This window comes from Klebsiella sp. KTE92 (genome assembly GCF_000398905.1).
Classification (GTDB): Bacteria; Pseudomonadota; Gammaproteobacteria; order Enterobacterales; family Enterobacteriaceae; genus Klebsiella; species Klebsiella variicola.
In genome coordinates, this window is record NZ_KB976100.1 from 4,727,913 (window position 1) to 4,784,037 (window position 56,125).

General features: G+C 56.7%; 60 protein-coding genes (1 of these 60 running past the window's edge). 24 read left to right on the plus strand and 36 right to left on the minus strand.

The window, feature by feature from the left end:
* Window position 1: 1 nt before the first annotated feature.
* Together rpmA and rplU are read right to left on the minus strand one after the other, a co-directional pair.
* Window positions 2–259 (minus strand): 50S ribosomal protein L27, encoded by a 258-nt coding sequence (gene rpmA, locus A1WC_RS03430; RefSeq protein WP_002434222.1) that lies wholly within the window; start codon window positions 257–259, stop codon window positions 2–4.
* A 20-nt stretch (window positions 260–279) separates the two neighbouring features.
* The gene (gene rplU / locus A1WC_RS03425; protein ID WP_002918379.1) at window positions 280–591 is read right to left on the minus strand and encodes a 50S ribosomal protein L21; all 312 of its coding nucleotides are present in this window, start codon (window positions 589–591) and stop codon (window positions 280–282) included.
* Between the two features lie 260 nt (window positions 592–851).
* On the opposite strand from rplU, the gene ispB reads away from it, so the two are divergent.
* The gene (gene ispB, locus A1WC_RS03420; protein WP_008806643.1) at window positions 852–1,823 is read left to right on the plus strand and encodes an octaprenyl diphosphate synthase; all 972 of its coding nucleotides are present in this window, start codon (window positions 852–854) and stop codon (window positions 1,821–1,823) included.
* A gap of 196 nt (window positions 1,824–2,019) precedes the next feature.
* Window positions 2,020–2,292 (plus strand): DNA-binding transcriptional regulator SfsB, encoded by a 273-nt coding sequence (gene sfsB, locus A1WC_RS03415; RefSeq protein WP_008806644.1) that lies wholly within the window; start codon window positions 2,020–2,022, stop codon window positions 2,290–2,292.
* 54 nt (window positions 2,293–2,346) lie between these two features.
* Here the strand turns inward: sfsB and murA are convergent, their stop codons facing one another.
* From murA to mlaF, 7 genes are all read right to left on the minus strand, one after another.
* Window positions 2,347–3,606 (minus strand): UDP-N-acetylglucosamine 1-carboxyvinyltransferase, encoded by a 1,260-nt coding sequence (murA, locus tag A1WC_RS03410; protein WP_008806645.1) that lies wholly within the window; start codon window positions 3,604–3,606, stop codon window positions 2,347–2,349.
* 53 nt (window positions 3,607–3,659) lie between these two features.
* Window positions 3,660–3,914 (minus strand): BolA family iron metabolism protein IbaG, encoded by a 255-nt coding sequence (gene ibaG, locus A1WC_RS03405; protein WP_016161877.1) that lies wholly within the window; start codon window positions 3,912–3,914, stop codon window positions 3,660–3,662.
* A 136-nt stretch (window positions 3,915–4,050) separates the two neighbouring features.
* Window positions 4,051–4,341 (minus strand): lipid asymmetry maintenance protein MlaB, encoded by a 291-nt coding sequence (gene mlaB, locus A1WC_RS03400; protein ID WP_008806646.1) that lies wholly within the window; start codon window positions 4,339–4,341, stop codon window positions 4,051–4,053.
* Complete coding sequence (mlaC, locus tag A1WC_RS03395) at window positions 4,341–4,976, minus strand: phospholipid-binding protein MlaC (protein ID WP_002918386.1); 636 nt, start codon at window positions 4,974–4,976, stop codon at window positions 4,341–4,343. The genes mlaB and mlaC overlap by 1 nt, the downstream gene beginning before the upstream one ends.
* 18 nt (window positions 4,977–4,994) lie before the next feature.
* Window positions 4,995–5,546: an outer membrane lipid asymmetry maintenance protein MlaD gene (gene mlaD / locus A1WC_RS03390; protein ID WP_004206195.1), complete on the minus strand. Its 552-nt coding sequence runs from the start codon at window positions 5,544–5,546 to the stop codon at window positions 4,995–4,997.
* Between the two features lie 4 nt (window positions 5,547–5,550).
* Window positions 5,551–6,333 carry a lipid asymmetry maintenance ABC transporter permease subunit MlaE gene (gene mlaE / locus A1WC_RS03385; protein ID WP_004150949.1) on the minus strand — a complete coding sequence of 261 codons (783 nt, stop codon included), beginning with the start codon at window positions 6,331–6,333 and terminating at the stop codon, window positions 5,551–5,553.
* Window positions 6,334–6,340: 7 nt separating this feature from the next.
* Window positions 6,341–7,153 carry a phospholipid ABC transporter ATP-binding protein MlaF gene (gene mlaF / locus A1WC_RS03380; RefSeq protein WP_012540470.1) on the minus strand — a complete coding sequence of 271 codons (813 nt, stop codon included), beginning with the start codon at window positions 7,151–7,153 and terminating at the stop codon, window positions 6,341–6,343.
* Window positions 7,154–7,362: 209 nt separating this feature from the next.
* On the opposite strand from mlaF, the gene A1WC_RS03375 reads away from it, so the two are divergent.
* The 11 genes from A1WC_RS03375 to npr all read left to right on the plus strand — a co-directional run bounded on the left by A1WC_RS03375 (window position 7,363) and on the right by npr (window position 15,259).
* Window positions 7,363–8,340 (plus strand): calcium/sodium antiporter, encoded by a 978-nt coding sequence (locus tag A1WC_RS03375; RefSeq protein WP_008806648.1) that lies wholly within the window; start codon window positions 7,363–7,365, stop codon window positions 8,338–8,340.
* Complete coding sequence (gene kdsD, locus A1WC_RS03370) at window positions 8,337–9,341, plus strand: arabinose-5-phosphate isomerase KdsD (protein ID WP_075206807.1); 1,005 nt, start codon at window positions 8,337–8,339, stop codon at window positions 9,339–9,341. Before A1WC_RS03375 ends, kdsD begins: the two co-directional genes overlap by 4 nt.
* Window positions 9,342–9,355: 14 nt before the next feature.
* Window positions 9,356–9,922 (plus strand): 3-deoxy-manno-octulosonate-8-phosphatase KdsC, encoded by a 567-nt coding sequence (kdsC, locus tag A1WC_RS03365; protein ID WP_008806650.1) that lies wholly within the window; start codon window positions 9,356–9,358, stop codon window positions 9,920–9,922.
* Window positions 9,919–10,494 carry an LPS export ABC transporter periplasmic protein LptC gene (gene lptC, locus A1WC_RS03360; protein ID WP_008806651.1) on the plus strand — a complete coding sequence of 192 codons (576 nt, stop codon included), beginning with the start codon at window positions 9,919–9,921 and terminating at the stop codon, window positions 10,492–10,494. Before kdsC ends, lptC begins: the two co-directional genes overlap by 4 nt.
* Window positions 10,463–11,008, plus strand: coding sequence for a lipopolysaccharide ABC transporter substrate-binding protein LptA (gene lptA / locus A1WC_RS03355; protein ID WP_002918415.1), 546 nt, complete (start codon window positions 10,463–10,465; stop codon window positions 11,006–11,008). Before lptC ends, lptA begins: the two co-directional genes overlap by 32 nt.
* Before the next feature lie 6 nt (window positions 11,009–11,014).
* A complete protein-coding gene (lptB, locus tag A1WC_RS03350) occupies window positions 11,015–11,740 on the plus strand; it encodes an LPS export ABC transporter ATP-binding protein (protein WP_002918417.1) in 726 nt (241 codons plus the stop codon).
* A 47-nt stretch (window positions 11,741–11,787) separates the two neighbouring features.
* Window positions 11,788–13,221 carry an RNA polymerase factor sigma-54 gene (gene rpoN / locus A1WC_RS03345; RefSeq protein ID WP_012540467.1) on the plus strand — a complete coding sequence of 478 codons (1,434 nt, stop codon included), beginning with the start codon at window positions 11,788–11,790 and terminating at the stop codon, window positions 13,219–13,221.
* Window positions 13,222–13,243: 22 nt separating this feature from the next.
* Window positions 13,244–13,531 carry a ribosome hibernation promoting factor gene (gene hpf, locus A1WC_RS03340; RefSeq protein ID WP_004206206.1) on the plus strand — a complete coding sequence of 96 codons (288 nt, stop codon included), beginning with the start codon at window positions 13,244–13,246 and terminating at the stop codon, window positions 13,529–13,531.
* Window positions 13,532–13,601: 70 nt separating this feature from the next.
* Window positions 13,602–14,090, plus strand: a complete 489-nt coding sequence (ptsN, locus tag A1WC_RS03335) for a PTS IIA-like nitrogen regulatory protein PtsN (protein WP_004144926.1) — start codon at window positions 13,602–13,604, stop codon at window positions 14,088–14,090.
* Window positions 14,091–14,135: 45 nt separating this feature from the next.
* The gene (gene rapZ / locus A1WC_RS03330; protein ID WP_002918428.1) at window positions 14,136–14,990 is read left to right on the plus strand and encodes an RNase adapter RapZ; all 855 of its coding nucleotides are present in this window, start codon (window positions 14,136–14,138) and stop codon (window positions 14,988–14,990) included.
* Window positions 14,987–15,259 (plus strand): PTS phosphocarrier protein NPr, encoded by a 273-nt coding sequence (gene npr / locus A1WC_RS03325; protein WP_002918431.1) that lies wholly within the window; start codon window positions 14,987–14,989, stop codon window positions 15,257–15,259. Before rapZ ends, npr begins: the two co-directional genes overlap by 4 nt.
* Window positions 15,260–15,322: 63 nt before the next feature.
* On the opposite strand, the gene mtgA is transcribed toward npr, so the two are convergent.
* The 4 genes from mtgA to uxuA all read right to left on the minus strand — a co-directional run bounded on the left by mtgA (window position 15,323) and on the right by uxuA (window position 20,485).
* On the minus strand, window positions 15,323–16,048 hold the full coding sequence (gene mtgA / locus A1WC_RS03320) for a monofunctional biosynthetic peptidoglycan transglycosylase (RefSeq protein WP_008806653.1): 726 nt from the start codon (window positions 16,046–16,048) through the stop codon (window positions 15,323–15,325).
* Complete coding sequence (gene elbB, locus A1WC_RS03315) at window positions 16,045–16,698, minus strand: isoprenoid biosynthesis glyoxalase ElbB (RefSeq protein ID WP_008806654.1); 654 nt, start codon at window positions 16,696–16,698, stop codon at window positions 16,045–16,047. The genes mtgA and elbB overlap by 4 nt, the downstream gene beginning before the upstream one ends.
* Window positions 16,699–16,931: 233 nt before the next feature.
* Window positions 16,932–19,271: an aerobic respiration two-component sensor histidine kinase ArcB gene (gene arcB / locus A1WC_RS03310; RefSeq protein ID WP_012540466.1), complete on the minus strand. Its 2,340-nt coding sequence runs from the start codon at window positions 19,269–19,271 to the stop codon at window positions 16,932–16,934.
* Between the two features lie 149 nt (window positions 19,272–19,420).
* Complete coding sequence (uxuA, locus tag A1WC_RS03305) at window positions 19,421–20,485, minus strand: mannonate dehydratase (RefSeq protein ID WP_016161878.1); 1,065 nt, start codon at window positions 20,483–20,485, stop codon at window positions 19,421–19,423.
* 288 nt (window positions 20,486–20,773) lie between these two features.
* Between uxuA and A1WC_RS03300 the strand changes: the two genes are divergently transcribed.
* Window positions 20,774–21,790, plus strand: coding sequence for a Zn-dependent oxidoreductase (locus A1WC_RS03300; RefSeq protein WP_016161879.1), 1,017 nt, complete (start codon window positions 20,774–20,776; stop codon window positions 21,788–21,790).
* Window positions 21,791–21,876: 86 nt separating this feature from the next.
* Window positions 21,877–23,160 (plus strand): MFS transporter, encoded by a 1,284-nt coding sequence (locus tag A1WC_RS03295; protein ID WP_016161880.1) that lies wholly within the window; start codon window positions 21,877–21,879, stop codon window positions 23,158–23,160.
* Between the two features lie 46 nt (window positions 23,161–23,206).
* Here A1WC_RS03295 and A1WC_RS03290 read toward each other — a convergent pair whose 3' ends face one another.
* On the minus strand, window positions 23,207–24,142 hold the full coding sequence (locus A1WC_RS03290; protein WP_032691251.1) for a TIGR01212 family radical SAM protein: 936 nt from the start codon (window positions 24,140–24,142) through the stop codon (window positions 23,207–23,209).
* A 674-nt stretch (window positions 24,143–24,816) separates the two neighbouring features.
* Between A1WC_RS03290 and gltB the strand changes: the two genes are divergently transcribed.
* Window positions 24,817–29,277, plus strand: coding sequence for a glutamate synthase large subunit (gltB, locus tag A1WC_RS03285; protein ID WP_008806660.1), 4,461 nt, complete (start codon window positions 24,817–24,819; stop codon window positions 29,275–29,277).
* A gap of 9 nt (window positions 29,278–29,286) precedes the next feature.
* Window positions 29,287–30,705 (plus strand): glutamate synthase subunit GltD, encoded by a 1,419-nt coding sequence (gene gltD, locus A1WC_RS03280; protein ID WP_016161882.1) that lies wholly within the window; start codon window positions 29,287–29,289, stop codon window positions 30,703–30,705.
* 55 nt (window positions 30,706–30,760) lie between these two features.
* Here the strand turns inward: gltD and A1WC_RS03275 are convergent, their stop codons facing one another.
* From A1WC_RS03275 to zapE, 7 genes are all read right to left on the minus strand, one after another.
* On the minus strand, window positions 30,761–31,465 hold the full coding sequence (locus A1WC_RS03275; RefSeq protein ID WP_016161883.1) for an N-acetylmannosamine-6-phosphate 2-epimerase: 705 nt from the start codon (window positions 31,463–31,465) through the stop codon (window positions 30,761–30,763).
* A gap of 119 nt (window positions 31,466–31,584) precedes the next feature.
* Window positions 31,585–32,079: a ClpXP protease specificity-enhancing factor gene (sspB, locus tag A1WC_RS03270; RefSeq protein WP_008806663.1), complete on the minus strand. Its 495-nt coding sequence runs from the start codon at window positions 32,077–32,079 to the stop codon at window positions 31,585–31,587.
* Between the two features lie 3 nt (window positions 32,080–32,082).
* Window positions 32,083–32,721, minus strand: coding sequence for a stringent starvation protein SspA (sspA, locus tag A1WC_RS03265; RefSeq protein ID WP_002918467.1), 639 nt, complete (start codon window positions 32,719–32,721; stop codon window positions 32,083–32,085).
* A gap of 41 nt (window positions 32,722–32,762) precedes the next feature.
* A complete protein-coding gene (locus A1WC_RS27685; protein ID WP_136047529.1) occupies window positions 32,763–32,975 on the minus strand; it encodes a hypothetical protein in 213 nt (70 codons plus the stop codon).
* Between the two features lie 57 nt (window positions 32,976–33,032).
* Window positions 33,033–33,425: a 30S ribosomal protein S9 gene (gene rpsI, locus A1WC_RS03260; RefSeq protein WP_000829815.1), complete on the minus strand. Its 393-nt coding sequence runs from the start codon at window positions 33,423–33,425 to the stop codon at window positions 33,033–33,035.
* 15 nt (window positions 33,426–33,440) lie between these two features.
* The gene (gene rplM, locus A1WC_RS03255) at window positions 33,441–33,869 is read right to left on the minus strand and encodes a 50S ribosomal protein L13 (RefSeq protein ID WP_002918559.1); all 429 of its coding nucleotides are present in this window, start codon (window positions 33,867–33,869) and stop codon (window positions 33,441–33,443) included.
* Window positions 33,870–34,134: 265 nt separating this feature from the next.
* A complete protein-coding gene (gene zapE, locus A1WC_RS03250) occupies window positions 34,135–35,265 on the minus strand; it encodes a cell division protein ZapE (protein ID WP_016161884.1) in 1,131 nt (376 codons plus the stop codon).
* Window positions 35,266–35,455: 190 nt separating this feature from the next.
* Here zapE and zapG point away from each other — a divergent pair, with 190 nt between their 5' ends.
* The 3 genes from zapG to degS all read left to right on the plus strand — a co-directional run bounded on the left by zapG (window position 35,456) and on the right by degS (window position 38,541).
* Window positions 35,456–35,854, plus strand: coding sequence for a Z-ring associated protein ZapG (gene zapG, locus A1WC_RS03245; RefSeq protein WP_012540461.1), 399 nt, complete (start codon window positions 35,456–35,458; stop codon window positions 35,852–35,854).
* Between the two features lie 173 nt (window positions 35,855–36,027).
* Window positions 36,028–37,395: a serine endoprotease DegQ gene (gene degQ / locus A1WC_RS03240; RefSeq protein ID WP_008806666.1), complete on the plus strand. Its 1,368-nt coding sequence runs from the start codon at window positions 36,028–36,030 to the stop codon at window positions 37,393–37,395.
* Window positions 37,396–37,482: 87 nt separating this feature from the next.
* A complete protein-coding gene (degS, locus tag A1WC_RS03235) occupies window positions 37,483–38,541 on the plus strand; it encodes an outer membrane-stress sensor serine endopeptidase DegS (protein WP_008806667.1) in 1,059 nt (352 codons plus the stop codon).
* A 25-nt stretch (window positions 38,542–38,566) separates the two neighbouring features.
* On the opposite strand, the gene A1WC_RS03230 is transcribed toward degS, so the two are convergent.
* The 10 genes from A1WC_RS03230 to mdh all read right to left on the minus strand — a co-directional run bounded on the left by A1WC_RS03230 (window position 38,567) and on the right by mdh (window position 48,212).
* Entirely contained in the window at window positions 38,567–39,277 is a 711-nt protein-coding gene (locus tag A1WC_RS03230; RefSeq protein WP_016161885.1) for a hypothetical protein, read from the minus strand.
* 59 nt (window positions 39,278–39,336) lie between these two features.
* Window positions 39,337–40,638, minus strand: a complete 1,302-nt coding sequence (locus tag A1WC_RS03225; protein ID WP_016161886.1) for an oxalacetate decarboxylase subunit beta — start codon at window positions 40,636–40,638, stop codon at window positions 39,337–39,339.
* Between the two features lie 15 nt (window positions 40,639–40,653).
* Window positions 40,654–42,423 carry a sodium-extruding oxaloacetate decarboxylase subunit alpha gene (oadA, locus tag A1WC_RS03220; protein WP_016161887.1) on the minus strand — a complete coding sequence of 590 codons (1,770 nt, stop codon included), beginning with the start codon at window positions 42,421–42,423 and terminating at the stop codon, window positions 40,654–40,656.
* 15 nt (window positions 42,424–42,438) lie between these two features.
* A complete protein-coding gene (locus A1WC_RS03215) occupies window positions 42,439–42,690 on the minus strand; it encodes an oxaloacetate decarboxylase subunit gamma (RefSeq protein WP_012540458.1) in 252 nt (83 codons plus the stop codon).
* 141 nt (window positions 42,691–42,831) lie between these two features.
* Window positions 42,832–43,449 (minus strand): L(+)-tartrate dehydratase subunit beta, encoded by a 618-nt coding sequence (gene ttdB / locus A1WC_RS03210; protein WP_012967163.1) that lies wholly within the window; start codon window positions 43,447–43,449, stop codon window positions 42,832–42,834.
* Window positions 43,449–44,348: a L(+)-tartrate dehydratase subunit alpha gene (gene ttdA, locus A1WC_RS03205; RefSeq protein WP_016161888.1), complete on the minus strand. Its 900-nt coding sequence runs from the start codon at window positions 44,346–44,348 to the stop codon at window positions 43,449–43,451. The genes ttdB and ttdA overlap by 1 nt, the downstream gene beginning before the upstream one ends.
* A 32-nt stretch (window positions 44,349–44,380) precedes the next feature.
* On the minus strand, window positions 44,381–45,649 hold the full coding sequence (locus A1WC_RS03200; RefSeq protein WP_012967161.1) for an SLC13 family permease: 1,269 nt from the start codon (window positions 45,647–45,649) through the stop codon (window positions 44,381–44,383).
* A gap of 211 nt (window positions 45,650–45,860) precedes the next feature.
* Window positions 45,861–46,526 (minus strand): GntR family transcriptional regulator, encoded by a 666-nt coding sequence (locus tag A1WC_RS03195; RefSeq protein WP_008806676.1) that lies wholly within the window; start codon window positions 46,524–46,526, stop codon window positions 45,861–45,863.
* The gene (locus A1WC_RS03190) at window positions 46,513–47,142 is read right to left on the minus strand and encodes a GntR family transcriptional regulator (RefSeq protein ID WP_016161889.1); all 630 of its coding nucleotides are present in this window, start codon (window positions 47,140–47,142) and stop codon (window positions 46,513–46,515) included. The genes A1WC_RS03195 and A1WC_RS03190 overlap by 14 nt, the downstream gene beginning before the upstream one ends.
* 131 nt (window positions 47,143–47,273) lie before the next feature.
* Entirely contained in the window at window positions 47,274–48,212 is a 939-nt protein-coding gene (gene mdh / locus A1WC_RS03185) for a malate dehydrogenase (protein WP_008806678.1), read from the minus strand.
* A 414-nt stretch (window positions 48,213–48,626) separates the two neighbouring features.
* On the opposite strand from mdh, the gene argR reads away from it, so the two are divergent.
* From argR to yhcN-B, 3 genes are all read left to right on the plus strand, one after another.
* Window positions 48,627–49,097, plus strand: coding sequence for a transcriptional regulator ArgR (gene argR, locus A1WC_RS03180; RefSeq protein ID WP_002918625.1), 471 nt, complete (start codon window positions 48,627–48,629; stop codon window positions 49,095–49,097).
* A 373-nt stretch (window positions 49,098–49,470) separates the two neighbouring features.
* Window positions 49,471–49,734 (plus strand): peroxide/acid stress response protein YhcN, encoded by a 264-nt coding sequence (yhcN, locus tag A1WC_RS03175; protein ID WP_008806679.1) that lies wholly within the window; start codon window positions 49,471–49,473, stop codon window positions 49,732–49,734.
* A gap of 98 nt (window positions 49,735–49,832) precedes the next feature.
* A complete protein-coding gene (gene yhcN-B / locus A1WC_RS03170) occupies window positions 49,833–50,099 on the plus strand; it encodes a DUF1471 family stress response protein YhcN-B (RefSeq protein WP_016161890.1) in 267 nt (88 codons plus the stop codon).
* A gap of 193 nt (window positions 50,100–50,292) precedes the next feature.
* Here the strand turns inward: yhcN-B and A1WC_RS03165 are convergent, their stop codons facing one another.
* The 4 genes from A1WC_RS03165 to aaeX all read right to left on the minus strand — a co-directional run bounded on the left by A1WC_RS03165 (window position 50,293) and on the right by aaeX (window position 53,764).
* The gene (locus tag A1WC_RS03165) at window positions 50,293–50,568 is read right to left on the minus strand and encodes a barstar family protein (RefSeq protein ID WP_008806681.1); all 276 of its coding nucleotides are present in this window, start codon (window positions 50,566–50,568) and stop codon (window positions 50,293–50,295) included.
* A gap of 79 nt (window positions 50,569–50,647) precedes the next feature.
* Window positions 50,648–52,615, minus strand: a complete 1,968-nt coding sequence (gene aaeB / locus A1WC_RS03160) for a p-hydroxybenzoic acid efflux pump subunit AaeB (RefSeq protein WP_008806682.1) — start codon at window positions 52,613–52,615, stop codon at window positions 50,648–50,650.
* Window positions 52,616–52,620: 5 nt separating this feature from the next.
* A complete protein-coding gene (gene aaeA / locus A1WC_RS03155) occupies window positions 52,621–53,553 on the minus strand; it encodes a p-hydroxybenzoic acid efflux pump subunit AaeA (RefSeq protein ID WP_008806683.1) in 933 nt (310 codons plus the stop codon).
* A 7-nt stretch (window positions 53,554–53,560) separates the two neighbouring features.
* Window positions 53,561–53,764 (minus strand): p-hydroxybenzoic acid efflux pump operon protein AaeX, encoded by a 204-nt coding sequence (gene aaeX, locus A1WC_RS03150; protein WP_002918640.1) that lies wholly within the window; start codon window positions 53,762–53,764, stop codon window positions 53,561–53,563.
* 131 nt (window positions 53,765–53,895) lie between these two features.
* On the opposite strand from aaeX, the gene aaeR reads away from it, so the two are divergent.
* Window positions 53,896–54,825 (plus strand): HTH-type transcriptional activator AaeR, encoded by a 930-nt coding sequence (gene aaeR, locus A1WC_RS03145; RefSeq protein WP_008806684.1) that lies wholly within the window; start codon window positions 53,896–53,898, stop codon window positions 54,823–54,825.
* Between the two features lie 35 nt (window positions 54,826–54,860).
* Here the strand turns inward: aaeR and tldD are convergent, their stop codons facing one another.
* Window positions 54,861–56,125, minus strand: partial view of a metalloprotease TldD gene (tldD, locus tag A1WC_RS03140; RefSeq protein ID WP_008806685.1) — the 3' portion only. The gene runs 181 nt beyond the window's last position; the window shows 1,265 of its 1,446 coding nt (coding positions 182–1,446); its start codon lies off the right edge, out of view — the gene reads right to left on this strand; it ends in the stop codon at window positions 54,861–54,863.

The following is a 56,125-nucleotide window of genomic DNA, read 5'->3' on the forward strand; positions in this document are numbered from 1 at the left end:
CTTATTCAGCAACGATGCTGATGAATTTACGGTTTTTCGGGCCTTTAACTTCGAACTTGACTTTACCGTCAGTCAAAGCGAACAGAGTGTGGTCACGGCCGCAACCAACGTTGGTGCCAGCGTGGAATTTGGTACCACGTTGACGAACGATGATGCTACCTGCCAGAACTGCTTCACCGCCGAAACGTTTTACGCCCAGACGTTTAGCTTCTGAATCGCGACCGTTACGAGTCGAGCCGCCAGCCTTTTTATGTGCCATTTAAATCTACTCCTCAGGTCTTAGGCGCTGATGCCAGTGATTTTCACATCAGTGAACCACTGACGATGGCCCTGCTGCTTACGATAGTGTTTACGACGACGAAACTTAACGATTTTAACTTTCTCGCCACGACCGTGAGCAACAACTTCAGCTTTGATTACGCCGCCCTCAACGAAAGGAACGCCGATCTTGATTTCTTCACCGTTTGCGATCATCAGCACTTCAGCGAATTCAACAGCTTCGCCAGTTGCGATGTCCAGCTTTTCCAGGCGAACGGTCTGACCTTCGCTTACTCGGTGTTGTTTACCACCACTTTGGAAAACCGCGTACATATAAAACTCCGCTTCCGCGCACCTCTTTATGTGATTCAGAGTGCGCTATAAATATTCACAATAGGGCGCGAATATTACGCAAAACGCGAGCCTTTGACAAGAGCGATTAGCGATCAATGCAGAAAAAAAACACAACTTTCACGACAACGTTTATCTACGGCAATTTTTCAGTACAATCATATCTTCTTTTAATTCTGTCTTAATCCTTCTGTGATCCCACCTGGATTCATGGTAACAGGACATTTGGCCCGGCTTTTGCGATGAATTTAGAAAAAATCAATGAGTTAACCGCGCAAGATATGGCGGGTGTCAATGCGACGATTCTTGAGCAACTCAACTCCGATGTTCAGCTTATCAATCAGTTAGGCTATTACATCGTCAGCGGCGGCGGCAAACGCATTCGCCCGATGATTGCTGTGCTTGCCGCGCGCGCGGTGGGCTATCAAGGGAGCGCGCATGTCACTATTGCTGCGCTGATTGAATTTATTCATACCGCCACGCTACTGCATGACGACGTCGTCGATGAGTCTGACATGCGTCGCGGCAAAGCCACGGCCAATGCGGCGTTCGGCAATGCCGCCAGCGTGCTGGTTGGCGATTTCATCTATACCCGCGCCTTCCAGATGATGACCCAGCTAGGCTCACTGAAGATCCTCGAGGTCATGTCGGAGGCGGTGAACGTCATTGCCGAAGGCGAAGTGCTGCAGTTGATGAACGTCAACGATCCGGATATCACGGAAGAGAACTATATGCGCGTCATCTACAGCAAGACGGCGCGCCTGTTTGAGGCGGCCTCGCAGTGTGCGGGAATGCTGGCCGACTGCTCCGCGGAAGAAGAGCGCGCGTTGCAGGATTATGGTCGCTATCTCGGCACCGCTTTCCAGCTGATCGACGATTTACTCGACTACAGCTCCGACGGAGAACGACTCGGTAAAAACGTCGGTGATGACCTGAACGAAGGCAAACCGACGCTACCGCTGCTGCATGCTATGCATCATGGCACCCCCGATCAGGCGGCGATGATCCGCGGGGCGATCGAGCAGGGCAATGGTCGCCATCTGCTGGATGCTGTTCTGGAAACCATGGCCACCTGCGGTTCGCTGGAGTGGACGCAGAAGCGTGCTGAAGAAGAAGCCGATAAAGCGATTGCAGCCCTGCAGATCCTCCCGGACACACCGTGGCGCGAAGCTTTGATTGGACTGGCACATATTGCGGTCCAGCGCGATCATTAATCCCCCCTCCTTTCCCGCGCGATGCGCGGGAAAGTTCCAGTAAAATGCCACTTCTCTCCCTTAACTTCCGAATATCTTGATAGATTCTGAATATTCTGGCGCCTTAACAGAACTTGTTAGAACCCTACATAGTACGCGGGTATAGTGTCCCCATCGCCCATGTGGACGATCTGGACCTTTAACACCAGGAGAATTTATGGATAAGTTCATCGACTGGCATCCCGCCGATATTGTTGCTGGGTTACGTAAACGGGGAACATCGCTGGCGGCAGAGTCGCGACGGCACGGCCTGAGTTCTTCAACGCTGGCGAACGCCCTGACCCGCCCCTGGCCGAAAGGCGAGTTGATTATCGCCACGGCGCTGGAAACGCAGCCGTGGGTCATCTGGCCGTCACGCTACCACGACCCGGTGACTCATGAGTTTATCGACAGAACGCAGATGATGCGTCAAAAGAAGACAGACAGGTGATGTGATAATCGACAGGGTCCCGAAGCAACGCCCCGGGGCCCTGTCAGGACACGGTTACTCGCCCTTCACGCGCTGAATATTGGCACCCAACGCCTGCAGTTTATCCTCGATACGCTCATAGCCACGATCGATGTGGTAGATGCGATCAACGATGGTGGTCCCTTCAGCGATACAGCCTGCCAGCACGAGGCTCGCCGACGCACGCAAATCGGTCGCCATCACCTGCGCGCCCGAAAGCTGCTTCACGCCGTGACAGATAGCGGTATTGCTCTCGATCTCCGCGTGCGCGCCCATACGGATCAGTTCCGGAATGTGCATGAAGCGGTTTTCAAAGATCGTTTCGGTGATCACGCCGGTCCCTTCCGCCACCAGGTTAAGCAGCGTGAACTGGGCCTGCATATCGGTCGGGAAGCCCGGGTGCGGAGCGGTACGCACGTTGACCGCTTTCGGACGGTTGCCGTGCATATCGAGGCTAATCCAGTCTTCTCCCGTTTCGATGTCAGCCCCGGCGTCACGCAGTTTCGCCAGAACGGCATCCAGAGTATCCGGCTGCGCGTTACGGCAGAGGATCTTGCCGCCGGAAATCGCCGCGGCCACCAGGAAGGTGCCGGTTTCGATACGGTCCGGCAGTACACGGTATACGCCGCCACCCAGACGCTGCACGCCTTCGATGGTAATGCGATCGGTGCCCTGGCCTTTGATTTTCGCGCCCAGCGCGTTAAGGAAGTTGGCGGTATCGACAATTTCCGGCTCGCGCGCGGCGTTTTCGATAATCGTCGTCCCCTCCGCGAGGGTCGCTGCGCTCATGATAGTTACGGTAGCGCCGACGCTCACCTTATCCATCACGATATGCGCGCCTTTCAGGCGACCGTTGACCGAGGCTTTGACATAACCTTCTTCCAGTTTGATCTCGGCGCCCAGCTGTTCCAGACCGCTAATGTGCAGGTCGACCGGACGCGCGCCGATGGCGCAGCCGCCTGGCAGAGAAACTTGTCCCTGACCAAAACGCGCCACCAGCGGGCCCAGCGCCCAGATGGAGGCACGCATGGTTTTCACCAGGTCGTACGGAGCACAGAATACATCAACCGGACCGGCGTCAATCCATACCGAACCATTGCGCTCAACCTTCGCGCCCAGCTGGCTCAGCAGCTTCATGGTGGTATCGATATCTTTCAGCTTAGGTACGTTCTGGATCTCTACCGGCTCTTCGGCAAGCAGCGCGGAAAAGAGGATTGGCAGGGCGGCGTTCTTTGCACCAGAAATGGTGACTTCGCCCTGAAGGCGAGTCGGCCCCTGAACACGGAATTTATCCATTGATTCTGTTCTCTATTAAAAATTCACATACGCTGCAGGGGACCCCCCACAGCTTAGAAGCCATTTAGTTTGCGGTCTCGCGCCCACTCCTGCGGAGTGAAGGCCTTGATCGACAGCGCATGGATACGGTTGTCAGCAATATATTCCATCAGCGGCGCGTAGACGCTCTGCTGCTTTTTAACCCGACTCATGCCATCGAACATCTCACCCACAGCAATAACCTGAAAGTGGCTGCCATCGCCAGAGACGTGGACTTCCTGGAGGGAGAGTGCGTTCATCAGCACGGTCTGAATTTCATGATTTTCCATGGGCTCAAATTTATCTGATAGTGAAAACAGCCCAACATCTTAGAGGAAAGTGGCGCGGTCTTAAACAAGCAAAAAGCCCCGACGAAAAGATTGCCGGGGCTTTCGGAATAGCTTCAACGCTAAGACACTGAAAAGATTATGGGATCATATCGACAGGCAGGTTGTAAAGACCGATCAGCGTTTGCAGATTTTCGCTCTTCGCGATCAGCTGCGCTTCCCGCCCCTGACGGCGGATCAGTGCCACAAAATGCACTAACAGCGCCAGGCCCGCCGTGTCCACGCGCGTAGTCTGGCTGAGATCGATGATCGTCGCCCCCTCCGTCGCCCTGGCGCGTGCTTCCCAGAGCGGGACCAGCAGATCCTGGTCCAGCTCTCCGTGCAGCGCCAGCGTCTCGCCCTCGCGAGTCCAGCTCAGCTGCCCGGTCATTATTTTTTCTGTTCCAGCGTGATCGGCTGAGCGGAGATCGCTTTCAGCTGCGCGGTCAGGCCGTCAACGCCCTTGGTGCGCAGCAGATCGCTCCACTCATTCTGTTTGGTAGTGATCATACTGACGCCTTCGGCGATCATATCGTAGGCCTGCCAGTTACCGGTCTGGGTATTTTTACGCCACTGGAAGTCCAGACGCACCGGCGGACGACCGTTCGGGTCGATGATAGTGACGCGGATCGGAACGATGGTTGCGCTGCCCAGCGGCTGCTCCGGCGCAATCTGGTAAGTCTGCCCGTGGTACATCGCCAGCGCCTGGCCGTAGGCCTGCTTCAGATATTCACGGAAGGCGGCAAAGTAGGCCTCACGCTGCGCGGGGGTCGCTTCTTTGTAATAGCGGCCCAGCACCAGCGCGCCAGCATATTTCACCTGCACATACGGCAACAGCTCCTGGTCGACGATGTCGCGCAGATAGTTAGGGTTGGCTTTGATCTTCGGCTGTTCATTCTTCAGGCGATCGAAGGTTTTCTGCGCCGCTTCATTCATCAGCTTATACGGGTTGGACTGGTCTGCCGCCTGGACAGCGGTCAGCGGGGCAATCACCAGCATGGCGACCATGAGTAAGCGTTTAAACATATCGTGTTTCTCCTGAAATTAATGCGTCGTGCCGGCTGCCGGCGTCGCGTCAGTATGACCTTCTGCCTCGGCCTTATCATTGCCAGAATTCTGATTGTCGCCGCCCTTGCTGTTATAAAGGAACTGACCAATCAGATCTTCCAGCACCATGGCGGACTTGGTGTCCTGGATAGTACCGCCGTCTTTAAGGATAGTCGTCCCAAGGTCCGGGTCTTCAAAACCGACGTTCAGCGCCAGATACTGTTCGCCCAGCAGACCCGAGGTGCGGATCGCCAACGAACTGGTATCCGGGATATGGTTGTAGCGCTCATCGATATCGAGCTCCACGCGTGGCAGATAGGTTTTCGGGTCGAGAGTGATGTCCGCTACCCGTCCCACAACCACACCGCCGATGCGTACCGGCGAACGCGCCTTCAGGCCGCCGATGTTATCGAAGGTCGCGTAAAGGCGGTAAGTCGGCTCAGTACGTAGCGAGGTGACGTTCGCCGCCTTCAGGCAGACAAACAGCGCCGCCAGCAGCGCCACCAGTAAGAACACCCCTACCCAGATTTCATTTTTTTTCGTTTGCATGAACTCAATTCCCAAACATCAGCGCAGTCAGCACAAAATCCAGCCCCAGAACCGCCAGCGACGCATGCACCACGGTGCGTGTTGTCGCCCGGCTAATCCCGGCGGAAGTGGGGATAGCGTCATAACCGTTAAATAACGCAATCCAGGTTACCGTAATGGCGAATACCAGACTCTTAATCAGGCAGTTCACCAGGTCCATTCGCCAGTCGACGGCATTTTGCATCGCGGTCCAGAAAAAACCACCGTCAATGCCTTTCCAGCTTACGCCTACCAGCGCACCACCCCAGATCCCTACCGCGACAAAGATAATCGTCAACAGCGGCAGCGAAATGACGCCAGCCCAGAAGCGTGGAGAAATCACGCGACGCAGCGGGTCCACCGCCATCATCTCCATACTCGAGAGCTGCTCCGTGGCCCGCATCAGGCCAATCTCGGCGGTCAGCGCCGATCCGGCGCGCCCGGCAAACAGCAGCGCAGCGACAACCGGCCCCAGCTCGCGCAGCAGCGACAGCGCCACCAGCATGCCAAGACTGGTCTCTGCGCTGTAGGTGGTTAAGACCAGATACCCCTGCAGCCCGAGCACCATACCGATAAACAAGCCCGATACAATGATAATCAGCATCGACAGAACGCCAACGTTATAGAGCTGACGAACCAGCAGCGGCGCGTGCTTGCGAAACTCTGGTTTGCCCACAACGGCGTTGAAAAGCATTAATCCGGCGCGTCCAAACGTCGCGGTGGTTTTAATCCCGCGATGCCCTAGCGCGGCCAGCGCATTAAACAGCATGAGTCGCTCAACTCCCTATGCCTAATAAATCATGGTGATAGTCGCCAGCCGGATAACGGAACGGCACCGGGCCGTCGGCAATACCATCAATAAACTGACGAACCCGAGGATCGGTATTCTCCCGCAGCGACTGGGCGCTACCGTGGGCGACAATCTTTTTATCCGCCACGATATACGCGTAGTCCGCAATGCTAAGCACCTCAGGCACATCGTGCGAAACCACGATGCAAGTGACACCCAGCGTGTTGTTGAGTTCAGAAATCAGCTTCACCAGCACGCCCATGGTGATGGGATCCTGCCCGACAAACGGTTCGTCGAACATAATCAGATCCGGCTCAAGGGCAATCGCTCTCGCCAGGGCGGCGCGGCGCGCCATCCCGCCGGAAAGCTCGGAGGGCATTAACTTCGCCGCCCCACGCAACCCCACCGCTTCCAGCTTCATCATCACCGTCGTATGCAGCAGCGCAGGCGGCAGCTGCGTATGCTCGCGCAGCGGATAGGCAACGTTATCAAAGACATTGAGATCGGTGAACAGCGCGCCGGACTGGAACAGCATGCTCATCCGCTTACGCACCGTATAAAGACGCGATCGCGTCATCTGCGGCACGTTCTCGCCATCAAACAGGATCTCTCCCCTGTCCGGCGGGATCTGCCCGCCGATCAGGCGTAACAGGGTAGTCTTGCCGATCCCCGAAGGTCCCATGATCGCAGTAATTTTACCGCGCGGCACCGACAGCGAGATGTCGTCGAAGATCACACGATCGCCGCGTGAAAAGCGGATACCGCGCACTTCAACTAAATTCGCCTGAGTTTGGCTCATAAAATCATCCTTACTAAACACCTGACGGGCAAGCATGGCCCTTTCTTGCGCCACAATCACAACATTTTTACAGAATCTTACCTGCACAGGTTAGCGAAAGCTGGCATTTGTTTTACTTTTGGCACACATAAAGTCAAAATTAAGAATTCGTTACGCTGCGTAGGGATAACCCAGCGAGGCGACGATTATACCTGAAGAAAGGACTTTAGATGCTCTTAGCGACGGCTCTGTTAATTATTGGTTTACTGCTGGTTGTCTACAGCGCCGATCGTCTGGTCTATGCCGCTTCCATCCTGTGTCGTATGTTGGGGATCCCGCCGCTGATCATCGGTATGACGGTGGTGAGTATCGGCACCAGCCTGCCCGAGATCATGGTTTCCACCACGGCCTCGCTGCATGGGCAGATCGATCTGGCGGTCGGCACCGCGCTCGGCTCCAACATTACCAATATTCTTCTGATCCTCGGTCTCGCCGCCTTACTCAGGCCATTTACCGTGCATTCTGATATTCTGCGCCGCGAATTACCGCTAATGTTGCTGGTCAGTGTGCTGGCCGGGCTGGTGCTCTACGATGGACAGCTGTCCCGTCTCGACGGGCTGTTTTTACTGGCGTTAGCGCTTCTGTGGCTGCTGTTTACCATCAAAATCGCCCGTCTGGCGGAGCGCCAGGGCAGCGATAGCCTGACTCGCGAACAGCTGGCGGAGCTGCCGCGTGAAGGATCGCTGCCGGTCGCTCTGCTCTGGTTAGGGGTCGCGATGATTGTCATGCCCATGGCTACCCGTATGGTGGTGGATAACACCACGGTATTGGCAAACTTTTTTGCCATTAGCGAGCTGACCGTCGGTCTGACGGTGGTGGCGATAGGTACCAGCCTGCCAGAGCTGGCCACCGCTATCGCCGGGGCGCGGAAAGGGGAAGATGACATTGCTATCGGCAATATCATCGGCGCCAATATCCTCAATATTGCGCTGGTGCTGGGTTTACCGGCGCTGATCGCGCCGGGGAGCTTTGCGAGCGAAGCCTTCACGCGCGATTATGGCGTGATGCTGCTGGTCAGCCTGATCTTCGCGGTGCTGTGCTGGCGCCGCCAGCAGCAGCCGGGACGGCTGGTTGGCGCACTGCTGGTCGGCGGCTTTGTGGTTTGGTTGGCGATGCTGTTCTGGACAGCGCCGCTCTTCGTTGAATGACTCGGGATAACATCATGTCGCAAATAGATTTGCCCACGGATTTTGACTTTCAACAGGCAGGCCGTCAGGTGCTGGAAATTGAACGTGAAGGTCTGGCCCAGCTCGATCAATATATAAATGAAGACTTTACCCATGCTTGCGAAACGATTTTCCGCTGCGGCGGCAAAGTCGTGGTGATGGGGATGGGCAAATCCGGCCACATCGGCCGCAAAATGGCGGCGACGTTCGCCAGTACCGGCACCTCGGCTTTTTTTGTCCACCCCGGCGAAGCGGCGCACGGCGATTTAGGAATGGTCACTCCACAGGATGTGGTGATTGCGCTGTCGAATTCCGGCGAATCGAATGAAATTCTGGCGCTGATCCCGGTCCTGAAGCGCCAGCAGGTGAAGCTTATCTGCATCACCAGCCGGCCTGAGAGCAGCATGGCGCGCGCAGCGGATATCCATCTGTGCGTGAAAGTGCCCAAAGAGGCCTGCCCGTTAGGGCTGGCGCCCACCTCCAGCACCACCGCGGCGCTGGTGATGGGTGATGCCCTCGCCGTCGCTCTGCTGGAAGCCCGTGGCTTTACCGCCGAAGATTTCGCCCTGTCTCATCCTGGCGGCGCACTCGGTCGTAAGCTGTTGCTGCGCGTCAATGATATTATGCATACCGGTGATGAAATCCCGCACGTCGGCCTGCAGGCCACCCTGCGCGATGCGCTGCTGGAAATCACGCGTAAAAATTTAGGCATGACCGCCGTCTGCGATGACGATATGAACATCATCGGGATCTTCACCGATGGTGACCTGCGCCGGGTCTTTGATACCGGCGTCGATATGCGTAATGCCAGCATTGCCGATGTCATGACCCGGGGAGGGATCCGCATCCGTCCCGGCACCCTGGCGGTAGATGCGCTAAACCTGATGCAATCCCGTCATATCACCTGCGTGCTGGTTGCCGATGGCGACCACCTGCTAGGTGTGGTACATATGCACGATCTCCTGCGCGCGGGCGTAGTGTAAGTAAGGAAAAAATAATGAATAATGCTGATGCTCAGTTAGCGACATGCTATGGGCCGGTAAGCCAGGCGTTTCTCGATCGCGCGGCTAAGATCCGTCTACTGATCCTCGATGTTGACGGTGTATTATCCGACGGACTTATCTATATGGGTAATCACGGCGAGGAGCTGAAAGCGTTCAACGTCCGCGATGGCTATGGTATCCGCTGCGCGCTGACCTCCGGCATCGAAGTGGCGATTATTACCGGGCGAAAAGCTAAACTGGTAGAAGACCGCTGCCAGACGCTGGGCATTACGCATCTCTATCAAGGTCAGTCGGATAAGCTGTTGGCGTTTCGCGAATTAGTCAGCAAACTGGCGGTTCGTCCGGATGAAGTGGCGTATATCGGCGACGATCTGATCGACTGGCCGGTGATGGCGGAAGTGGGTTTAAGCGTCGCCGTCGCCGATGCGCATCCGCTGCTGCTGCCGCGGGCGAATTATGTCACGCGCATTAACGGCGGACGCGGCGCGGTACGCGAAGTCTGCGATTTGTTACTATTGGCGCAGGGCAAGTTGGATGAGGCCAAAGGGCAATCAATATGAGTAAAACCAGACGTTGGGTTATCATTTTACTGTCGCTGCTCGCGCTGATCCTCATCGGCCTGAATCTGGCGAATACGGACGACACGGCCCAGCCGGAGGTCAATCCCAACGACCCGACGTATAAAAGCGAACATACCGACACCGTCGTGTACAGCCCGGAAGGCGCCCTGAGCTATCGGCTGATTGCCGAGCATGTGGAATACTTTTCCGATCAGGAGGTTTCCTGGTTTACCAAGCCGGTGATGACCACCTTTGATACCAATAAGGTGCCAACCTGGTCAATCAGGGCAGATAAAGCGAAGCTGACGAATGACCGTATGCTCTATCTTTACGGGCACGTTGAGGTGAATGCGCTCGCGCCTGACTCTCAACTGCGCAAAATTACGACGGATAACGCCCAGATAAATCTGGTCACACAGGACGTTACCTCCGATGACATGGTGACGTTATACGGCACCACATTTAATTCCAGCGGCCTGAAAATGCGTGGAAACCTTCGCAGCAAAAATGCCGAGCTGATTGAAAAGGTGAGAACCTCTTATGAAATTCAGAACAAACAAACTCAGCCTTAAGATTGCGCTCGCCGGCGCTTTACTGGCCGCCAGCCTGCCGGCCCTGGCCAAGACGGGAGATACCGATCAGCCGATCCATATCGAGTCCGATCAGCAGTCACTGGATATGCAGGGCAACGTCGTCACTTTCACCGGTAACGTGGTCGTCACCCAGGGGACGATCAAAATTAACGCTGATAAAGTGGTGGTCACCCGTCCGGGCAATGAGAAAGGTAAAGAGGTGATCGAAGGCTTCGGTAACCCGGCCACCTTCTACCAGATGCAGGATAACGGCAAGCCGGTAAAAGGCCGGGCGTCGAAAATGCGCTACGAGCTGCAGAATGATTACGTCGTGCTGACCGGCAACGCTTACCTTGAGCAGCTCGACAGCAATATCAAGGGCGATAAGATCACCTATCTGGTGAAAGAGCAAAAAATGCAGGCCTTCAGCGACAAAGGTCGACGCGTCACCACCGTTCTGGTGCCGTCTGAGCTGCAGGATAAAAGCGGCAATCAGCAAAAGAAGAGTAACTAATTCGTTATGGCAACCTTAACTGCGAAGAACCTCGCCAAAGCTTATAAAGGCCGCCGCGTGGTGGAAGATGTCAGTCTCACCGTTAACTCCGGAGAGATTGTCGGCTTGCTCGGCCCGAACGGCGCCGGTAAAACCACCACCTTCTACATGGTGGTCGGCATTGTGCCGCGCGACGCGGGCAATATTATTATCGATGACGAAGACATCAGTCTGCTACCGCTGCACGCGCGCGCGCGCCGGGGCATCGGCTATCTGCCGCAGGAAGCCTCTATTTTTCGTCGTCTGAGCGTCTATGACAACCTGATGGCGGTCCTGCAGATCCGTGACGATTTAACCAGCGAACAGCGGGAAGATCGCGCCAAAGAGCTGATGGAAGAGTTCCATATTGAGCACCTGCGCGACAGCCTCGGTCAGGCGCTCTCCGGTGGTGAACGCCGCCGTGTCGAAATCGCTCGCGCGCTGGCGGCGAACCCGAAATTTATCCTTCTGGATGAACCCTTTGCCGGTGTTGACCCCATCTCCGTTATCGATATCAAACGCATCATTGAGCACCTGCGCGACAGCGGCCTCGGCGTACTGATCACCGACCATAACGTCAGAGAGACCCTCGCCGTCTGCGAACGGGCGTATATTGTCAGTCAGGGACACCTTATTGCTCATGGTACGCCGCAGCAGATCCTCGAAGATGAGCAGGTTAAGCGCGTGTATCTTGGGGAAGACTTCAGACTCTGATAGGGTAGAGGTTACAGACGTTTTAGCCGGAGATATTTACCCTGAACATGAAGCAAGGTTTGCAATTAAGGCTTAGCCAACAGCTTGCCATGACGCCGCAACTGCAGCAGGCTATTCGTTTGCTGCAGTTGTCCACGTTAGAACTCCAGCAAGAGCTCCAGCAAGCGCTGGAAAGTAACCCATTGCTTGAGCAAACCGATCTTCACGACGAGGTAGAGGCGAAAGAAGTGGAGGATCGCGAGTCCCTCGATACCGTCGATGCGCTTGAGCAAAAAGAGATGCCGGACGAGCTCCCTCTCGATGCCAGCTGGGATGAAATCTATACCGCCGGTACGCCGTCAGGCAACGGCGTGGATTATCAGGACGACGAGCTGCCCGTCTATCAAGGCGAAACCACTCAGACGCTGCAGGATTATCTGATGTGGCAGGTCGAGCTGACGCCCTTCACCGACACCGACCGCGCCATTGCCACCTCCATCGTCGACGCCGTCGACGATACGGGCTATCTCACCATTCAGATTGAAGACATCGTCGACAGCATTGGCGATGACGAAATCGGCCTGGAAGAGGTGGAGGCCGTTCTGAAGCGCATCCAGCGTTTTGATCCGGTTGGCGTCGCGGCGAAAGATCTGCGCGACTGCCTGCTGATCCAGCTGTCGCAATTCGCTAAAGAGACGCCGTGGCTGGAAGAGGCCCGGTTGATTATCAGCGACCATCTCGATCTGCTGGCTAACCACGATTTCCGCACCCTGATGCGAGTAACGCGCCTGAAAGAAGAGGTGCTGAAAGAGGCGGTGAATCTGATCCAGTCGCTGGATCCCCGCCCTGGCCAGTCCATTCATACCAGTGAACCGGAATATGTCATTCCCGACGTACTGGTCCGCAAGGTCAGTGGCCGCTGGACCGTGGAGCTCAACGCCGACAGCATTCCCCGGCTGAAGATTAATCAGCAATATGCGGCAATGGGCAACAGCGCCCGCAATGACGCCGACGGCCAGTTCATTCGCAGCAATCTGCAGGAAGCCCGCTGGCTAATCAAAAGTCTCGAAAGCCGCAACGATACGCTGCTGCGCGTCAGCCGCTGCATCGTTGAACAGCAGCAGGCTTTTTTCGAACAGGGTGAAGAGTATATGAAGCCGATGGTGCTGGCCGATATCGCCCAGGCTGTCGAGATGCATGAATCCACCATTTCCCGTGTCACCACGCAAAAATATCTGCACAGTCCGCGCGGTATTTTTGAACTGAAGTATTTCTTCTCCAGCCATGTGAATACCGAAGGCGGCGGCGAAGCCTCGTCGACGGCCATTCGCGCGTTGGTGAAGAAGTTAATCGCCGCGGAAAACCCCGCGAAGCCGTTGAGCGACAGTAAGCTCACCTCCATGCTGTCCGAGCAGGGTATCATGGTCGCGCGCCGCACTGTCGCGAAGTACAGAGAGTCTTTATCCATTCCGCCGTCAAACCAGCGTAAACAACTGGTCTGACACAACCGATAAGGAAGACACTATGCAGCTCAACATTACAGGACACAACGTCGAGATCACCCCCGCGATGCGCGACTTCGTCACGGCGAAGTTCAGCAAACTGGAGCAATTTTTCGACCGGATCAATCAGGTCTATATTGTGTTAAAAGTAGAGAAAGTGACGCAAATTGCGGACGCGAATCTGCATGTCAACGGTGGCGAAATCCATGCCAGTGCGGAAGGGCAGGATATGTATGCAGCTGTCGATGGTCTTATCGACAAGCTGGCAAGGCAGTTAACGAAGCACAAAGATAAACTAAAACAACACTAATTGTCCGGGCCCCCCTGCGTCCGTCGTGGTTTAACATCGGCGGCGGGCGCGGGGGCGCTCAGGTGAAATTATGATGAACAACGATTCGGCTCTACAACTGAGCAACGTCCTGAACCAGGAATGTACCCGTAGCCAGGTTCACTGCCAGAGCAAGAAGCGTGCTCTGGAAATCATTAGCGAACTGGCCGCCAAACAGTTAAGTTTGCCGCCGCAGGTGGTGTTCGAAGCGATCCTCACCCGCGAAAAAATGGGCAGTACCGGGATTGGCAATGGTATTGCCATTCCTCACGGTAAACTGGAAGAGGATACGCTGCGTGCTGTCGGCGTTTTTGTCCAGCTGGAAACCCCCATCGCCTTCGACGCGATCGACAATCAGCCTGTCGACCTGCTGTTCGCGCTGCTGGTGCCAGCCGACCAGACAAAGACTCACCTGCATACGCTCTCCTTGGTGGCCAAACGGCTGGCGGACAAAGCGATTTGCCGTCGCCTGCGCGCGGCGCAGAGCGATGAAGAGTTGTATGAGATCATCACCGAAGCAGGAAGCAGCGATGACGCATAACGGCAGTCGCACCTTATCCTTTATCGTACTGAGGAGAAACGGTACATGGTACTGATGATCGTCAGCGGCCGCTCGGGCTCGGGGAAATCCGTCGCTCTGCGAGCGCTGGAAGATATGGGCTTTTACTGCGTGGATAACCTGCCGGTCGTGCTGCTGCCCGATCTGGCGCGGTCGCTGGCTGACCGCAATATCTCCGCGGCCGTCAGCATCGACGTGCGTAACATGCCGGAATCACCGGAAATCTTTGAACAGGCGATGCAGAACCTGCCGGAATGCTTTTCTCCGCAATTGCTGTTCCTTGATGCCGATCGTAATACCCTGATCCGCCGTTACAGCGATACCCGTCGCTTACACCCGCTCTCCAGCAAGAACCTGTCGCTCGAAAGCGCCATCGACGAAGAGAGCGACTTGCTGGAGCCACTGCGCTCCCGTGCGGATCTGATCGTCGATACGTCCGAAATGTCGGTGCATGAGCTGGCGGAAATGCTGCGTACTCGCTTGTTAGGCAAACGCGAGCGCGAACTGACGATGGTCTTCGAATCCTTCGGCTTCAAGCACGGTATTCCGATCGATGCTGATTACGTCTTTGACGTGCGCTTTCTGCCAAACCCGCATTGGGATCCGAAACTGCGTCCAATGACCGGTCTGGATAAACCGGTGGCCGCCTTCCTTGACCGGCACACTGAAGTGCACAACTTTATTTACCAGACCCGGAGCTATCTTGAGCTATGGTTACCGATGCTGGAGACCAACAATCGCAGCTATCTGACGGTGGCCATTGGCTGCACCGGCGGTAAACATCGTTCGGTTTATATTGCTGAACAACTGGCTGACTACTTCCGCTCCCGCGGCAAGAACGTACAGTCTCGTCATCGGACGCTGGAAAAACGTAAATCATGACCGTAAAGCAGACCGTTGAAATCACCAATAAGCTGGGCATGCACGCCCGCCCGGCGATGAAACTGTTTGAGCTGATGCAGAATTTCGATGCCGAAGTACTGCTGCGCAACGATGAAGGCACGGAGGCGGAAGCAAACAGCGTGATTGCCCTGCTGATGCTGGACTCCGCGAAAGGGCGGCAGATAGAGGTGGAAGCCAGCGGTCCGCAGGAAGTTGAGGCGCTCGCCGCAGTGATTGCTCTTTTTAATGCCGGATTTGATGAAGACTAAGCGTCACGCTTCCCGGCGACGGCCGACTGGCGACAGTACCAGCCCCGGCGCCGGATTCACGCGCTAATACAGCTTATGCTCGCGCATAAACCCTTCCCCGCCCAGCTGTCGCATCTGGCGTAAGATCCAGGCCTGGCGGCTGCGCACATAGCCCGAAGGCGCGTCAGCGCGATAGCGGATCGGATTTGGCAGCACCGCGGCCAGCAGAGCCGCTTCCCCCGGCGTCAGCTGGCTGGCAGGCTTATGAAAATAGCGCTGCGCGGCCGCTTCCACACCAAATATCCCATCGCCAAACTCGGCAATATTCAGGTAGACGGTCAGGATCCGCTTTTTACTCCAGACGGTTTCTATACCGACCGTCAGCCCGGCTTCCAGCCCCTTACGCAACCAGCTGCGGCCATCCCATAAAAACAGGTTTTTCGCCGTCTGCTGCGACAGCGTTGACGCGCCGCGGATGCGGGTATCATGACGCTCATTGTGCGCCAGCGCTTTTTCTATCGCCGATACGTCGAACCCCCAATGTTCCGGGAACTTTTGATCTTCGGCGGCAATCACCGCCAGCCCCATCCATGGAGAGATCTCATCCATGCCGACCCAATCAGAGTGCGCCAGATAGTGGACATCTCCGGAGAGCCAGGCGCTCACCTGCCGCTCAAGCATCACCGCCGAAAACGGCACCGGCAGCACGCTAAACAGCGCGATCCCCCCGCCCCAGAAGACGGCGGCGATCAGCAGCAGACGCAGCGCCAGTCGTTTTAGCAGCGCAAAGGGCGCAACGCGGAGCCTCATGCGCTCAGCGCCAGCACGCGGGCGACCAGCTTTTCGATCCCGGTGGCGGCTTGAGCAATATTCTCTGCCAGCATATACGCCGGGGTGGTGACCACTTTGTTCTCTTCATCCACCACGATGTCGTCGACCGGACAAGGCACGTGCTCCGCCCCCATCTCTTCGACCACATCGGCAGTATCGAGATCGGTCCCGATGGTTATGCGCAGCGGAAACGCAAAAATCTTCGGCAGCAGCGCCGGGGCAATGCACATGAAACCCAGCGGTTTGCCGGCCTGATGCATCGCCAGTGCCAGAGCCTGCAGATCGCGGTCCACCTGACATTCGCTGCCCTCGGCGGCGAAGCTGCTTAAATTTTTCGCCGCGCCGAAGCCGCCGGGGACGATCAGCGCGTCCAGCGTCTCCGCACGCGCCTGCGTCAGCGGTAAGATGTCGCCGCGGGCAATTCGCGCCGCTTCCACCAGCACATTGCGTTGCTCCGTCAGCGGTTCCCCCGTCAGATGGTTGATGACGTCGCGCTGCGGTTTATCGGGTGCAAAGCACACCGCCTGCGCGCCGTTGCGCGCGATCGCCAGCAGGGTAATCACCGCTTCATGAATTTCACTGCCGTCGTACACGCCGCAGCCGCTCAGTACCACACCAATTTTTTTCATCGCTTTCGCTCCTCCATGCAACTCGCTGAAACCAGTCAAAAATGTCGATTTACTCGCTATGCTTCACATATTTTACTGATTCATGTAACAAATTAGTTAAGCTTTGCTATCTTAATGAGCGAGCAATCCACTTCTCAGGTTGCGCCACGTAACAACATCACTCAAATAACACTGGCTCAACCACCAGTTCCCTGGTGTTGGCGCAGTATTCGCGCACCCCGGTCTGTCCGGGGTCATTTTTTTCCGGCCTTCGCCACCCACGCCTTCAGTACCGCCACGTCGTTTTGCCACTCAGATTTCATCTCTTCAACCCATTCAGCGACATTATCAGACCAGGCTGGCAGATCCGGCGTCTGGATCTGCTGCCCCAGCTGCTGGATGTGGCGCAGACCAATAGAACCCGCCGCCCCTTTGATCTTATGCCCCTCTTCGACAATCCCTTTTTGATCGCGGGCGGTGAGATTGGACTCGAGGACAGACATATAGCCCGGCATCATCTTCTCAAACACCGCGAGGCCATCGTTGATAAGCTTCGGTCCCACCAGTTCGATATATTGCTCCAGCATATCGGTATCCAGCACCGCGTCGGCTTTATGCAGATCGGCCGCCGGCGCTTCCTGCGCTTCCTCTTCCGGCGCATCCCAGAATTTCTTGATCATGGCCGTGAGCGCTGGCACCGACAACGGCTTGCTCAGCACATCGTCCATCCCGGCGTCGAGATACTCTTTCTTATTCTTCAGTACGTTGGCGGTCAGGGCCACCAGCGGCGGCAGCTCATCCGCGGCAAAGTTCTGTTTTAGCTGGCGAGAGATATCCAGCCCCGTCATATCCGGCAATTGAATATCCAGCAACACCAGGTCGTACTCGCCTGGCTCAAACATCTCCAGCGCGGCTTTCCCGGTCATGGCGACATCCACGCTGTTGCCCAGCTTTTCCAGCACCGAACGGGCCACAATGACGTTGAGCTCAATGTCTTCCACCAGCAGCACGTTAAGCGCGGGTAATGGCATGTCGTCTTCCGCCAACGTATCTTCCACTTCTTCCGCAATGGCAGGCGCATGGACGGTGAGCGTAAAGGTCGCCCCTTTACCCGGCTGGCTGGTTACGCTGATATCGCCGCCCATATTGCGCGCCAGGCGACGCGAGACGGCGAGACCAATGCCGGTTCCGGTGGCTGGTTTGCCGCCGTGGCTGTCTTTGACCTGGTAATACATGGCGAAAATTTTGTCCTGTTCCGCTTCAGGAATACCGATACCGGAGTCTTCCACTTCGAAGTGCAGGATATCGCCTTCGTCATAGCGCACGCGGACATTCACCCCGCCGCCCTGGGGGGTAAACTTCACGGCGTTGCTGATAAGGTTCCACAGGATCTGGCGCAAACGCGTACCGTCGGTGATCACTTTATGCGGTAGCGGCAGGCTCGGCTCCAGCACAAAGCGCAGGCCCTTCTGCTGGGCCTGCAGACCGGAGAGGTTTTCAAGGTCGGCAAGGAAGCTGGTGAAGTCCACCGGCTGGTTATCGAGCTGTACCTTACGGCGCTCCATTTTATCCATGTCGATAATATCATTGAAGATATTCCCCAGCGTCACCGCCGAGACATGGATGGTTTTCAGGTATTTCTCCTGCTCGCTGGTCAGTTCGGTATCCAGCAAAATACGGCTCAGCCCGACGATCCCGTTTAGCGGGGTACGCAGCTCATGGCTGATGGTCGAGATAAAGGTAGTTTTATCCCGGCTGGCGCGCTCGAGGGCGTCCTGATAGCGTTTTCGTTCGGTGATATCGCGCCCGAAGCCCATCAGGCCGCGACGCTTACCGACGCGATCGTAGTACGGGACCTTGCGGATTTCGAAGCACGCTTTGCGACCATCGGGATAGTCCAGCCACTGCTCATAGGTCAGCGATACATTGTGGCGGAACACCTTCTCGTCGGTTTCCAGCACCTTTTCCGCGGCCTCTTCGCTATAGACGTCCTGCGGTTTGAGATGGATCAGCTGTTTCTCACTTTTGCCGGTCAACAGCTCCATCGCCCGGTTACAACCTGAAAACTCCTTATCTTCATTGCGATAGAAGACCAGGTCCGGGGAAGCATCAAGGAAAGAGCGCAGAAAGGAGGATTGCTGTTCGAGTTGGATCTGCGTCTCTTCACGCTCTTTCATCTCGATCTTCAACTGCTCGAGAGTGGTCTCGCGCTCGGCTTCTGCTTTTTCTCGTTCGCCTATCTCCTGATTCAACTGCGCGATGTTATCTTTCAGCTGCACGTTCAGCTTCAGATCGCGCTCGCGCATCTCCTCCAGCTTGTCCACCAGCCGCGAAAGACGCTGGCGGGACTCTTCGAGTTGCTCCACCACCACCGAGAGAAAGTAGACCGCCCAGGGGGTAATCAACAGACCAAAGAAGATAGAGCGGATAACGTCGATACTTTCTACCTGGCCATGCAGCACCATGGTGACCGCCATCTGTACCACAATGGCCAGCACCACCAGCGCAAGAGCCAACAGCATCGAAAAGCGGACCAGACCCAGCTTCATCATCAGGTCGACATAATACTGCGCCAGCATACGAATTTGCTTCATAGAGGATTCCTTCACGACAACTCCGCACAATAATACTCAATTCTGAGCAATGCGCTGTAAGTTGTGCAAAAAATGCGGGAAGGCGCTGATATGACGGCTGGTCGCCAAGGCGAACCAGCCGCTAAAAAGAGGCAAGGTCAGGAGAACGGTTAGCGCTTGCTTAACGCCTCCCAGAGCCCCTTCAGGTAGGTCACGCCGAGAGCGCGGTCGTACAAGCCATAGCCTGGCCGTCCGGTCTCTCCCCAGATAAAGCGGCCATGATCCGGGCGAATATAGCCGTCGAACCCGTTGTCATACAGCGCTTGCATCACCTTGTACATATCCAGGGAACCGTACTCTGACGGATGGGCGCACTCGTAAAAATCTTTATCCCGTATCAGCTTAATATTGCGGACGTGGGCAAAGTGGATCCGTTTGCGCCGGGTAAACTCTGCCAGGATGGCGTACACATCGTTATCCGGATCTTCGGCAATCGAGCCGGTGCAGAGCGTGATGCCGTTGGCGGGCGAATCGACGGCCCGGCAGATCCAGTCCAGATCGTCGCGGTTTTTGACCACCCGCGGCAGGCCAAAAATGGAGTACGGCGGATCGTCCGGATGGATCGCCATTTTCACCCCGACCTCTTCACAGACCGGGATCACCGCCCGCAGAAAATAGACCAGGTTCTCCCGCAGCTTGTGGTCATCCACCGCGCTATATTTGGCAAACAGGGTCTGCACCTCCGCCAGCCTTTCTGGCTCCCAGCCCGGCAAGGCGAAGCCGTTTGAGTTCTCCAGTACCTCTTTCACTACGTCTTCCAGCCGTTTATCGATATCTTTCTTCTCAAAAGCCATCGTCAACGAACCATCCGGCAGGACGTAGTTCATATCCGTCTTCATCCAGTCAAAAACCGGCATGAAGTTATAACAGATAACTTTGACGCCGAAGCGGGCAAGGTGGCGAATGGTCTGCTGATAGTTGGCAATATAGCGGTCACGGGAAGGAAGGCCGATTTTAATGTCATCATGAATGTTGACGCTCTCTATCACCTCCATTTTCAGGCCCGCGGCATGGGCCTGGCTGACCAGACGCGCAATTTTATCGACTGGCCATACCTCACCCACCGCGACGTCATAGAGCGCGCCGACGACCCCCTCCACGCCGGGCACCTGTCGTATATGCTCTAATGAAACCTTGTCTTCCTCTGGCCCAAACCAGCGCATTGTCATCTGCATCGTTATCACCTGCTTCATAATTTGTGTTTTTACCCTACTACCATACCAGCAATCATAATCGAATTGCCCTTTCCTGTCGTGATAACGATCACATTCCTGCACCGGGCAAGCCCATCCCGGCGCATTCATATTTTTTTTCAATTTATTTCAATAGATTAATAATAGTCTGGCTTTTTCTGACGACCTCTTCCAAATGTGATCCAGAGCTATTTATGATCAAATGCATACTTGTATGGTAATAAAAACAGGCGAAATTCGTTCGCGAAACAGACAATGGAAGGAACAGAAATGAGAAGCGTCATCGTCAAAGAGCCAGGCCAACTGAACATTGCATCACGTCCGGTTCCCGTTCCGGGCAGCCATGAAGTACGGGTGAAAATCGCCTTTGCCGGGATCTGCGGTTCCGATGTACACATCTATCAGGGCCACAACCCCTTCGCGAAATATCCCCGCGTTATTGGTCATGAATTCTTCGGCATTATCGATGCCGTCGGCGAGCAGGTCTCTCCGGCGCGTATTGGCGAACGCGTCGCGGTCGATCCGGTGGTCAGCTGCGGCCATTGTTATCCCTGCTCGGTTGGCCGGCCGAATGTTTGCGCGCAGCTCCAGGTCATCGGGGTGCACCGCGATGGGGGATTCAGCGACTATGCCTGCGTGCCGGCCAAAAATGCCTGGCGCATTCCGGAGGCTATCAGCGATCGTCAGGCGACAATGGTTGAGCCTTTTACTATTGCGGCAAATATTACCGCCCAGCTGCAGCCCACGCCGCAGGATATCGCCCTGGTTTACGGCGCTGGCCCGATGGGCCTGACGGTGATCCAGGCGCTGAAGGGGGTGTATGGCGTTAAGCAGGTGATCGTTGTGGACCGCATTGCCGAACGTCTACAGATGGCACGGGACAACGGCGCCGATCTGACGCTCGATAACACCCATCAGCCGCTGGCGGATCAGCTGGCGCAGCGGCAGATAGCCCCCACGCTGGTCATTGATGCCGCCTGCCACCCAGCCATTCTGCAGGAGGCAATCCTCCTCGCCTCCCCTGCCGCCCGCATCGGCATACTCGGTTTCTCCGGCGAGGCGTCCACGCTGACCCAGCAAAGCATCACCAGTAAAGAGATCTCCATTTTCTCCTCGCGGCTGAACAGCGGGCGCTTTCCGCTGGTCATCGACTGGATGGAAAAAGGCCTTATCCATCCTGAGGCGTTAATCACCCACTGTATGCCGCTGGAGCAGGTGAAAGAAGCCATGGAGATTTTCGCCAACGATCGGAAGACCTGCTGCAAAGTGCTGCTGCAATTAGGCTAAGCCGACATTATTTTTAAATAACGGCCGACGGATATCTGTAGATCCGCCGCGCCTGATATAAATCATATAATGAGCATGGTGTTATCATGGGAAAAAATATTCGCTGGATTATCGTCCTGTTATTATTTTTAGTGTATATGATAAATTATCTGGACCGGGTGGCGTTATCCATTACGGTGCCGATGATTGAAAAGGACCTTGCACTTAACGCTGAACAATTTGGTATGATTTTCGGCAGCTTTTTCTTCGGCTACGCGGTCTTTAATTTTATTGGCGGCCTCGCCGTCGATAAATTTGGCGCCACATTGGTGATGGGCCTGGCGGTTGGGTTATGGTCGCTGTTTTGCGGCTTAACCGCGGTTGCCACCGGCTTTTATTCCATGCTGGTGCTCCGCGTGCTCTTCGGGATGGCAGAGGGCCCGATTTGCGCCTCAGCGAACAAGATGATTAACGGCTGGTTTCCTAAAAAGCAAGCAGCAACCGCAGTGGGGTTCCTCAGCGCCGGCTCTCCGCTGGGCGGCGCGGTCGCCGGACCTATCGTCGGTTATCTGGCCCTGGCTTTCGGCTGGCGTCCCGCGTTTATGATTATTTTCGCCATCGGTATTGTGTGGATGGTCGTGTGGTTTTTTATTGCCGCCAACTCGCCTGACAAACATAAGCATGTCAGTCAGGAAGAGCTCATGCTCATTAATAAAATGAAGCAAGAGGAGGACGCCCTGGAAACCGTAGAAAATCAAACGGCCCACTCACTGGGTTATTATCTCAAGCAGCCTATTATTCTGGTGACGGCATTTGCCTTCTTCTGCTACAACTATATTCTGTTTTTCTTTCTCAGCTGGTTTCCGTCCTATCTGATCCAGCAGCACCATCTGGATATTAAACAGATGAGTCTCACCACCATGATCCCGTGGATCGTCGGTTTTGTCGGTCTGGCGCTGGGGGGTTATATATCCGATAAAATATTTAACCTTACCGGAAGGCTGCTGCTGTCGCGCAAAATCGTGCTGGTGGTATGCCTGCTAATGGCCGCGCTCTGCGTGGGGCTCGCCGGTACCGTTAGCAGCGTCGTTCCTGCCGTTCTGCTGATGTCGGTCTCCATCTTTTTCCTCTATGTGACCGGGGCGATCTACTGGGCGATTATTCAGGACGTGGTGCATAAATCCCGCGTCGGCGGCGCCAGCGGCTTTATCCATCTTATCGGCAGCGTCTCCGGCATCGTGGGGCCGATTGTCACGGGCTATATCGTGCAGTCCACCGGCAAATTCGACAGCGCCTTTATTCTCGCCGGCACTATCGCCGCGCTTGGCGCCGTGCTGGTGCTGCTGGTGATTAAAACCCCACGGATGACGATGAAAGCCAGTCAGGCATAAATGGCTGAAGAGCGATGTCCGGCCTTGGCCCGGACATCGTCTGCTTCTACTTCTCCGCCAGGGGCACAGCCCAGCTGCGGCCTAGCGCCGAGCCCTGAGCGCCCTGCTCATTCAGATAGCGATCCAGTTCAACCATTCCGGTCCAGCGATTTTCGCACCACAGCGGCGCCAATAGCGTGGGTCGACGGGCGCTGGCCGATATCCGGTGATAGATCACCTCCGGCGGCGTATGGCGAATCATCTCCCCGGCGGTCACGGTATACGCCTCCAGCTCAATGCCATTGAGACGCCCGGCCTGCCACGCTTTGGCCATAATACTGCCTTTGACAATGTGCAGCGGGTGCAGCTTGATGCCGTCCACGCCGGTCGCCACCACCCGCTCCAGCGTCTCCAGGCAATGGTCCTGGGTCTCTCCGGGCAGGCCGACGATCAGATGTGCGCAGACCTTCAGCCCTCGCGCTCGCGCCAGACGCGCAGTACGCTGGTAGCAAGCGAAATCATGCCCACGGTTAATCCGATGCAGGGTTTTATCGTGCGCGGTTTGCAGTCCCAGCTCCAGCCATACCTCATATCCTTGCTCATGATATTCACTCAGCAGATCGAGGACCGCCTCCGGCACGCAGTCCGGGCGGGTGCCGACGCAGAGGCCGACAATATTCGCCTGACTGATGGCCTGACGATACATCGAGCGGAGCACCTGCACTTCAGCGAAGGTGCTGGTATAGGCCTGGAAATAGGCCAGATAGCGCTTTGCCCGGTTGACGAGCTGCGCCTGATGAGCGAGCTGTTCGGCGATGGAGCGATGCTGCTGCGCCTCATCGGCAAAGGAAGCCACATTACAGAAAGTGCAACCGCCGCGGCCCAGCGTGCCGTCGCGGTTCGGGCAGCTAAAACCGCCGTGCAGCGTCAGCTTATGGACCTTTTCGCCATAGCGGCGCATAAGATCCCCACCAAACATATTGACTAATTTCTGTAACTGCATAATCTGATAGACCGGCCTCAACAAAGGGGGGCCAAGCCTGCCACTTTTTGTCACCGACGGCGATGACCTGGATCAATCGTCAGCGCGGCGGCCACCCTTATTGCATAAAAAATCATGATTACTGCAATTTCATGCACCTCTGCGGTGATGAGTTTTCCTTATATTTCACCTGCGGATAGCCCTAATCTTCTTTACGGTAAAAAACAGTATTAATATCCATTGAGAAAATATATGGCAGTCAAATATGCTAATGATGACATGCATTTCAGCGCATAACGGTAATGCAAAGCCGCGTGCACAGTGAGACAGATCACACTAGCCTGACCTTCCTGAGGCGTATTCAGAGCACGAAAAATGGCACTATTTATTTTTAAAACAACAAGTTAACACCTGTATAGCACATTTTTGTATTAATAAGATTGCCATTTGACGTAAGTGTGGATTCCCGATAAGTTGGGAATCCGCTGGAAGCTTTCTGGATGAGCACTCTGCTCATCATATTTATGCAGTAATTGAGATTCCCTCTTAACAGCAAGTCCTCAAACTTGTGTACCGATGCGAAAAGGATTTAAAGAGGGCGAATGCGAGGTGCAAACCCCGTCGCCATGCTCTTTCTGTGCCTGTGCGCAATCGGTATCGGAGGGTGTCCGCAGAGCCTGGGGAGGTTCACTGATATGTTGTACGACAAATCCCTTGAGAGGGATAACTGTGGTTTCGGCCTGATCGCCCACATAGAAGGCGAACCTAGCCACAAGGTAGTGCGAACCGCGATACACGCACTGGCCCGCATGCAGCACCGTGGCGCAATCCTTGCCGATGGTAAAACCGGCGACGGTTGCGGTCTGCTGCTGCAAAAACCCGATCGTTTCTTCCGCATCGTTGCTGAAGAGCGCGGCTGGCGTTTAGCCAAAAACTACGCCGTTGGGATGCTGTTCCTGAATAAAGATCCTGAGCTGGCTAAAGCGGCGCGCCGCATCGTTGAAGAAGAACTTCAGCTTGAGACCCTGTCGATTGTCGGCTGGCGCGATGTGCCGACCAACGAAGGCGTCCTCGGTGAAATCGCCCTCTCCTCGCTGCCCCGTATTGAGCAAATCTTTGTGAACGCCCCGGCTGGCTGGCGCCCGCGCGATATGGAGCGCCGTCTGTTTATTGCGCGTCGTCGCATTGAAAAACGCCTGCAGGAAGACAAAGATTTCTACGTTTGTAGCCTGTCCAACCTGGTCAACATCTATAAAGGTCTGTGTATGCCGGCGGATTTGCCGCGCTTCTACCTGGACCTCGCGGACCTGCGCCTGGAGTCGGCTATCTGCCTGTTCCACCAGCGCTTCTCCACCAACACCGTGCCGCGCTGGCCGCTGGCGCAGCCGTTCCGTTACCTGGCGCACAACGGTGAAATCAACACCATCACCGGCAACCGCCAGTGGGCCCGCGCCCGTACCTATAAGTTCCAGACCCCGCTGATCCCGGATCTGCACGACGCCGCGCCGTTCGTTAACGAAACCGGCTCTGACTCCAGTTCAATGGACAACATGCTGGAGCTGCTGCTGGCCGGCGGGATGGATATCGTGCGCGCCATGCGCCTGCTGGTGCCGCCAGCCTGGCAGAACAACCCGGATATGGATCCGGAGCTGCGTTCGTTCTTCGACTTTAACTCCATGCATATGGAGCCGTGGGACGGCCCGGCGGGCATCGTCATGTCCGATGGCCGCTACGCTGCCTGTAACCTCGATCGTAATGGCCTGCGCCCGGCGCGCTACGTCATTACCAAAGATAAGCTCATCACCTGCGCCTCTGAAGTCGGTATCTGGGACTACCAGCCGGACGAAGTGGTCGAGAAAGGCCGCGTGGGCCCGGGCGAGCTGATGGTTATCGATACCCGCGCCGGACGCATTCTGCACTCGGCGGAAACCGATGACGATCTGAAGAGCCGCCACCCGTACAAAGAGTGGATGGAGAAAAACGTTCGTCGCCTGGTGCCGTTCGAAGATCTGCCGGAAGAAGAAGTCGGCAGCCGCCAACTGGATGACGACACGCTCGCCAGCTACCAGAAACAGTTTAACTACAGCGCGGAAGAGCTGGACTCCGTCCTGCGCGTGCTCGGCGAAAATGGCCAGGAAGCAGTCGGTTCGATGGGCGATGACACGCCTTTCGCCGTGCTCTCCAGCCAGCCGCGCATTATCTACGATTACTTCCGTCAGCAGTTCGCCCAGGTGACTAACCCGCCTATCGATCCGCTGCGTGAAGCGCACGTCATGTCGCTGGCCACCAGCATCGGTCGCGAAATGAACGTCTTCTGCGAAGCGGAAGGCCAGGCCCATCGCCTGAGCTTCAAATCGCCGATCCTGCTGTACTCCGATTTCAAACAGCTGACGACGATGGAAGAAGAGCACTATCGTGCCGACGTCCTCGACATCACGTTTAACCCGGCAGAGGCCTCGCTCAGCGAGACGGTGAAAGCCCTGTGTGACAAAGCAGAGCAAATGGTGCGCGAGGGTACCGTGCTGCTGGTGCTGTCCGACCGCAACATCGCCAAAGACCGTCTGCCGGTACCGGCGCCGATGGCCGTTGGCGCGATCCAGACCCGTCTGGTCGATAAAAGTCTGCGCTGCGATGCCAACATCATCGTTGAAACCGCCAGTGCCCGCGATCCGCATCACTTTGCGGTCCTGCTCGGCTTCGGCGCGACCGCTATCTATCCGTACCTCGCCTATGAAACGCTGGCGAAGCTGGTCGACAGCAAAGCTATCGATAAAGCCTACCGTGCGGTGATGCTGAACTATCGCAACGGTATCAACAAAGGTCTGTACAAAATCATGTCGAAGATGGGGATCTCCACCATCGCGTCCTACCGCTGCTCGAAGCTGTTCGAAGCCGTCGGTCTGCATCGCGAGGTTTCCGATCTCTGCTTCCAGGGCGTGGTCAGCCGCATCGGCGGCGCCGGCTTCGACGATTTCCAGCAGGATCTGCTGAATCTGTCGAAACGCGCCTGGCTGGCACGTAAGCCACTGGCTCAGGGCGGCCTGCTGAAGTTCGTGCACGGCGGTGAATATCACGCCTACAACCCGGACGTGGTTCAGACCCTGCAGAAGGCCGTGCAGAGCGGCGAATACAGCGACTATCAACAATACGCGAAACTGGTTAACGAACGTCCGGCGGCCACGCTGCGCGATCTGCTGGCGCTCAATCCAGGCGAAGACGCAATCAGTATCGACGACGTAGAACCGGCGAAAGAGCTGTTCAAACGCTTCGATACCGCGGCGATGTCGATCGGCGCGCTGAGCCCGGAAGCACACGAATCGCTGGCGGAAGCGATGAACAGCATCGGCGGTTTCTCTAACTCCGGTGAAGGCGGTGAAGACCCGGCGCGCTACGGCACCAATAAAGTGTCGCGCATCAAGCAGGTCGCGTCCGGCCGCTTCGGCGTCACGCCAGCCTATCTGGTCAATGCCGACGTCATCCAGATCAAAGTCGCCCAGGGGGCGAAACCGGGTGAAGGCGGTCAGTTGCCGGGTGATAAAGTCACCCCGTATATCGCCAAACTGCGCTATTCCGTACCGGGCGTGACGCTGATTTCCCCGCCGCCGCACCACGATATCTACTCTATCGAGGATTTGGCGCAGCTGATTTTCGACCTCAAGCAGGTCAACCCGAAAGCGATGATTTCGGTCAAACTGGTTTCTGAACCGGGCGTTGGCACCATCGCCACCGGCGTGGCCAAAGCCTATGCCGACCTGATCACCATCGCCGGCTACGACGGCGGTACCGGGGCGAGCCCGCTCTCATCGGTGAAATATGCCGGCTGTCCGTGGGAGCTTGGCCTGGTGGAAACCCAGCAGGCGCTGGTCGCTAACGGTCTGCGTCATAAGATCCGTCTGCAGGTGGACGGCGGCCTGAAAACCGGCCTCGATATCATCAAAGCGGCGATCCTTGGCGCAGAGAGCTTCGGTTTCGGTACCGGCCCGATGGTCGCGCTGGGCTGTAAATACCTGCGTATTTGCCACCTGAACAACTGTGCGACCGGCGTGGCGACTCAGGATGACAAACTGCGTAAGAACCACTATCACGGTCTGCCGTTCAAAGTGACCAACTACTTTGAATTTATCGCCCGTGAGACCCGCGAGCTGATGGCCCAGCTGGGCGTCAAGCGTCTGGTGGATCTGATTGGCCGCACCGATCTGCTCAAAGAGCTGGATGGGTTTACTGCCAAACAGCAGAAACTGGATCTGGGTAAACTGCTGGAGACCGCAGAGCCGCATCCGGGCAAAGCGCTGTACTGCACCGAGAACAACCCACCGTTCGATAACGGTGTACTCAACGCGCAGCTGCTGCAGCAGGCGAAACCGTACGTGGATGAAAAGCAGAGCAAAACGTTCTGGTTCGATATCCGCAATACCGACCGCTCCGTGGGGGCCTCGCTGTCCGGGTATATTGCCCAGACCCATGGTGACCAGGGACTGGCCGGGGATCCGATCGTCGCCCACTTTAGCGGCACCGCAGGCCAGAGCTTCGGCGTGTGGAACGCCGGTGGCGTAGAGCTGCATCTGACCGGCGATGCCAACGACTATGTCGGGAAAGGCATGGCGGGCGGTCTGCTGGCCATTCGTCCTCCGGTCGGCTCTGCGTTCCGCAGCCATGAAGCCAGCATTATCGGCAACACCTGCCTGTACGGCGCGACCGGTGGTCGTCTGTACGCCGCAGGCCGCGCAGGCGAGCGTTTCGCCGTGCGTAACTCCGGCGCCATTACCGTGGTGGAAGGCATCGGTGACAACGGCTGTGAATATATGACCGGCGGCATCGTCTGCGTGCTCGGTAAAACCGGCGTCAACTTTGGCGCAGGGATGACCGGCGGCTTTGCTTATGTCCTGGATGAAGATGGCGACTTCCGTAAACGCGTGAACCCGGAGCTGGTGGAAGTGCTGGACGTTGATTCTCTGGCTATCCATGAAGAGCACCTGCGCGGTTTAATCACCGAACATGTGCAGCTTACCGGTTCGCAACGTGGCGAAGAGATCCTCGCCAACTGGCCGGCCTTCTCCGCGAAGTTTGCGCTGGTTAAACCGAAGTCCAGCGATGTTAAAGCACTGTTGGGTCACCGTAGTCGTTCCGCAGCTGAGCTGCGGGTGCAGGCGCAGTAAGGGGTTAAGATGAGTCAGAACGTTTATCAATTTATCGACCTGCAGCGCGTTGATCCGCCAAAGAAACCGCTGAAGATCCGTAAAATTGAGTTTGTGGAAATTTACGAGCCGTTTTCAGAAGGCCAGGCCAAGGCGCAGGCAGATCGCTGCCTCTCCTGCGGCAACCCGTACTGTGAATGGAAATGCCCGGTGCATAACTACATCCCGAACTGGCTGAAGCTGGCCAACGAGGGGCGTATTTTTGAGGCGGCTGAGCTGTCGCATCAGACCAACACCCTGCCGGAAGTCTGCGGGCGCGTTTGCCCGCAGGACCGCCTGTGTGAAGGCTCCTGTACGCTGAACGATGAGTTCGGCGCGGTGACCATCGGCAACATCGAACGCTATATCAATGACAAAGCGTTCGAAATGGGCTGGCGTCCGGATCTCTCCGGCGTGAAGCCGACCGGTAAAACCGTCGCGATCATCGGTGCTGGCCCGGCGGGCCTCGCTTGTGCCGACGTGCTGACCCGCAACGGCGTCAAGGCGGTGGTGTTTGACCGCCATCCGGAAATCGGCGGCCTGCTGACCTTCGGTATCCCGGCGTTCAAGCTGGAAAAAGAGGTGATGACCCGCCGCCGTGAAATCTTCACCGGCATGGGCATTGAGTTCAAACTCAATACCGAAGTGGGTCGCGACGTACAGCTCGACGACCTGCTGAAAGAGTACGATGCCGTGTTCCTCGGCGTCGGGACCTATCAGTCGATGCGCGGTGGACTGGACAACGAAGACGCCCCGGGCGTCTACGACGCGCTGCCGTTCCTGATCGCTAACACCAAGCAGATCATGGGCTTTGGCGAAACAGCTGATGAGCCCTACGTCAGCATGGAAGGCAAACGCGTGGTCGTGCTCGGCGGTGGCGACACCGCGATGGACTGCGTGCGGACCTCCATTCGTCAGAATGCGGCGCACGTGATCTGTGCCTATCGTCGTGACGAAGAGAACATGCCCGGTTCAAAACGCGAAGTGAAAAACGCGCGTGAAGAAGGCGTTGAGTTCCAGTTCAACGTCCAGCCGCTGGGCGTGGAAGTGAATGCCAATGGCAAAGTGTGCGGCGTGAAGATGGCGCGCACCGAGATGGGCCAGCCGGACGCGAAAGGCCGCCGTCGCGCGGAGATCGTCGCTGGTTCTGAACACGTGGTGCCGGCTGATGCGGTGGTAATGGCCTTTGGCTTCCGTCCGCACAGCATGGAGTGGCTGGCGAAGCACAGCGTCGAGCTGGACTCTCAGGGCCGCATCATCGCGCCGGAAGGCAGCGATAATGCGTTCCAGACCAGCAACCCGAAAATCTTCGCCGGTGGTGATATCGTTCGCGGTTCCGACCTGGTGGTCACTGCGATTGCCGAAGGCCGTAAAGCGGCGGACGGGATCCTCAACTTCCTTGAAGTCTGATTAGACTCTGAGCCTCAGCGCATAAAAGCCCGATGGTTAACGCCATCGGGCTTTTTTATTGCTCATTCGCCGGACAAACCGCCGCTTTCAGCGCCGTATTATACCAGCCGCAGATATGCTCTAAGCGGGTGATCGCCGAGCCGACGGTCACCGCCCACGCGCCGCAGCGCATCGCTTCAGCCGCCTGCGCAGGCGTATTGTAGCGCCCCTCTGCGACCACTCGGCAGCCCGCGGCGCTCAGGCTTTTCACCAGCGCCAGGTCCGGTTCGTCCGGTGTCTCCTCTGCGGTATAGCCGGAGAGAGTAGTGCCAACCATATCGAAGCCCAACTGCCAGCATTCCAGGGCCTCGTCGAGAGAGGAACAATCTGCCATCGCGTTTTTCCCCTGGCGGTGAATTGCCGCCAACAACGATGCGACAGAGGCAGGACGCTGGCGCCGCGTGCCGTCAACCGCAATGATATCGGCCCCCGCCTGCACCAGGGCATTCACATCCTCAAGCCACGGCGTAATACGCACCGGGCTATCATGCAGATCGCGCTTAATCAGCGCGATAACAGGCACCGTCACTAACGGACGAACGGCCTGCAGGTTGGCCAGACCTTCTATGCGCAGCGCCACCGCCCCCGCCTGTTCCGCCGCCAGCGCCATCGCCGCGACGATGGCGGGGTTATCCAGCGGGCTGCCCGGCACCGGCTGACAGGAGACAATTAACCCACCGTAATAGCGAATACGCCGATCCAGTTGTGCAAGTAAAGACATGACTGCTCCCTGAAAGATAAGTGTGGCAATAACAGTACCAGCCGCAGGGGCGCGTCGTGTGTGGCGGGGTTAACAAAGCAGGCAGGAAAAAAAACAGGCCCCGGAGGGCCTGTCAGGCGTTACTTCACAACGCGGAGCGCCGGGCGACCACCGCGCGGCGGCGGCGTGTCGTCAGGATCGTCGTCGTGATTATCCGGCTTATCGCCATCGATCACCGACATCACCGTTTCGCTTTCACTCTCAGGCGCGACGTCATCATCGTTGAGGCTGCTGACATCTTCGTCATAGGCCGCTTCCGGTTCAAACATCGTGCCGGCGCCGTTCTCACGGGCATAGATGGCGAGTACCGCAGCCAGCGGAACAGACACGTTACGCGGCACGCCGCCAAAGCGCGCGTTAAAACGCACCTCGTCATTCGCCAGCTCCAGATTGCCGACCGCACGCGGGGCAATATTGAGAACGATTTGACCGTCGCGCGCGTACTCCATCGGTACGAGCACGCCCGGCAGAGTGACATCCACCACCAGGTGCGGCGTCAGCTGGTTATCCAGCAGCCACTCATAAAACGCCCGTAACAGATACGGGCGACGCGGCGTCAGCTGTGATACATCCATTATTTAGCCCCGACCGAGGCGCATTTCACGCTCGGCTTCAGTTAAAGAAGCGAGGAAGGAATCACGCTCAAATACGCGAGTCATGTAGCCTTTGAGCTCTTTCGCGCCTGCGCCAACCAGTTCCACACCGAGAACCGGCAAACGCCACAGCAGCGGCGCCAGGTAGCAATCCACCAGGCTGAACTCGTCGCTCAGGAAGTAAGGTTTCTGGGTGAAGACCGGCGCGATGGCCAGCAGTTCTTCACGCAGCTGCTTACGCGCAGCATCAGCTTGCGCTGCGGTACCGCTCTGGATGGTGTTCATCAGCGAATACCAGTCCTTCTCGATACGTTGCATATACAGGCGGCTTTCTCCACGCGCCACCGGATAAACCGGCATTAACGGCGGATGCGGGAAACGCTCATCCAGATACTCCATAATGATGCGAGATTCCCACAGAGTGAGCTCACGATCCACCAGCGTCGGTACGCTTTGATTCGGGTTGAGGTCAATCAGATCCTGAGGTGGGTTGTCCTTCTCCACGTGCTCTATCTCAAAACTGACACCCTTCTCAGCCAGCACAATGCGGACCTGATGGCTATAGATGTCAGTAGGACCAGAAAACAGCGTCATTACCGAACGTTTGTTGGCAGCGACAGCCATGAAAACCTCCAGGTATATTCAGAATTTTGTACTGCTGCCAGTCACTCATGACCGGCCAGATGTAAAAACCCCAGTAGCGCGATGTCACCTTCGTTCACGAATAAAACAAAAAATGAACAATCACCAGCATTTGGGCAGAAAATTGGATGATAGTTTACCAGATTTTGAAGACGTTGTGGTGAGGGGATTCTGGAAATGCTGAAAAAGTGGCGAAAACCGGCGGCATGATTGTGGATAACAGCCGTTTTATCCATAAAAAAACCCGCCGGAGCGGGTTTTTTCGCAAATTGTTCTGCGTGAGCAGAAGACAATTAACGTTTGGAGAACTGCGGACGACGACGTGCTTTACGCAGACCGACTTTCTTACGTTCAACCTGACGAGCGTCACGAGTAACGAAGCCTGCTTTACGCAGTTCGCCACGCAGGGACTCATCGTACTCCATCAGAGCGCGGGTGATACCGTGACGGATCGCACCAGCCTGACCAGAGATACCACCACCTTTAACAGTGATGTACAGATCCAGTTTCTCAACCATGTCGACCAGTTCCAGCGGCTGACGAACTACCATGCGGGCAGTTTCGCGACCGAAGTACTGTTCCAGAGAACGCTGGTTGATAACGATTTTACCGTTGCCCGGTTTGATGAATACGCGAGCTGCGGAACTTTTGCGGCGACCAGTGCCGTAGTATTGATTTTCAGCCATTGCCTATAATCCCGATTAGATGTCAAGAACTTGCGGTTGCTGTGCCGCGTGGTTGTGCTCGTTACCCGCGTAAACTTTCAGTTTACGGTACATAGCACGACCCAGCGGGCCTTTTGGCAGCATGCCTTTAACCGCGATTTCAATCACACGCTCAGGACGGCGGGCAATCATCTCTTCAAAGGTCGCTTCTTTGATACCACCGATGTGGCCGGTGTGGTGGTAGTACATTTTGTCTTCGCGCTTGTTGCCGGTTACAGCAACTTTTTCTGCGTTCAGAACGATGATGTAATCACCGGTATCAACGTGCGGAGTGTATTCCGCTTTATGCTTACCGCGCAGGCGACGAGCCAGTTCAGTAGCCAGACGGCCCAGAGTTTTACCGGTCGCGTCAACAACATACCAGTCGCGTTTTACGGTTTCTGGTTTAGCTGTAAAAGTTTTCATTAAAAGCTTACCCAAATAATAAGTTACACGTTGGTGAACACCCAAACGTTTAGTCAGTTGAGGTTCACACGACATTGTCCAGCAAACCTACCCCTTCGAATAGCCTATGCCGGCGCATAGAAAGTTTCGGGAAAAAAACCTTCTCGTAACGTGGGGTCGCAAGATTATAGAGAAGTCGGGGTCAAAGATCGACCCCTTTATGAGATTTTTCAGGCAGGCCCGGGGTGGTCTTCCGGCTCTCAATCCGTCGGGAAAAAGCGCCCTGTCAGGGCATATGCGGACGCTTGAGATACTCTTCGCTCTGCATCTCCTGCAGACGCGACAGACAGCGCTGGAACTCAAACTTCAGCCGCTCTCCCTGATAAATGCCGTACAGCGGCACCGCGGCGCTGACCACCAGCTTCACGTGGCGCTCATAGAACTCATCCACCAGGGCGATAAAGCGCCGCGCTTCGCTCTCCAGCTGCGCGGTCATCACCGGCACGTCGAGCAGCATCACGGTGTGGAACAGACGGGAGAGGGCAATATAGTCATGCTGGCTACGGGCATCCACACACAGCGTGGCGAACGACGCCGCCAGCGTCTGGTTTTCGACGCCAAGCGTGGGCAGCTCGCGGTGATTGATCTCCAGCGTCGGCCCGGCAGCAGCGCGCGGCGCCCCGGCCAGCGCCAGCCACAGTTTATCCATCTGTTCGCGGGTTTCGCTGTTCAGTGGCGACAGCCACAGGTGCGCCTGCGTCAGCGTACGCAGACGATAATCGATGCCGGCATCGACGTTCATAATATCGCAATGCTGCTTGATGGCGTCGATCGCCGGCAGAAAACGGGCCCGTTGCAGGCCATTGCGATAGAGCTCATCCGGCGGAATATTGGAAGTGGCGACCAGGGTGATGCCGCGGGCAAACAGGGCTTTCATCAACCCGCCTAACAGCATGGCATCGGTAATATCAGAGACGAAAAACTCGTCAAAACAGAGCACATCCGTTTCCGCCTTGAAACGGTCGGCGACAATCTCCAGCGGGTCGCTATGTCCCTGCAGGGTGGTCAGCTCTTCGTGCACGCGCAGCATGAAGCGATGGAAATGCAGGCGCTGCTTACGCTCGCCCGGCAGGCTCTGGTAAAACAGGTCCATCAGCCAGGTTTTTCCCCGCCCCACGCCGCCCCACATATACAGGCCGCGGACAGGCGCCGCCTCGGCAGCCGGTTCGCGCTTACCCAGCAGTTTGCCGAATTTCGCGCGCAAACCGCCGCCTGACGCGACGGGCGCGGGCTGAGTCTGCAGTTCCTGGTAAATGGTATCAAGGCGGCTCACCGCTTCTTGCTGGACGTCGTCGGGTTGATGGCTGCCCTCTTTCAGGGCTAAAAGGTAACGCGATGTTGGAGACAGGCTTTGCATGATCTAATTGTTATTCCTTGAAAACCGTAATGCCGAAGCTCACGATTGACGAAAAAAAGGCCGTTCTACACTACGCGATGATACGCCAGGATTCCACTTCTGTGGAATTAGCGGTTATAGTGGCACTATCGGGCGCAGGCGGAGAGCCTAAGAGCCACCCTACGGAACCACAAAACAACGGGAGATGTTCATGACCTGGGAATACGCGCTAATTGGGTTAGTCGTCGGTATCATTATTGGTGCCGTCGCCATGCGTTTCGGCAACCGCAAACTGCGCCAGCAGCAGGCGCTGCAGTTCGAACTGGAAAAGAATAAAGCCGAGCTTGAAGAATACCGTGAAGAGCTGGTCAGCCACTTCGCGCGCAGCGCTGAGCTGCTGGATAACATGGCGCATGACTATCGTCAGCTGTATCAGCATATGGCGAAAAGCTCTAACAACCTGCTGCCGGACTCTATGGCAGACGCCAACCCGTTCCGCAACCGTCTGGAAGAGTCTGAAGCCAGCAACGATCAGGCGCCGGTCCAGATGCCGCGCGACTACTCTGAAGGCGCATCCGGTTTACTGCGCGGTGGCGCAAAACGCGATTAACTGATCGCGTCTGATAAAATATCTCCGGGCGCGCCCACCGCGCCCGCTCCTTCCCCCACTTCCCGGCTACAATTTAAACCAGTACCCACATTGTTACCTGTGCAAAAATTCAATAACATCAGGTTATTCAGGACGTTTTTCCATACACCTCAGGTTACGAGAGCCAGCATCTAATGAAGAAACAGACTTTGCTGTTGAGTGCGTTAGCGTTAAGCATTGGGTTATCGTTGTCGGCCCTGCCTCCGGCAGCAGCATCCTTACCGACTCAGGTGCCCGGCCAGGGCGCGTTACCGAGCCTGGCGCCGATGCTGGAAAAGGTCCTGCCAGCGGTGGTCAGCGTGCAGGTGGAAGGCACCGCCTCGCCGACGCTCAATATGCCGGAAGAGCTGAAGAAATATTTTGGTGATAACGCCCCGCAGGAGCAGGCGCAGCCGTTTGAAGGGCTCGGCTCCGGCGTCATCATCGACGCAGCGAAAGGCTACGTGCTAACCAATAATCACGTCATCAATCAGGCGCAGAAGATCAGCGTCCAGCTGAACGATGGCCGTGAATTTGATGCCAAACTGGTCGGCAGCGATGAACAGAGCGATATCGCTCTGCTGCAGCTGATCAAGCCGGCGAACCTGACGCAAATCGCCATTGCTGACTCCGATAAACTCCGCGTCGGCGACTTCGCCGTCGCCGTCGGCAACCCGTTCGGCCTTGGCCAGACCGCCACCTCCGGCATTATCTCTGCCCTTGGCCGCAGCGGCCTGAACCTGGAAGGGCTGGAGAATTTCATCCAGACCGATGCCTCGATTAACCGCGGTAACTCCGGCGGCGCGCTGTTGAACCTCAACGGCGAGCTTATCGGGATCAACACCGCGATCCTGGCGCCGGGCGGCGGTAGCATCGGCATCGGCTTCGCCATTCCAAGCAACATGGCGAAAACCCTCGCCGACCAGCTCATTCAGTTTGGCGAAATCAAGCGCGGCCTGCTGGGCATTAAAGGCATGGAAATGAGCGCCGATATCGCTAAGGCGATGAATCTCGACGTTCAGCGCGGCGCCTTCGTCAGTGAAGTGTTACCAAACTCCGGTTCCGCCAAAGCAGGGATCAAATCCGGCGACGTCATTGTCAGTCTGAACGGCAAGCCGCTGAACAGTTTTGCCGAACTGCGCTCGCGCATCGCCACCACCGAACCGGGGACCAAGGTCAAACTTGGCCTGCTGCGCGACGGAAAACCGGTCGATGTCGAAGTGACGCTGGATAAGAGCACCTCCTCCACCGCCAGCGCCGAGCTGATTATCCCAGCCCTGCAGGGAGCCTCGTTCAGCGATGGTCAGATGAAGGACGGTACCAAAGGCGTGGTGATCGATAATGTCGATAAAGGCAGCGCCGCCGCCCAGGTCGGCCTGCATAAGGATGACATTATCATTGGCCTTAACCGGGAACGTATTCATTCGATTGCCGAACTGCGCAAAGTGCTTGAAGGCAAACCGCCGGTCATCGCCCTGAATGTGATCCGCGGCAACGAAAGCATCTATCTGCTGCTACGCTGATTTTCTTCCCGGACATCGCCGCCATGTGCGATGTCCGGACAACTCATGCTATGCTGCGTCTGACCATTCATTAACGATATTTGCATCATGCCTGGAAAGTTATTACGTTCGATACTCATCGGTTTGATTGTCGGGGGACTGCTGCTGGCCCTGATGCCATCGCTACGCCAGTGGCAGCTGACGCCGACCACCCAAAACGATACGGCAGACGACTCCCCTGTGAGCTATAACGCCGCCGTACGCCGCGCGGCGCCCGCCGTGGTGAACGTCTATAACCGCGCCCTGAACAGCACCAGCCATAATCAGCTGACGCTTGGCTCCGGGGTGATCATGGATCAGCGCGGCTATATCCTGACCAACAAGCATGTTATCAATGATGCCGATCAGATCATTGTCGCACTGCAGGACGGCCGCGTCTTCGAAGCGCTGCTGGTCGGATCCGACACCCTGACTGACCTCGCCGTGCTGAAGATCAACGCCACCGGCGGGCTGCCGGTGATCCCGATCAACCCGAAACGCACGCCGCATATTGGCGATGTCGTCCTGGCGATTGGCAACCCCTATAACCTGGGGCAGACCATCACTCAGGGGATCATCAGCGCCACAGGGCGCATTGGCCTCAACCCGACCGGCCGCCAGAACTTCCTGCAGACTGACGCCTCGATTAACCACGGTAACTCGGGTGGGGCGCTGGTGAACTCCCTCGGCGAGCTGATGGGGATTAACACCCTCTCCTTTGACAAGAGCAATGACGGCGAAACGCCGGAAGGCATTGGCTTTGCGATCCCGTTCCAGTTAGCGACCAAAATTATGGATAAGTTGATCCGGGATGGCCGGGTGATCCGCGGCTATATCGGCATTAGCGGCCGGGAGATCGCCCCGCTGCACGCACAGGGCGGCGGGATCGATCAGATCCAGGGGATCGTGGTTAACGATGTGGCGCCTGATGGCCCCGCAGCACAAGCCGGGATCCGCGCCAACGACGTGATCATCTCCGTGAATGACAAACCTGCGGTTTCTGCACTGGAGACGATGGATCAGGTGGCCGAGATCCGCCCGGGATCGGAAATTCCGGTAGTCATCATGCGTGATGATAAGAAAATTACGCTCCATATCGCCGTTCAGGAATACCCGGCCACCAACTAAACGGCTCCCCGTTTGGGGAGCCTCGTTAATCGCTAAATACCGGACCGGCCGGGAATCTGACCAGAAACCCGGTCACCGCCAGCAGCGATCTCAGCCCGGGCCAGACTATCTGTCGCTCGCGAAGCTCATCATCCAGCGTCAGTAGCGCAAATTCCCCCTTCTCACCCAGCACGCCACCCTGCCAGAGCAGGCGCTGCGCCTGCTGCCGCGCCCAGGGCGACTCACTCTTCCAGGCCAGCAAATGCAGCAGCGCCTGCTGCAGACAGACGCTGTGAGAATGGTTATCCCGCCGCAGCCGCCGGTAAACGGGCAGGGACACGCTGCGCACGGTATAAAATCCACTGCCCGCCTCTTCATCGCCTTCAGGAATAGCGCGGGCGAACTGCCCCGCCACGTCGCACAGCCGGTTGTGCGTCAGCGGAAGTTGCCGGGCGCTGAGCGCCCCGGCCGCCATGCACAGCAGACCGCTGCGCTGCAGCGAGGGCGTCGCAGAGCGCATGACCGCCGCCGGTAAGGCGATCACCGCCCGTGTTGCCTCGTCAGCGTTGTGGTCAGCGCCGGCCTCATAACAGCTGGCCAGCAGCGCTTCACCAGGCGTGGCGTTCAGCGGGGGCGAAAGCAGGTTCAGCGCCGGCTGCAGTTGTGCAAGTTCATCGCCTGACGCCAGCATGGCGTCAACCACCGCCTCCCGTGTTGATGTCCGGTTTTCCGGACAGCATGCTATGGCTTCATTCATCACCGTCTCCTTATGAGAAATCTCCGCGGCCGGTATGCCAGCCGCGGGAACAGGCTGGCCTACATCGCCAGCACGTACTTGAGCATCACCCCGGCGGCGATCGCCGAGCCGATCACCCCGGCCACATTCGGGCCCATGGCGTGCATCAGCAGGAAGTTCTGCCCGTCCGCGTCCAGACCCACTTTGTTCGACACCCTGGCCGCCATCGGCACCGCCGACACCCCTGCCGAGCCAATCAGCGGGTTGATTTTGTGCCGGCTGAACACGTTCATCAGCTTCGCCATCAGCACCCCGGCGGCGGTGCCCACGCAGAAGGCGATCACCCCCAGCACCAGGATCCCCAGCGTCTGTGGCTGCAGGAACTTGTCCGCCACCAGCTTGGCCCCCACCGACAGCCCGAGGAAGATGGTCACGATGTTGATCAGCGCGTTCTGCACCGTGTCGCTCAGCCGCTCCACCACGCCGCTCTCGCGCATCAGGTTGCCGAAGCAGAACATTCCCAGCAGCGGCGCGGCGTCCGGCAGCAGGAGCGCCACCAGCAGCAACAGCACCGCCGGGAAGAGGATCTTCTCCCGCTTACTTACCGTGCGCAGCTGCACCATGCGGATCTTCCGCTCCTTATCCGTGGTCAGCGCCTTCATGATCGGCGGCTGGATCAGCGGCACCAGCGCCATATAGGAGTAGGCCGCCACCGCGATGGCCCCCAGCAGCTCCGGCGCCAGCTTGCCCGACAGGTAGATGGCCGTCGGGCCGTCGGCGCCGCCGATAATCCCGATGGCCGCCGCCTGCGGCAGGGTGAAGCTGATGATGCCGAAGTAGTTCAGCGTCAGCGCCCCGAGCACGGTGGCGAAGATCCCGAACTGCGCCGCCGCCCCCAGCAGCAGGGTGCGCGGGTTGGCCAGCAGCGGGCCGAAATCGGTCATTGCCCCGACGCCCATAAAGATGACCAGCGGCGCGATGCCTGAGCCGATGGCCACCTTATAGAAGATGGCCAGCACCCCGGCGGAGTAGCCCATGTCCACCGCGAGACTCTCCATCTGCCCCTGCACCGACGGCAGGGCCAGGGCCAGCGCCTCCTTAATGGCGTGGACGTCCGGCGCGCAGTGGAGCTTCGCGGCAATCACCGCCAGCTGCGCCGGGTCGTGGTGGGCCAGCAGGCTCTCCAGGGCGGTGAGCGCCAGCCCGGCCTCCGGGATGTTCGACAGCAGGCCGCCGAAGCCAATCGGCAGCAGCAGTAACGGCTCGAACTTCTTCGCAATCGCCAGCCACAGCAGCAGCAGGCTGACCAGCAGCATCACCGCCTGGCCGGCCCCCAGGTGCATCAGCCCCATGCCCTGAATCAGGGCGTTCAGACTTTCCATTTCCGCTCCTCGTCCTTACGCCAGCTGCAGCAGAGTGTCGCCGACCGCCACCGCGTCGCCGGCTTTCACCGCGATACCGCGTACGGTCCCGGCCTGCGCGGCGCGGATTTCGGTTTCCATCTTCATGGCTTCCAGAATCAGCAGCACCTCGCCTTCGGACACCGTCTGGCCTTCCGCGGCCAGCACCTTCCAGATAGTGCCCGCCAGCGGGGCGATGACCGGGGTGCCGGCGCCGGCCGGAGCCGGGGCGGCAGCAGGCGCAGCGGCCACCGGCGCGGCGCTGAGCTGGCTGACGTCGCCGCCGTCGCTGACTTTGACCACAAAGGCTTTGCCTTCCACCTCCACGGTGTAGATACCGGAGGCGGCTGGTTTTTCTGCTTTTGCCACCGGCTGCGCGGCTTCCGCCTGCGGTACCGGCTCAAAGGCTGCCGGGTTGTGGCGGTTTTCGAGGAACTTCAGGCCGGGCTGCGGGAACAGGGCCACGGTGAGCACGTCGTCGATGGCGTTTTCGGCAAGGGTGATGCCTTTCTCCTGCGCCTGGCGTCTGACGTCGGCTTCCAGCTGCGCCAGCTCCGGCTTCAGCAGGTCGGCCGGGCGGCAGGTCACCGGGTCAGCGCCGTCAAGCCCCCGCGCCTGCAGGGCGGCGTTCACCGGCGCCGGGGTGCGGCCGTACTCACCCTTCAGGATACCGGCGGTCTCCTTCGCGATGGTTTTGTAGCGCTCGCCGGTCAGGACGTTGAGCACCGCCTGGGTGCCGACAATCTGCGAGGTCGGGGTCACCAGCGGGATGAAGCCGAGGTCCTCGCGCACGCGGGGGATTTCCGCCAGCACCTCATCCAGACGGTGGGCGGCGCTCTGCTGCTTCAGCTGGCTTTCGAGGTTGGTGAGCATCCCGCCCGGGACCTGGGCGACGAGGATACGGCTGTCGGTGCCCTTCAGCTGGCCTTCGAAGGCGTGGTACTTCTTACGCACCTCGCGGAAGTACGCGGCGATGCTCTCCAGCTTGTGGATATCCAGCCCGGTGTCATATTGCGTGCCGGCGAGGGTGGCGACCAGCGCCTCGGTGGCCGGGTGGCCGTAGGTGGCGCTCATGGACGAAATCGCCGTATCCACGCCGTCGACCCCGGCTTCAATGGCCTTCAGCAGGGCCATCTCCGCCATCCCGGTGGTGGCATGACAGTGCAGGTGCAGGGTGACGTCGTAGCGTTTTTTGATTTCGCTGACCAGCGCAAAGGCGGCATGCGGCGTCAGAATGCCGGACATGTCCTTGATGGCGACGGAGTCGACGCCGGTCTCCAGCAGCTGTTCGGTGAGGTCGAGCCAGGTCTGCAGGGTGTGCGCCGGGCTGGTGGTGTACGAAAGCGTACCCTGGGCGTGGGCGCCGTGGCGGCGGACCGCCTGCAGGGCAGCCTGCATGTTGCGCGGGTCGTTCATGGCGTCGAAGACGCGGAAAACGTCCATGCCGTTTTTGACGGCGCGCTCCACGAAGCGCTCCACCACGTCGTCGGCGTAGTGGCGGTAGCCGAGCAGGTTCTGGCCGCGGAGCAGCATCTGCAGCGGGGTCTTCGGCATCGCCTTTTTCAGCTCGCGCAGGCGGACCCACGGGTCCTCGCCGAGGAAGCGGATGCAGGCGTCAAAGGTGGCGCCGCCCCAGCACTCCAGCGAGCGGTAGCCGACGTCATCCAGCTGAGCGGCGACGGGGAGCATATCGTCGAGACGCAGACGGGTGGCGAACAGGGACTGGTGGGCGTCGCGCAGGACGACATCGGTAATGGCAACGGTCATAAATTCCTCCGTGAATTAAGGGTGAAGACGGCGATGGTGGTGAATGGCGGCGACAATCGCCGGCTTTAAGCGGGCGAAGTCGTCGGCGGGCGCGACGGCGGCCGGTGCCGGTTTGGGGGCGGCAGGCGGCTCGGGAAACAGGCGGTTGACGGCGAGGGACATTCCCCGGATGGCGAAAATGAGCAGCAACAGGAACACCAGCACAAAGCCCATGCCGAGAAACATCAGGGTGAAGCCTTCGCCTAACAGGACGGCATTGTCAGTCATAAAATAGCCTTTGGGAGGGGCGCAATAATGGCTAACAGCAGACCGCGTTAGCCGAGTGGATTTCCCCGGACCGCCTGGTCAGAAGCCTCTGTTTAGCAGTCAGCTGCCGCTGCCATTACTGCGCTATATATTCAATCGGGGTTATTTAATGAAGCTCACATGTTTGCAGATTTCATCGGCGACCATGTCTTTGCGCTGATTAAAGATCACTTTATTCTGCTCAAACAGGTTATTGCCGTGGGTATCGATTGAGACAATTAACGGCCCGAACTCTTTCACACGACATACCCATAAGGTTTCCGGCATCCCTAAATCACGCCACTGCGCATCTTCGATTTCTTCCACGCAGACCGCGGCGACGACCGCGCAGCCGGCCGGGAACACGCAGTGCAAGGCTTTATGCTCGGCGCAACCCTCTTCGGTTCCCTTCCCCATACCGCCTTTACCAACGATTAATTTCACGCCAGTCCTGGCAATAAACTCTTTTTCAAATTTCTCCATGCGCATACTGGTGGTCGGCCCAACGGAGACCATTTCAAATTTATCTTCCGAACCTTTAATCGGTCGCACAATCGGCCCGGCATGCAATATCGCGCCACCGGCAACATTGACCGGTAATTCACGCCCGCCCTCAATTAAGCGACGATGAGCCACATCGCGACAGGTCACAATATGGCCGTTGAGATAAATGATATCGCCCGCTTTAATATCAGCTAAATCTTCATCTTTAATGGGCGTAGTGAGTATTTTTTTAGCCATCAGAATGCCACTCCTGTGTGAGACGTAATGGTGTAGTTCAGGTCTTTATCGAAAACGATATGTCCTTTGCGGTGCGACCAGCAGCCGACGTTGACCGCCACGCCAATGGTGGAAGGATGGCGTGCGGTATTTTCGATATTGACGCCCATCACGGAGGTATTGCCGGACATCCCCTGCGGGCCCAGACCGATTTTGTTGATGCCGTCTTCGAGCATTTTTTCCAGCGATGCCGCCCGTTCGTTATCATTGTGCGAGCCAATCGGGCGCATCAGCGCTTTCTTCGACAGCAGCGCCGCGGTTTCCACCGACGTTGCCAGCCCAACGCCAACCAGCAATGGCGGACAGGCGTTCAGGCCATAGCTGGTCATCACATCCAGCACAAAGCGGGTCACCCCTTCATAGCCAGCGCCAGGCATTAACACCATCGCTTTACCCGGCAGCGAGCAGCCGCCGCCAGCCATATAGGTGTAGATGCTGCACTGATCGGAATTGGGAACGATCTCCCAGAAGACCGTCGGCGTACCTTTACCGACGTTTTTACCGGTGTTGTATTCATCAAAGGTCTCGACGCTGTTATGACGCAGCGGGGAGTCGACGGTGGCTTTGATCACCGATTCGCGCAGCAGCGCTTCCAGTTCGCCGATCAGCGGAAAGTTGGCGCCGCACTCCACCAGAAACTGGATCACGCCGGTATCCTGGCAGGAGGGACGATCCAGCTCTTTCGCCAGACGCTGGTTTTCAATCATGGTGGTAAAGATGACGTCCGCCAGCTGGCTGGTCTCTTTCTTATGCAACTCTTTTAGTTTTGCCGTGACGTCATCAGGCAATACTTTGCCGGTATATCCCACAAATCTGGCCATGATGTCGGTCATGCGGGATATCTGTTCGCTTTTGCTCATAAAGGCTCCTTAGTCAGAACAGCGTCCGTAAGTTACGGATGAAAAGGGAAAAGGATTGGCAGCAGGATCAGGCTGACAATGGTGGAAACGATAATCAGAGGGATGCCGGATTTGGCGTAATCGACGAACTTATAGCCCCCGGCCGACAGCACCATCATATTGGCGGGCATCCCGATCGGCGTCGCATAGGCGCAGGAGCTGCCAATCACCGTCGCCATCAGCACCGCACGCGGATCGGCGCCCATACCGGCGGCAATCGACAGGCTCACCGGCACCAACAGCGCGACGGTGGCGGTATTGGACATAAAGTTGGTCATCACCACGGAGAGGGCAAAGACCACCACCAGCAGCATGAACGGCGAGGAGTTGTTGCCCAGCAGACCGATAACCTGGTCAGCCACCAGCTTGCCCGCCCCGGTCATTTCCAGCGCCTTTGCCAGCGCCAGGGTGCCGCCGAAAATAAAAATAGTCTGTGAATCAATAGCTTTGTAAGCTTGCTTTTCCGTCAGCACCCCGGTAACCACCAGCACCAGGGCACCGATACAGCCGGCCACCGCCAGGCTAATGCCGGTCTGTTTTTCGAAAATCATGCCGAGGATCGTGGCGATCAACACCACCAGGGACAGGATCTGCTTCCAGCGTGGAACGTGGCTGTAATCCCGCTGTTCGCCGACGCTGCCCACTTCCCCGCTGTTTGGATTATTGGGCAAAAACTTATAGCCGATGGTCAGGAAATAGAGGATGCCGCAGACCAGCATCGGTAGACCCACTTTCGCATACTCAAAGAAACCGAAGCCGCTGCCGATGTTCTGTAAGGCCGATTGCGCGATCAGGTTGCCCGGGGCGCCAATCAGCGACAGGTTGCCGCCCAATGCGGCAGCAAACACCAGCGGCATCAGCAGACGCGAGCGGGAAAACCCCGATTTGGCGGCCACGCCAATGACGACCGGGATCAGCACCGCCGCCGTACCGGTGTTGGAAAGAAAGCCCGACATCACGCCGACCACCACCATGATGGTGAAAATCAGCTGTTTTTCGGTTTTGGCGAAGTGAGTGATCACCCCGCCGACTTTATTGGCCATCCCGGTTTCAAATAACGCCCCGCCGACGATGAACATGGCGACAAAAAGAATGACATTGCTGTCGATAAAACCGGCAAAGGCCTGCTTCAGATCCAATACGCCAGTGACCACTAACGCCACACAAACCACCATGGAAGTCACTGCCAGCGGCACTTTCTCCCAGACGAACATGACGATAGCGAACACCAGCAAACATAGGGTGATGGTAATCGGTTCCATACTTATAATTCTTCCTATCAATGATATATGATATTGTATCCAATATTGATGAGGGAGAAATTATTCCCATGCAAAAAGTAAGTCAATGCGTTTTTGTGGAATGATCGCGCAATGAGATCTACATCAAGATCCTGCGCAGATCGTCACGTTGAGGAATTAATAACGTTGATAAATATAACAAACGCCAGCTATTCGCTGGCGATCGATCCGGTCAGGGAGCAGGATCGGGCAGGTAACGCGTGAGCATATTCTCCATCGAGCGGATGATATGCTCATGCATTCGCTGACGGGCCAGCGCTTCGTTATGCTGCTCAAGCGCTTGTAAGATCGCTTTATGTTCACGGAGGGAAATGACGGCGTACTCTTCTTCGGTCACCTTGTGCCCCATCGACAGTCCGTTCCACATGTTGCAGAGCAGCATCTTCATTTTTTCATTTCCCGCCGCGTTCCAGATCTCCATGTGGAAGGCCTGGTTCAGGTCGGAATATTCAGCAGAATTATTGTCTGCCAGCGCCTTCTCTGCGGCATAGTGAACCTGAGCGATGCGTGAAATATCGGTCCCTGGACGAGAAGCTTTCGCCACCGCTTCACTTTCCAGTACAGCGCGAATTTCGTAATGCTCGCGGATAGTCTGCTCATTAATCCCCAGCACCACCGCACCTTTATTCGGCCGCACTTGAATCAGACCATCGGCGGCTAAAATCTGAAACGCTTCACGTACCGGCATGCTGGAAACGCCAACCATTTTGGCAATCCCTTCAAGGGTAATTTCCTGCCCTTCCACTAAATCCCGCGAAAGGATCGCTTTACGCAAAACCGCCGCCACCTGCTCCTTCGCGGAAAGAAGCTTAATTTTCCCTAATTTAGGCTTCTGCACTTTCCCAATCCTTCATATGTTGACGCATTATCTCCGCAAGCATAAGGAAATAACGCTGTGTTGCCTGAGCAATTTTTTCGCCTTCGCCATGGCCAATGGCGCTCGCCAGTTCGTTCAGGATCTGCGCCGACTCCTGGCCATCCTCTTTCAGGTACAGAATGACATAGGAAATATAACCGTCCAAAAATTGCTGATACGCCTTTGCCAGATAGCGGTTATCAAGATAGGAAATCAGCAACTGATGAAACGCCAGTTCACCGGCATTATCGCCAGCACGCGCCAGCTCCTGCGCGCGCACGCGAAGTAATTCCCCCTGATTTGCCGGCACGAGGGCAAACAGTTCAGCAGCCATCACCGCGATAACGCGAAAAATATGGCTCACATCCTCGACGGCCAGCGTGGAGACCTGCATATGTCGGTTAGGCAAGCGCACCAGAAATCCTTCCTGTTCAAGGGACTGTAGCGCTTCCCTAACCGGCATACGTGAAAGTCCCAATTGTTCCGCGATGTTCTCCTGAGTCAGTTCCTCCCCGGGTTTCATGGCGCCGGAGAGGATCTGATAACGAATCATCTGCGCGATTTGGTCCCGGGTCTGTTTTCTTTCGATCTTTTTCACGCTGTCCTCATGGCTGGTGGCTTAAAACGCGGGGGATTTTAGCAGATTTGCCCGACCGCTGGCGCATGGAGGCGAAAAGTGAGGCAATAAAAAGCCGGAACAACGGTTCCGGCTTTTTTGCACGTGCGAGGTTACTTGTTGACGAAGTCTTCGCCGAGCGCGATATCTTTCTTCAGGGTGTCCAGCATGCCTTCCAGCGCCTGCTGCTCAAAGGCGCTGAGTTTGCCGATAGACTGTCGCTCTTCCACGCCGTTTTTTCCCAGCAGCAGCGGCTGGGAGAAGAAACGCGCATAGTGGCCGTCGCCTTCCACGTAGGCGCACTCCACCACACCTTTCTCTCCCTGCATCGCGCGAACCAGAGAGAGACCAAAGCGCGCAGCCGCCTGACCCATCGACAACGTCGCCGACCCACCGCCCGCTTTCGCTTCCACGACTTCGGTACCGGCATTTTGAATGCGTTTAGTCAGATCGGCCACTTCCTGATCGCTGAAGCTGACGCCCGGGATCTGCGACAATAATGGCAGAATGGTGACGCCGGAGTGACCACCAATGACCGGGACTTCCACCTCGGTTGCCGATTTACCTTTCAGCTCAGCGACAAAGGTATTGGAGCGGATAATGTCCAGCGTGGTGACGCCGAACAGCTTGTTTTTATCGTACACGCCGGCTTTTTTCAGCACTTCGGCGGCGATAGCCACGGTGGTATTCACCGGGTTGGTGATAACACCGATGCAGGCCTGTGGGCAGGTTTTGGCAATCTGCTGCACCAGGTTCTTAACGATGCCGGCATTCACATTAAACAGGTCGGAACGATCCATGCCGGGCTTACGCGCTACGCCCGCGGAGATCAGCACCACATCAGCGCCTTCCAGCGCCGGGGTAGCATCTTCACCGGAAAATCCTTTAATTTTTACATCTGTGGGGATATGACTTAGATCTACCGCCACGCCCGGCGTAACCGGAGCGATGTCGTACAACGAGAGCTCTGAACCTGAAGGCAGTTGGGTCTTAAGTAGTAGGGCAAGCGCCTGGCCGATACCACCGGCGGCGCCAAGGACTGCAACTTTCATCCTAAACTCCTTATTATGGTTAATTTAGTCTTTCGTTATTCCGTCGCCTGGACCTTAATTCACAAGATGAACAATTACAATGATTATGGCTGAAGAATGCATTATTGTGCGTAGCAATAGAACAGCGGCGCACTTTATGCTTCCTGACTGACCATCCAGCAAAGCGAAGTACCGGATCGACTGTTGGTTACAATACACCCAGCCAGTTGCGCAAAACAACACCAACTCAATAACATTTCATTTACTTTTACATGGCTTTAAGCGTTGTGATGTGAACATGTTCCTTATATGGTTTTTTTGCTAAAATATGCCCCCTTCATAACATTATTGACCTATCCCGTTGCGGATTATTTGCATAAAAATTCACGGTTATGCATAATGATGTTGTTTTTACCACCATAATCTGGGTGACTTATGCGAAGTTCGGCAAAACAAGAAGAACTGGTTAAAGCGTTTAAAGCGCTGCTTAAAGAAGAAAAATTCAGCTCGCAGGGTGAGATCGTCCAGGCGCTGCAGGAAGAAGGCTTCGAGAATATCAACCAATCGAAGGTCTCCCGCATGCTCACCAAATTTGGCGCGGTTCGTACCCGTAACGCCAAAATGGAAATGGTCTATTGCCTGCCTGCTGAGCTTGGCGTGCCGACCACCTCCAGCCCGCTGAAAAATCTGGTGCTGGATATCGACTATAACGATGCCGTCGTGGTGATTCACACCAGCCCCGGCGCGGCGCAGCTGATTGCCCGTCTTCTCGACTCGCTGGGCAAGGCGGAAGGTATTCTCGGCAGCATCGCCGGGGATGACACCATCTTCACCACCCCTGCGCGCGGCTTTACGGTGAAAGATCTGCACGACGCCATCCTGGTCCTGTTCGAACAGGAACTCTGAGTATTCCCCTCTGGCAATCGTCAGAGGGCGACTCCCCTTTCTTTCTCTCTCACGCCCCTCAATCCAACAATTATTTAACATTTTGTGTGATTTAACGCGTCTATACGTTCTTTTACTTAAGGGAAACGCCTAAAACGCACAAAAGATCAAATTCGCATACCTTTATGATTTTATTAGAAATAAATCTTATCACTGCGGATAAGTTGTCATTTTTAATTCTTATAGGTTATAAAAAGCGCAATTCATTGTAACTATTAACGCGCAAAACAATTAGCATGGTATTAATATTTTTGGTGATTAGTGTATACTTGGTTTTGTGATGAGGGTCACGAAACAAAGACCCTCAACAAAAAGATTCGACGAGGTGAACATCATGAAAATCAAAACCACTGTAGCAGCACTCAGCATCCTGTCCGTCGTGTCGTTTGGCGCTTTTGCCGCTGACGTTATCAACAGCGAGCAAGCCCAGGGCCGCGAGGCCATCGGCACAGTTTCCGTCGGCGCGGTAGCCTCTTCCCCGATGGATATGCATGAAATGCTGAACAAGAAAGCGCAGGAAGAAGGGGCTTCTTCTTATCGCATTATCGAAGCCCGCACTGGCGACCACTGGCATGCCACCGCTGAGCTTTATAAATAAGTTGTAGTTCGTCAACGACTAACCCGACACAGATTCTCTACCGCGGCCTGGGCGCATACATCCCCCGCCGCGGCAAAACAAAGACTGGAGTAAAGATTATGAAACGCGCAATGATCATCGCATCCCTTGGCCTGGCTTCCGTTCTCTCTTTCGGCGCATGCGCGGCCGTTCAGCAAGTTAACGCTGAACAAGCACAAAACCTGCAGTCCATGGGCACCATCTCCGTATCCCAGGTAGGTAGTGCGCCAATGGACATGCGTCAGGAGCTGGCCGCTAAAGCCGAGAAAGAAGGCGCCAGCAGCTACCGTATTATTGAAGCACGTACCGGCGATAGCTGGCACGCCACCGCTGAGCTGTACAAATAAACCCTCGTCGTCTTATTTCGACGACTTGCCCCCGCCTGCCGGGGGCTTTTTTTTGCTTCATCGCCGGCCCCGTCCGGAACAGCGATGTCTAAATGCGCTCCCCTGGTTCAGAAACACGTCCGTCACGGTCGGCGAGGCGCGCAACCTCTGGAGGGAAGCCTTCACCAATATTCAACAGATTAGAAATGAACGTTTAGCCATGCCGGGCGTTAAAGCGCAACTCCCCCTCCAGCTCCTCTTCTGCTTCATCAAATAATAAAATCAGCGCGCCGAAGCGCCGACGCTGCTTGTCGTTTAAATGAATAAACTCAATATCCAGCGGCAATGGCAGCAGCCCACCAGTCACCGCGTCCCACAGTGAATCGAGGTTGTTGACCTTATCCTGAGCCAGCTCAAAGGTTCGGGAAAACTCCCGGTAGAAATCCTGTTGTTCGGCGATTTCGTCAAAATCAAACGTATAGGTGGTCATGGCAGCCCCTCCCGCTTCTCTTCCTGTCGCCATTAAGTATAGCGATAAAAAAACCGACGCCTGGGCGTCGGTTTAGGGGTTAACTGCTGGTCAGCACATGCTGGTACTTGTGCAACATCTCAACCAGCCGCCGCACGGGCTCGGTCACCTGGGGCGAAGCCTCCCAGACCCGCAACTTCTCCTGATAGACATCAAGCTCAGCCAGCAGCTGGGTAAAGTAGCGCCGACGCTTATCATCACTCCCGGCGGAGATCACATGATCTGCGGTACGTCGCAGCTGTCGATGGAAGGCCGACAGATCGTCGTTCACCGGCACGGGCGCATCACGCAGGCGCTGATGGGCAATAATCAACGTCAATGCCAGACGGAAGCGGGCGACATCGCCGGGGAACTTATTGAGCAATAAAAACAACTGCTGATAGAGCGCGGGCAGATGGTTCTCTTTACGACGCGCCGAGTTCGTTGTCAGCGAAGAGACCGCCGCAGAGACAAACTGATTCAACAGCACCCGACCGGTTCTGGCCCGAGAATTATCCCTGACAATGAGAATGACCATCAGGGCAAGGAAACAGCCGACGATCTGCCCCAGCGCACTGTCAAGGAACTGACTGAACTGAAACTGCATCGGGTTATCCAGCACCAGAATGTTAATGGTGCTCGCCAGCGCTCCCAGCGATCCGAGACGCCTTTTCTGCACTTCGATACCGATAAAGAACGCCATCGCCGCCAGGCTGATGCAAAGCAGCAGCATGCTCTGCTGCGTCGCCGGCATGATCACCAGGAAGTACAGGGTACCCAGCGGTAACGCCGCCAGGGTGCCATAAAGGAAGTCCATCGCCACCATTCGGGGGTTAGGCAGGCGCATCGCCAGCGCGGTAACGACGGCAATCATCACCATCGCGCCGCTGCCTGAGGTCCAGCCTGTCCACAACCAGAACAGCGTCCCGAGGATACAGGAGACGGAGGTACGCCAGAAGTTCACCATCGCATGGTGGCGCTCAGCAGATTCCACTTTGACCACCGCTTCGCCGCGCAGCACACTATCTTCAATGCGACTGATTTTGGTGTTACCCACCACGCCACGCTTAAGCAATAAGTAGCGCGTAGCGGCACCCACCCAGCTGTAGATGGTGACGGGCGTATTATGCTCGCCTTTCCAGGTCAGAAAACGGCGCATACGCTTCAGCTGCTGGTGGACGTCCTGCACTGTCTCCACCGGCTCGGCGAACAGCTCACGGTAGTCATCCGTCACCATTTCCGGGCGCGAGTTCTGAATCAGGTAGGTCTCGCAAGCCTGGGTGATAAGCGTTAATGAAAGGGTATTGATCGCCTTCAGGCGCTGATTCGCCTTCGCCCAGCGAGAGGATTCCATGATCAGATTACTGCGCATACCTTCCAGCGCCGTGGTGCGACGCACCAGCGCGCCCCACGCCTGATCCACTTCCTCTTTTTCACCGTGGGCGACGCATAACTGCATCAGCTTATATTGCGCAATCAGCAGGTTATCCAGCTCAAGGTCGATCTCTTTTTTAATCGAACGTGGAGAGAACAGCAGGTCGGCGACGATAGCGCTGACAATACCGATGACAATTTCGCTACAGCGTTCGACAGCAAACTGCGGCGCCAGCATCGGATTGGTATGGATGGTGATAATGATAATCAGCGCAGTGTACCCGGCCAGTCCCCAGGCATAGGAGTTCTCGACCTTAACCAGCGACGAAATCCAGGTACAAAACCCGGCCCACAGGCAGCAAACCAGCATCATCAGCAGAGGCGCACGGATCATCAGGATGATGATAATCAGCGCCGCAATACAGCCAATAAAGGTCCCGGCAATTCGCAACATCCCACGATAGCGGATCGCGCCCGAGTAAGGTTCGCCGCCAGCAGCAAAGGCTGGCCCGGCGGCGACGATCGCTGCCGTCAGTACTGCCCAGCGCGGTGTTTCGAGCTGAAAATGGAAACCGACGAACAGCGCCAGCACCACCGCGCATGCAAGCTTAATGGCAAAGCGGAGATGCCGGGGAGCAATGGTATATGTCCCCATAGCGATTAACCGAATTCGCGCAGGCGCATAGCCAGTTTCTGGAAGAAGTTGGCCCGGCTGGTATCGCGGTCTTCTTTACCGGTGATCACCACCGTCGCCGTGGTGCCCGATGGCCACAGATTGCCCTGCTGCTGGTCGAGGCGAATACGCACCGGCACACGCTGCGCCAGACGCACCCACTCAAGGTTGGAGTCGACCGAGGCCATCCCTTTCGAGTCGCTGCTGCTGCTGGCGTTGGTCACCCCTGCAGCGATACTGTCCACTGTCCCTTTAATGGTTTTGCTGCTGCCAAGCGGGGTAATCTCCGCACGGTAGCCAGGGCGGACGCCTTCCAGCTTGGTCTCTTCCAGATAGGCCATGACGTAAAACGTATTCTCTTTCACCAGCGCCACCGCCGTGGAGCCGCGGGTAATAAACTCCCCGGTATAGACGTTAAGGTTGGTCACCCAGCCATCCGCGGGGGCGCGAATTTCTGTGCGCTCGAGGTCCAGCCTGGCCAGATCGCGGCTGGCTACCGCTTTCGCCAACTGATGCTCAACGGTTTGCAGCACGTTGTTCGCCTGGTCTATTTCTTCCCGCGACATCGCCTGTATGCCCAGCTTATTACGCCGACCCGCTTCAACGCGCTTCTCCTGCGCTAAGGTCTGGTAGTAGGCGACATCGGCTTCCGCCTCCGCCAGCGCTTTTTGGTAACGAGGTTGGTCAATAACGAACAATACCTGGTCTTTCTTAACCAGTTGGTTATCCTTGACGTTTACCTGGGAAATCAGCCCGGAGACGTCAGGGGCAATCGCCACAATGTCAGCACTAAAGCGCGCATCCCGCGTCCACGGCGAAGCGGTGTAATAGACCCAGGCGCGGAAAATCGCCACGAAAGCCAAAATGACCAGTATCACGGTAATAGCGGTACGGAGGATATTTCTTGTTAGTGTTTTCACATCAACCTCAAACGAACAAGCGCGATATCAAATAAAAAAGGCAGCAATATAGCGCCGTATTAAACAGTGCAGGGTGCCAGACAAAATCGTAAATGCCGGTCGGAACCAGCAGTCGATGCACCAGCCAAAAGATGGCCAGCGACAAAAGCAACTCGAAGAAGATCGGCGGAAACGATAAGCCGAAAATCACGATGACAGGAAACAGACTCATGATGACCTTGAATAAGAAGCGTACAGGTAGTGAGCAGATGCGTTTATTATGTAGCTAACAATATATTAACGTAACGATTGCCGCATTATCTACAATGTGTGATCTAAATCACTTTTAAGCCAGAGTGAATAATGGAACGATTAAAACGCATGTCCGTTTTCGCCAAAGTGGTCGAATTAGGTTCATTCACCGCGGCGGCCCGCCAGCTTCAGATGAGCGTTTCTTCGATCAGTCAGACCGTCGCCAAACTGGAAGATGAGCTGCAGGTAAAGCTGCTCAACCGCAGCACCCGCAGCCTTGGCTTAACTGAAGCAGGTAAAATCTATTACCAGGGCTGCCGTAGGATGCTGTTTGAAGCGCAGGATGTCCATGAGCAATTATACGCATTTAATAACACCCCCATCGGGACGCTGCGCATCGGTTGCTCTTCAACTATGGCACAAAATGTTCTGGCGCGCATAACGGCGGAAATGCTGAAAGAATACCCCGGACTCTCCGTCAATCTGGTCACCGGCATACCAGCCCCTGACCTGATCGCCGACGGCCTTGACGTGGTGATCCGCGTGGGGGCCCTGCAGGATTCCAGCCTTTTTTCCCGCCGCCTGGGCTCAATGCCGATGGTATTATGCGCCGCCAAAAGCTATCTGGCGCAGGCAGGCAATCCGGAGAAACCGGCCGACCTCGCCAGCCATTCATGGCTCGAATATAGCGTACGTCCGGATAACGAATTTGAAATTATCGCCCCGGAAGGGATCTCAACCCGCCTGATCCCGCAGGGGCGCTTTGTGACCAACGATCCCATGACGCTGATACGCTGGCTGACAGCCGGGGTGGGTATCGCTTATGTACCATTGATGTGGGCGATCGAAGAGATCAACCGCGGCGAGCTTGAGATCCTGTTGCCCAGCTACCAGTCCGATCCGCGGCCGGTCTACGCGCTGTATACGGAAAAGGATAAACTGCCGCTGAAAGTGCAGGTCTGTATCAACTATCTGACGGAATATTTTGTCGACGTGGCGAAGATCTATCAGGGCATGCACGGGCGCGGGATCGCCCGGTGAAGCGGTTCCCGGCGGCGCCGGGAACCAGGTCAGGATCAGGCGGTACCGCCGACGGTAAGATTATCGACCTTCAGGGTCGGCTGGCCGACGCCCACCGGCACGCTCTGGCCCTCTTTGCCGCAAACGCCAACGCCGTTATCCAGCCGCAGGTCATTCCCTACCATCGAAATCTGCTGCATGGTTTCAATCCCGGAGCCGATCAGCGTGGCCCCTTTCACCGCCTTCGTGACCTTCCCTTTTTCGATCAGATAGGCCTCGGAGGTAGAGAAGACAAACTTACCGGAGGTGATATCCACCTGCCCGCCGCCAAAGTTAGGCGCGAAGATACCGTAGTCGACCGACTCGATAATCTCCTGCGGCGTCGACTGGCCCGCCAGCATATAGGTGTTGGTCATACGCGGCATCGGCAGATGGGCATACGACTCGCGACGGCCGTTACCGGTCGGCGCGACGCCCATCAGACGCGCATTGAGCTTATCCTGCATATAGCCTTTCAGGATGCCGTTTTCGATCAGCACGTTGTATTGCCCCGGCGTGCCTTCGTCATCGATGGCAACCGACCCGCGACGATCGACGATGGTGCCGTCATCCACCACGGTGCACAGCTCAGAGGCAACTAATTCCCCCATATGGCCGCTAAAGACCGAGGTGCCGCGACGGTTGAAATCACCTTCCAGCCCATGGCCGACCGCTTCGTGCAGCAGGACGCCAGGCCAGCCGGCGCCGAGCACCACCGGCAGCATCCCCGCCGGGGCGGCGACTGCCGAAAGGTTCACCAGCGCCATGCGCACGGCTTCTTTCGCCCAGGCATCAGCCCGCACGTCGCCCTCCTGGGAGGCGAGGAAATAGTCATAGCCAAAGCGTCCACCGCCGCCGCTGCTGCCGCGCTCACGCTTGCCATCCTCTTCCACCAGCACGCTGACCGAAAGGCGCACCAGCGGGCGAACATCCGCGGCGAGGGTGCCGTCGGTGGCGGCCACCAGAATCAGCTCATAAACGCCGCTCAGGCTGGCCGAAACTTCCTGCACGCGCTTGTCCGCCGCCCGGGCGACTTTGTCCACCCGGCGCAGAATATCCAGCTTCTCTTCCCGACTCATGCTCTGCAGCGGGTCGATGCTGGTGTACAAAGGGCTGTACTCAACGGCTCCCAGGGTCTGCACTTTGCCATTACCGGTATCACGCACAATCGTCCGCGCCGCCTGGGCGCTCTGCTCCAGCGCCAGCTTGCTAATCTGGTCCGCATAGGCAAAGCCCGTTTTTTCGCCGCTGACGGCGCGCACGCCTACGCCCTGGTCAATGT

Coding starts and splice junctions, on each gene's coding strand:
- rpmA (WP_002434222.1), bottom strand. CDS start 259: ATGGCACATAAAAAGGCTGGCGGCTCGACTCGTAACGGTCGCGATTCA.
- rplU (WP_002918379.1), bottom strand. CDS start 591: ATGTACGCGGTTTTCCAAAGTGGTGGTAAACAACACCGAGTAAGCGAA.
- ispB (WP_008806643.1), top strand. CDS start 852: ATGAATTTAGAAAAAATCAATGAGTTAACCGCGCAAGATATGGCGGGT.
- sfsB (WP_008806644.1), top strand. CDS start 2,020: ATGGATAAGTTCATCGACTGGCATCCCGCCGATATTGTTGCTGGGTTA.
- murA (WP_008806645.1), bottom strand. CDS start 3,606: ATGGATAAATTCCGTGTTCAGGGGCCGACTCGCCTTCAGGGCGAAGTC.
- ibaG (WP_016161877.1), bottom strand. CDS start 3,914: ATGGAAAATCATGAAATTCAGACCGTGCTGATGAACGCACTCTCCCTC.
- mlaB (WP_008806646.1), bottom strand. CDS start 4,341: ATGACCGGGCAGCTGAGCTGGACTCGCGAGGGCGAGACGCTGGCGCTG.
- mlaC (WP_002918386.1), bottom strand. CDS start 4,976: ATGTTTAAACGCTTACTCATGGTCGCCATGCTGGTGATTGCCCCGCTG.
- mlaD (WP_004206195.1), bottom strand. CDS start 5,546: ATGCAAACGAAAAAAAATGAAATCTGGGTAGGGGTGTTCTTACTGGTG.
- mlaE (WP_004150949.1), bottom strand. CDS start 6,333: ATGCTGTTTAATGCGCTGGCCGCGCTAGGGCATCGCGGGATTAAAACC.
- mlaF (WP_012540470.1), bottom strand. CDS start 7,153: ATGAGCCAAACTCAGGCGAATTTAGTTGAAGTGCGCGGTATCCGCTTT.
- A1WC_RS03375 (WP_008806648.1), top strand. CDS start 7,363: ATGCTCTTAGCGACGGCTCTGTTAATTATTGGTTTACTGCTGGTTGTC.
- kdsD (WP_075206807.1), top strand. CDS start 8,337: ATGACTCGGGATAACATCATGTCGCAAATAGATTTGCCCACGGATTTT.
- kdsC (WP_008806650.1), top strand. CDS start 9,356: ATGAATAATGCTGATGCTCAGTTAGCGACATGCTATGGGCCGGTAAGC.
- lptC (WP_008806651.1), top strand. CDS start 9,919: ATGAGTAAAACCAGACGTTGGGTTATCATTTTACTGTCGCTGCTCGCG.
- lptA (WP_002918415.1), top strand. CDS start 10,463: ATGAAATTCAGAACAAACAAACTCAGCCTTAAGATTGCGCTCGCCGGC.
- lptB (WP_002918417.1), top strand. CDS start 11,015: ATGGCAACCTTAACTGCGAAGAACCTCGCCAAAGCTTATAAAGGCCGC.
- rpoN (WP_012540467.1), top strand. CDS start 11,788: ATGAAGCAAGGTTTGCAATTAAGGCTTAGCCAACAGCTTGCCATGACG.
- hpf (WP_004206206.1), top strand. CDS start 13,244: ATGCAGCTCAACATTACAGGACACAACGTCGAGATCACCCCCGCGATG.
- ptsN (WP_004144926.1), top strand. CDS start 13,602: ATGATGAACAACGATTCGGCTCTACAACTGAGCAACGTCCTGAACCAG.
- rapZ (WP_002918428.1), top strand. CDS start 14,136: ATGGTACTGATGATCGTCAGCGGCCGCTCGGGCTCGGGGAAATCCGTC.
- npr (WP_002918431.1), top strand. CDS start 14,987: ATGACCGTAAAGCAGACCGTTGAAATCACCAATAAGCTGGGCATGCAC.
- mtgA (WP_008806653.1), bottom strand. CDS start 16,048: ATGAGGCTCCGCGTTGCGCCCTTTGCGCTGCTAAAACGACTGGCGCTG.
- elbB (WP_008806654.1), bottom strand. CDS start 16,698: ATGAAAAAAATTGGTGTGGTACTGAGCGGCTGCGGCGTGTACGACGGC.
- arcB (WP_012540466.1), bottom strand. CDS start 19,271: ATGAAGCAAATTCGTATGCTGGCGCAGTATTATGTCGACCTGATGATG.
- uxuA (WP_016161878.1), bottom strand. CDS start 20,485: ATGCAGATGACAATGCGCTGGTTTGGGCCAGAGGAAGACAAGGTTTCA.
- A1WC_RS03300 (WP_016161879.1), top strand. CDS start 20,774: ATGAGAAGCGTCATCGTCAAAGAGCCAGGCCAACTGAACATTGCATCA.
- A1WC_RS03295 (WP_016161880.1), top strand. CDS start 21,877: ATGGGAAAAAATATTCGCTGGATTATCGTCCTGTTATTATTTTTAGTG.
- A1WC_RS03290 (WP_032691251.1), bottom strand. CDS start 24,142: ATGCAGTTACAGAAATTAGTCAATATGTTTGGTGGGGATCTTATGCGC.
- gltB (WP_008806660.1), top strand. CDS start 24,817: ATGTTGTACGACAAATCCCTTGAGAGGGATAACTGTGGTTTCGGCCTG.
- gltD (WP_016161882.1), top strand. CDS start 29,287: ATGAGTCAGAACGTTTATCAATTTATCGACCTGCAGCGCGTTGATCCG.
- A1WC_RS03275 (WP_016161883.1), bottom strand. CDS start 31,465: ATGTCTTTACTTGCACAACTGGATCGGCGTATTCGCTATTACGGTGGG.
- sspB (WP_008806663.1), bottom strand. CDS start 32,079: ATGGATGTATCACAGCTGACGCCGCGTCGCCCGTATCTGTTACGGGCG.
- sspA (WP_002918467.1), bottom strand. CDS start 32,721: ATGGCTGTCGCTGCCAACAAACGTTCGGTAATGACGCTGTTTTCTGGT.
- A1WC_RS27685 (WP_136047529.1), bottom strand. CDS start 32,975: ATGGATAAAACGGCTGTTATCCACAATCATGCCGCCGGTTTTCGCCAC.
- rpsI (WP_000829815.1), bottom strand. CDS start 33,425: ATGGCTGAAAATCAATACTACGGCACTGGTCGCCGCAAAAGTTCCGCA.
- rplM (WP_002918559.1), bottom strand. CDS start 33,869: ATGAAAACTTTTACAGCTAAACCAGAAACCGTAAAACGCGACTGGTAT.
- zapE (WP_016161884.1), bottom strand. CDS start 35,265: ATGCAAAGCCTGTCTCCAACATCGCGTTACCTTTTAGCCCTGAAAGAG.
- zapG (WP_012540461.1), top strand. CDS start 35,456: ATGACCTGGGAATACGCGCTAATTGGGTTAGTCGTCGGTATCATTATT.
- degQ (WP_008806666.1), top strand. CDS start 36,028: ATGAAGAAACAGACTTTGCTGTTGAGTGCGTTAGCGTTAAGCATTGGG.
- degS (WP_008806667.1), top strand. CDS start 37,483: ATGCCTGGAAAGTTATTACGTTCGATACTCATCGGTTTGATTGTCGGG.
- A1WC_RS03230 (WP_016161885.1), bottom strand. CDS start 39,277: ATGAATGAAGCCATAGCATGCTGTCCGGAAAACCGGACATCAACACGG.
- A1WC_RS03225 (WP_016161886.1), bottom strand. CDS start 40,638: ATGGAAAGTCTGAACGCCCTGATTCAGGGCATGGGGCTGATGCACCTG.
- oadA (WP_016161887.1), bottom strand. CDS start 42,423: ATGACCGTTGCCATTACCGATGTCGTCCTGCGCGACGCCCACCAGTCC.
- A1WC_RS03215 (WP_012540458.1), bottom strand. CDS start 42,690: ATGACTGACAATGCCGTCCTGTTAGGCGAAGGCTTCACCCTGATGTTT.
- ttdB (WP_012967163.1), bottom strand. CDS start 43,449: ATGGCTAAAAAAATACTCACTACGCCCATTAAAGATGAAGATTTAGCT.
- ttdA (WP_016161888.1), bottom strand. CDS start 44,348: ATGAGCAAAAGCGAACAGATATCCCGCATGACCGACATCATGGCCAGA.
- A1WC_RS03200 (WP_012967161.1), bottom strand. CDS start 45,649: ATGGAACCGATTACCATCACCCTATGTTTGCTGGTGTTCGCTATCGTC.
- mdh (WP_008806678.1), bottom strand. CDS start 48,212: ATGAAAGTTGCAGTCCTTGGCGCCGCCGGTGGTATCGGCCAGGCGCTT.
- argR (WP_002918625.1), top strand. CDS start 48,627: ATGCGAAGTTCGGCAAAACAAGAAGAACTGGTTAAAGCGTTTAAAGCG.
- yhcN (WP_008806679.1), top strand. CDS start 49,471: ATGAAAATCAAAACCACTGTAGCAGCACTCAGCATCCTGTCCGTCGTG.
- yhcN-B (WP_016161890.1), top strand. CDS start 49,833: ATGAAACGCGCAATGATCATCGCATCCCTTGGCCTGGCTTCCGTTCTC.
- A1WC_RS03165 (WP_008806681.1), bottom strand. CDS start 50,568: ATGACCACCTATACGTTTGATTTTGACGAAATCGCCGAACAACAGGAT.
- aaeB (WP_008806682.1), bottom strand. CDS start 52,615: ATGGGGACATATACCATTGCTCCCCGGCATCTCCGCTTTGCCATTAAG.
- aaeX (WP_002918640.1), bottom strand. CDS start 53,764: ATGAGTCTGTTTCCTGTCATCGTGATTTTCGGCTTATCGTTTCCGCCG.
- aaeR (WP_008806684.1), top strand. CDS start 53,896: ATGGAACGATTAAAACGCATGTCCGTTTTCGCCAAAGTGGTCGAATTA.